Origin of the sequence: Mesorhizobium sp. WSM1293, from assembly GCF_000513875.1 — a bacterium.
GTDB lineage: Bacteria > Pseudomonadota > Alphaproteobacteria > Rhizobiales > Rhizobiaceae > Mesorhizobium > Mesorhizobium ciceri.
In genome coordinates this window covers 1-57,671 of record NZ_AZUV01000026.1, presented here as the reverse complement: position 1 = coordinate 57,671, position 57,671 = coordinate 1, and the positions used below count along the sequence as shown (strand labels likewise).

General features: G+C 58.7%; 38 protein-coding genes and 7 pseudogenes (1 of these 45 running past the window's edge). 13 read left to right on the top strand and 32 right to left on the bottom strand.

The features are described 5' to 3' along the window. The 4 genes and pseudogenes from M729_RS0125495 to M729_RS1000000139395 all read right to left on the bottom strand — a co-directional run. On the bottom strand, positions 1-331 hold the 5' end (the start) of the coding sequence (locus tag M729_RS0125495) for an ATP-grasp domain-containing protein (RefSeq protein WP_027163273.1). Its footprint begins 680 nt before the window's first position; 331 of the gene's 1,011 nt are visible here — the first part of the coding sequence; it begins with the start codon at positions 329-331; its stop codon lies off the left edge, out of view. A 600-nt stretch (positions 332-931) separates the two neighbouring features. Further along, a complete protein-coding gene (locus tag M729_RS0125490; protein WP_027163272.1) occupies positions 932-1,984 on the bottom strand; it encodes a lysine 2,3-aminomutase in 1,053 nt (350 codons plus the stop codon). After that, on the bottom strand, positions 1,981-3,180 hold the full coding sequence (locus tag M729_RS0125485) for a condensation domain-containing protein (RefSeq protein ID WP_027163271.1): 1,200 nt from the start codon (positions 3,178-3,180) through the stop codon (positions 1,981-1,983). The genes M729_RS0125490 and M729_RS0125485 overlap by 4 nt, the downstream gene beginning before the upstream one ends. Positions 3,181-3,594: 414 nt before the next feature. Next, positions 3,595-3,711, bottom strand: a pseudogene (locus tag M729_RS1000000139395) (IS110 family transposase); the annotation flags it as partial. Positions 3,712-4,152: 441 nt separating this feature from the next. Here M729_RS1000000139395 and M729_RS0125475 point away from each other — a divergent pair. Then, a complete protein-coding gene (locus M729_RS0125475) occupies positions 4,153-5,040 on the top strand; it encodes a MurR/RpiR family transcriptional regulator (protein ID WP_027163270.1) in 888 nt (295 codons plus the stop codon). Positions 5,041-5,172: 132 nt separating this feature from the next. Here M729_RS0125475 and M729_RS01000000135800 read toward each other — a convergent pair. Further along, a pseudogene (locus M729_RS01000000135800) lies at positions 5,173-6,518 on the bottom strand (IS5 family transposase). 828 nt (positions 6,519-7,346) lie between these two features. Between M729_RS01000000135800 and M729_RS1000000139885 the strand changes: the two are divergent. The 3 genes and pseudogenes from M729_RS1000000139885 to M729_RS01000000135790 form a co-directional block, all read left to right on the top strand. Then, the gene (locus M729_RS1000000139885; RefSeq protein ID WP_348626680.1) at positions 7,347-7,397 is read left to right on the top strand and encodes a hypothetical protein; all 51 of its coding nucleotides are present in this window, start codon (positions 7,347-7,349) and stop codon (positions 7,395-7,397) included. 1,281 nt (positions 7,398-8,678) lie between these two features. Then, a complete protein-coding gene (locus M729_RS01000000135795; protein ID WP_050596346.1) occupies positions 8,679-10,442 on the top strand; it encodes a CocE/NonD family hydrolase in 1,764 nt (587 codons plus the stop codon). Positions 10,443-10,934: 492 nt separating this feature from the next. Next, a pseudogene (locus M729_RS01000000135790) lies at positions 10,935-11,143 on the top strand (transposase); the annotation flags it as partial. A 1-nt stretch (position 11,144) separates the two neighbouring features. On the opposite strand, the pseudogene M729_RS1000000139390 reads toward M729_RS01000000135790, so the two are convergent. The 4 genes and pseudogenes from M729_RS1000000139390 to M729_RS0125435 all read right to left on the bottom strand — a co-directional run. After that, a pseudogene (locus tag M729_RS1000000139390) lies at positions 11,145-11,372 on the bottom strand (AMP-binding protein); the annotation flags it as partial. Continuing rightward, positions 11,351-12,300, bottom strand: a pseudogene (locus tag M729_RS1000000137655) (IS630 family transposase). The pseudogenes M729_RS1000000137655 and M729_RS1000000139390, both read right to left, overlap by 22 nt. 230 nt (positions 12,301-12,530) lie before the next feature. Next, positions 12,531-13,955, bottom strand: coding sequence for an aspartate ammonia-lyase (locus M729_RS01000000135785; RefSeq protein ID WP_032809370.1), 1,425 nt, complete (start codon positions 13,953-13,955; stop codon positions 12,531-12,533). A gap of 147 nt (positions 13,956-14,102) precedes the next feature. Continuing rightward, entirely contained in the window at positions 14,103-16,577 is a 2,475-nt protein-coding gene (locus tag M729_RS0125435) for an FAD-dependent oxidoreductase (RefSeq protein ID WP_027163267.1), read from the bottom strand. Positions 16,578-16,732: 155 nt separating this feature from the next. On the opposite strand from M729_RS0125435, the gene M729_RS1000000139755 reads away from it, so the two are divergent. Then, entirely contained in the window at positions 16,733-16,861 is a 129-nt protein-coding gene (locus M729_RS1000000139755; RefSeq protein ID WP_280940192.1) for a hypothetical protein, read from the top strand. Between the two features lie 697 nt (positions 16,862-17,558). Here M729_RS1000000139755 and M729_RS0125420 read toward each other — a convergent pair. From M729_RS0125420 to M729_RS0125400, 4 genes are all read right to left on the bottom strand, one after another. Beyond that, positions 17,559-18,740: a Xaa-Pro peptidase family protein gene (locus M729_RS0125420; protein ID WP_027163266.1), complete on the bottom strand. Its 1,182-nt coding sequence runs from the start codon at positions 18,738-18,740 to the stop codon at positions 17,559-17,561. A gap of 620 nt (positions 18,741-19,360) precedes the next feature. Beyond that, entirely contained in the window at positions 19,361-20,260 is a 900-nt protein-coding gene (gene sucD / locus M729_RS0125410; protein ID WP_027163265.1) for a succinate--CoA ligase subunit alpha, read from the bottom strand. A gap of 12 nt (positions 20,261-20,272) precedes the next feature. Then, positions 20,273-21,454 (bottom strand): malate--CoA ligase subunit beta, encoded by a 1,182-nt coding sequence (locus M729_RS0125405; RefSeq protein WP_027163264.1) that lies wholly within the window; start codon positions 21,452-21,454, stop codon positions 20,273-20,275. Between the two features lie 18 nt (positions 21,455-21,472). Continuing rightward, positions 21,473-22,435: a CoA ester lyase gene (locus M729_RS0125400; protein ID WP_027163263.1), complete on the bottom strand. Its 963-nt coding sequence runs from the start codon at positions 22,433-22,435 to the stop codon at positions 21,473-21,475. A gap of 619 nt (positions 22,436-23,054) precedes the next feature. Here M729_RS0125400 and M729_RS0125390 point away from each other — a divergent pair. The 4 genes and pseudogenes from M729_RS0125390 (at position 23,055) to M729_RS01000000135780 (ending at position 28,769) form a co-directional block, all read left to right on the top strand. Beyond that, on the top strand, positions 23,055-24,530 hold the full coding sequence (locus M729_RS0125390) for an NAD-dependent succinate-semialdehyde dehydrogenase (RefSeq protein WP_027163262.1): 1,476 nt from the start codon (positions 23,055-23,057) through the stop codon (positions 24,528-24,530). 12 nt (positions 24,531-24,542) lie between these two features. Further along, complete coding sequence (locus M729_RS0125385) at positions 24,543-25,946, top strand: aspartate aminotransferase family protein (protein WP_027163261.1); 1,404 nt, start codon at positions 24,543-24,545, stop codon at positions 25,944-25,946. 363 nt (positions 25,947-26,309) lie between these two features. Next, positions 26,310-27,380, top strand: coding sequence for a GlxA family transcriptional regulator (locus tag M729_RS1000000139750; RefSeq protein ID WP_156949332.1), 1,071 nt, complete (start codon positions 26,310-26,312; stop codon positions 27,378-27,380). A 187-nt stretch (positions 27,381-27,567) separates the two neighbouring features. Continuing rightward, positions 27,568-28,769 (top strand): annotated as a pseudogene (locus M729_RS01000000135780) (M24 family metallopeptidase). A 435-nt stretch (positions 28,770-29,204) separates the two neighbouring features. Here M729_RS01000000135780 and M729_RS0125365 read toward each other — a convergent pair. Continuing rightward, positions 29,205-29,666, bottom strand: a complete 462-nt coding sequence (locus tag M729_RS0125365) for an Lrp/AsnC family transcriptional regulator (protein ID WP_027163259.1) — start codon at positions 29,664-29,666, stop codon at positions 29,205-29,207. Positions 29,667-30,050: 384 nt separating this feature from the next. Here M729_RS0125365 and M729_RS0125360 point away from each other — a divergent pair, with 384 nt between their 5' ends. The 4 genes from M729_RS0125360 (at position 30,051) to ehuB (ending at position 34,841) form a co-directional block, all read left to right on the top strand. Further along, positions 30,051-31,121: an aminotransferase class V-fold PLP-dependent enzyme gene (locus tag M729_RS0125360; protein ID WP_245267634.1), complete on the top strand. Its 1,071-nt coding sequence runs from the start codon at positions 30,051-30,053 to the stop codon at positions 31,119-31,121. A gap of 36 nt (positions 31,122-31,157) precedes the next feature. Continuing rightward, a complete protein-coding gene (locus M729_RS0125355) occupies positions 31,158-32,303 on the top strand; it encodes a M20 family metallopeptidase (protein WP_027163257.1) in 1,146 nt (381 codons plus the stop codon). 98 nt (positions 32,304-32,401) lie between these two features. Next, a complete protein-coding gene (locus M729_RS0125350) occupies positions 32,402-33,571 on the top strand; it encodes an amidohydrolase (protein ID WP_027163256.1) in 1,170 nt (389 codons plus the stop codon). Between the two features lie 391 nt (positions 33,572-33,962). After that, the gene (gene ehuB, locus M729_RS0125345; RefSeq protein WP_050596345.1) at positions 33,963-34,841 is read left to right on the top strand and encodes an ectoine/hydroxyectoine ABC transporter substrate-binding protein EhuB; all 879 of its coding nucleotides are present in this window, start codon (positions 33,963-33,965) and stop codon (positions 34,839-34,841) included. A gap of 379 nt (positions 34,842-35,220) precedes the next feature. Here ehuB and M729_RS01000000135775 read toward each other — a convergent pair. The 18 genes and pseudogenes from M729_RS01000000135775 to M729_RS0125260 all read right to left on the bottom strand — a co-directional run. Beyond that, positions 35,221-36,736 (bottom strand): annotated as a pseudogene (locus M729_RS01000000135775) (ISNCY family transposase). A gap of 109 nt (positions 36,737-36,845) precedes the next feature. Beyond that, entirely contained in the window at positions 36,846-37,358 is a 513-nt protein-coding gene (locus M729_RS1000000137645; protein WP_027163254.1) for an IS3 family transposase, read from the bottom strand. 243 nt (positions 37,359-37,601) lie between these two features. Beyond that, the gene (locus M729_RS1000000139375; protein WP_245267633.1) at positions 37,602-37,856 is read right to left on the bottom strand and encodes a hypothetical protein; all 255 of its coding nucleotides are present in this window, start codon (positions 37,854-37,856) and stop codon (positions 37,602-37,604) included. 487 nt (positions 37,857-38,343) lie between these two features. Beyond that, the gene (locus M729_RS0125325; RefSeq protein ID WP_027163253.1) at positions 38,344-39,828 is read right to left on the bottom strand and encodes a N,N-dimethylformamidase beta subunit family domain-containing protein; all 1,485 of its coding nucleotides are present in this window, start codon (positions 39,826-39,828) and stop codon (positions 38,344-38,346) included. Positions 39,829-40,841: 1,013 nt separating this feature from the next. Next, on the bottom strand, positions 40,842-43,313 hold the full coding sequence (locus tag M729_RS0125320; RefSeq protein ID WP_027163252.1) for an FAD-dependent oxidoreductase: 2,472 nt from the start codon (positions 43,311-43,313) through the stop codon (positions 40,842-40,844). A 387-nt stretch (positions 43,314-43,700) separates the two neighbouring features. Further along, entirely contained in the window at positions 43,701-44,042 is a 342-nt protein-coding gene (locus tag M729_RS1000000139880) for a hypothetical protein (protein WP_348626682.1), read from the bottom strand. After that, positions 43,979-44,296 carry a polysaccharide deacetylase family protein gene (locus M729_RS1000000139875; protein ID WP_348626679.1) on the bottom strand — a complete coding sequence of 106 codons (318 nt, stop codon included), beginning with the start codon at positions 44,294-44,296 and terminating at the stop codon, positions 43,979-43,981. The genes M729_RS1000000139880 and M729_RS1000000139875 overlap by 64 nt, the downstream gene beginning before the upstream one ends. A gap of 399 nt (positions 44,297-44,695) precedes the next feature. Next, positions 44,696-45,472 (bottom strand): ectoine/hydroxyectoine ABC transporter ATP-binding protein EhuA, encoded by a 777-nt coding sequence (gene ehuA, locus M729_RS0125310; RefSeq protein WP_027163251.1) that lies wholly within the window; start codon positions 45,470-45,472, stop codon positions 44,696-44,698. Positions 45,473-45,578: 106 nt separating this feature from the next. Further along, a complete protein-coding gene (gene ehuD / locus M729_RS0125305; RefSeq protein ID WP_027163250.1) occupies positions 45,579-46,247 on the bottom strand; it encodes an ectoine/hydroxyectoine ABC transporter permease subunit EhuD in 669 nt (222 codons plus the stop codon). Beyond that, positions 46,244-46,915 carry an ectoine/hydroxyectoine ABC transporter permease subunit EhuC gene (gene ehuC / locus M729_RS0125300; protein ID WP_027163249.1) on the bottom strand — a complete coding sequence of 224 codons (672 nt, stop codon included), beginning with the start codon at positions 46,913-46,915 and terminating at the stop codon, positions 46,244-46,246. Before ehuC ends, ehuD begins: the two co-directional genes overlap by 4 nt. A gap of 77 nt (positions 46,916-46,992) precedes the next feature. Continuing rightward, positions 46,993-47,877: a transporter substrate-binding domain-containing protein gene (locus M729_RS0125295; RefSeq protein ID WP_245267632.1), complete on the bottom strand. Its 885-nt coding sequence runs from the start codon at positions 47,875-47,877 to the stop codon at positions 46,993-46,995. A 960-nt stretch (positions 47,878-48,837) separates the two neighbouring features. Next, positions 48,838-49,629: an SDR family oxidoreductase gene (locus tag M729_RS0125290; protein WP_027163247.1), complete on the bottom strand. Its 792-nt coding sequence runs from the start codon at positions 49,627-49,629 to the stop codon at positions 48,838-48,840. Positions 49,630-49,758: 129 nt separating this feature from the next. Next, positions 49,759-51,444 (bottom strand): GMC family oxidoreductase N-terminal domain-containing protein, encoded by a 1,686-nt coding sequence (locus tag M729_RS1000000137640; RefSeq protein WP_198032136.1) that lies wholly within the window; start codon positions 51,442-51,444, stop codon positions 49,759-49,761. 332 nt (positions 51,445-51,776) lie between these two features. Next, entirely contained in the window at positions 51,777-53,318 is a 1,542-nt protein-coding gene (locus tag M729_RS01000000135755; RefSeq protein WP_084652714.1) for an aldehyde dehydrogenase family protein, read from the bottom strand. A gap of 183 nt (positions 53,319-53,501) precedes the next feature. Beyond that, the gene (gene ectB / locus M729_RS01000000135750) at positions 53,502-54,800 is read right to left on the bottom strand and encodes a diaminobutyrate--2-oxoglutarate transaminase (RefSeq protein WP_050596343.1); all 1,299 of its coding nucleotides are present in this window, start codon (positions 54,798-54,800) and stop codon (positions 53,502-53,504) included. A 631-nt stretch (positions 54,801-55,431) separates the two neighbouring features. After that, entirely contained in the window at positions 55,432-56,316 is an 885-nt protein-coding gene (purU, locus tag M729_RS0125270; protein ID WP_027163245.1) for a formyltetrahydrofolate deformylase, read from the bottom strand. A gap of 41 nt (positions 56,317-56,357) precedes the next feature. Further along, on the bottom strand, positions 56,358-57,287 hold the full coding sequence (locus M729_RS0125265) for an electron transfer flavoprotein subunit alpha/FixB family protein (RefSeq protein ID WP_027163244.1): 930 nt from the start codon (positions 57,285-57,287) through the stop codon (positions 56,358-56,360). 20 nt (positions 57,288-57,307) lie between these two features. Then, positions 57,308-57,671, bottom strand: a 364-nt coding sequence (locus M729_RS0125260; protein ID WP_027163243.1) for an electron transfer flavoprotein subunit beta/FixA family protein, incomplete at its 5' end; no start/stop codon positions are given.

The window sequence follows — 57,671 nt, the reverse complement described above, 5'->3', positions numbered from 1 at the left end:
CCCCATGCCCGAGAGGGCTAGATCCGGTGTACGGAACGCCGGCCATCTCGAGCATGGCCGGTACGTGGGTGTAACGGCACTCGCCCTGAATTCCGTACGCCAGGTTGAAGACCATTCCGGCGGGGCGGGCTTGCTGATCGGGCGGCATTAACCGCTCAAGCGTAAGGAGCAGACCTTTGTCGCCTTCGCACAGCAGCGTTTCGTGGCCACCCTCCCGCAGTGCCGCTACCACGGCTTCGGCCGACTCCCTAGCATAATGCTCGGGACAACCTTGACCGAACCGGTTGATCACCCCCGTATGATCATGGTTCCACACCACGGCTACTCGCATCGCCTACTCCCTGGATGTTGCCCGCTATCACGGTAATGCGCTCGAATTTTACTGGCGAGGCGAACAGCTTGGCTGGAGGGTGCGTACCCCGCCAGCACCAGAGAAGCGGTGAGCGGGCCCGCAACCTTCCAATAGGCGGAAATCGAGACACCTATTGACCAGCAATATGCGGCCAACCTGCACCGACCTTGCGTCATGGAGAAAGATCGAACACACCTAGCAAGCCTGCCAAAGTCACGACAACAAAGGTTGACCAATACGGTCGTGAACGCGCGCCGGCCTGATCGTCCCGAAGCGACCGCGGGCGCACGGGAAGCTCCATCAATGAACTGGGCTTGACCATCGGGGAAACGGATCAGCAACACGGTATTGCCCTCCAGTCCCGATGCCCCGAGATCACACACGCACACTGTCCAGGCCGCAGCCACCGCCGCATCATTTGCATTCCCACCCTCGGCGCAGGATCTTTTCGCCGCCCGGCTCCGGCGGGGAGGGGGAAAGCCATCACTGGCGCCTCATAGGAATGCAGTATGGAAGCGGCGGGGCTTCTGTTATCCATTGGCTCTGGGTCCAGTATCAGCATTGCGCGCCCTTTTGATCTCATCCCTCAAGCAAATCGTCCAACCAGCAGGCACCTTCCCGATACGGCCGGGAAAAAATCTTCCCGATCTTTTCAGTAGTCTTGCTTTGATGATACCGCATATACAGGCGGCCATCGGCCCCAAGGTCGAGGATCTCGATCTTTCCTGTACGGTGGGACATGATGTATTTGAATGTCTTTTGGATTCCGCTGAGACGTTGGTTAATGCCGTGCGCAATCTCCAATCCGCGGCGTAGTGAAACCTGAAAATGCGATGCGCCTTTCACCGGCCTAGCCTGAAAGAGATAGTAAGGACGGAGACCAATTTGGTGGCACTTGGCGAAGGTCTCCGCCAAGGTTTCGGGATCATCGTTGACATTCGCGAGAAGCACGGACTGGTTGAGGAGTTGCACGCCCTGTGCGCGTAAGGAGCGGAGGGCGCGCTCCGCATCGACCGAGATTTCGCCAATGTGATCGAAATGCGCAACGATCACTGCGGTTTTACATGCTTCATGGATTCGTTGGAACAAAGCCGACAGGGCGGGATCCAGGAACCGCCTGGGCTCGTAGGCGACAGCCTTTGTACCAAACCGAATGGAGTCCAAATGTGGGATCGGCAGCAGATGATCGAGAATCTTGTCGAGCTTGGCGGTGCTGAGAACGAACGGGTCGCCTCCCGATAGCAGCACATTAGTCATCTCAGGATGGCCGCCAATATATTGCGCAATCTGGGCGAAATCGAGTGCGATTTCGTCCGAGTCCTGGCCTACAAATCGTTTCCGAAAGCAAAAACGGCAGTATGAAACGCAACGGTCCGTTACCAGCAACAACCCGGTCTGCGCGTACTTATGCTGAAGTCCGGGCACGACCGTATTGTCGTGCTCGCCACTGGTATCCATAGTGCCAGGACTCTCAAATTCTTTGATTGAGGGTTCTACAACGTACTTAAGCTGGTCGTAGAATCCACTGTTTGTGATCTGCTCGCGATAGAATTTTGTGACATGATGACGAGTGATGCTGTGAGATTGTAGCTCACCCTCGGCGACCACGCGCGTTCCTTCGATGAAATTCATGACCAGGATCCCGGATCTGAGTTGGTGGGCGATGCTTGGGGTTGGCAAAACGGTGGTGGCCGAGATCGCCCGCAGTTCAACTCCCGATAGCTCAAGACCTGGTACTCGCAACCGGACGCGATCCCCTCCGGATCTCGCTCCTCTTGGGCCTCAAACGGCTCTTGAATACAACGGTCCTGCGGATGGGCGGCTTTCATCATGGGCGCTACCAGAACGCGGTGACGTTCCTCCGCCAACAGGAGCGGCCGGACTCTAGCTCCAGCAAGGTCGCCAGCGTTGGATTGCACGACAGATTGATCCGCAGCGCCAGGGGGTTGACGAAGGGAGCGATCAGCTGTGCAATCTCGGTGCGCCTGAGGTTGGCGCTCGGGGTTGCGATCACCAGCTCTTCGTGATCCGCCAAGCGCGCCAGCACGCGCGACCAGCCCGCCAGCAGACTCATGAACCAACGTCGTCCCATGATCTCGATTGAGCTGCGCGGTCGGCGGCTCCTGTGAGATGAACTCGACGTAACTGCCGCTATCCTGCTGCCCCGGACATGGCCGGTCCGTCGGCAGCTTCAGCACCGTTTGCATGCCCACCAGCATCCGCCAGAACTGACGCTTCAACACCTCGCCCACCAGCCAACCCTGTTGCCTAAGCGAGTAGGCCGCATAATGCACCGGCAACGAGGTCAGCCGATCCGCGCGGCCTTCCCGGGCCGCGGCGTAGAGTTCGCGGGTCACGATCTTCCGCGGCCGGTCGTCCGCCAGGAGCCCAAGCCGCGTGCGGATCAGCCGCCAAGCGTCCAAGCCGAACGCCGCTTGCTGTTCATAGAGCATTAGCGCTGCGATCCGCGCCTCCGCATCGGCTGCCCCCAGGTCGTCTCGCTTTAGCGGCAGGCCGGCGTCCGCGGGTCCGACCCGCTGAAACGGCTGGCCGTCCTCCACCCCGACAGTGGTGCGCAGCACCTCATCCCGCCCTGCCAACCCGTCCAGGGCCGATTGCAAGATCGCCTGGTCCAACTCGCCGCGAAGCTGAAGTCCAATTTGTCTGTGCCGGACTTCGCTGCCGCCCCCCAGACGCGACAGGAAGCAAAGCCGCTGCTGGCGAAATGACACAGACACCAGTGACGGACGCGGCAAAGCCTCAATTGGCGGGACCGCACCCAACAGTGCAGCGTACCCGTTGGTTTGGATCGTTTGAGCAAGATTCATGTGGGTCCTGGCTCGCGAGCTGCAAGACTGCTTTAGGCGTGGCGGATGCTTAGCTGTGTCCATGCAATCCGCGTGCCGCCGATGTCGCTGTGTTAGCAAGAGGGCAACCATGTATTTCCCGCCGCAACGGCGGCATATTTATGCCACAGTATGTCGGGTTCTGAACGCAGAGGTCTTCAACTGGACACTGCCGGCGGCCCCAGAACATCGAATAAAGACGCTCACATGCCGGAGATGCGAACCCAGTGGCCGGTCATTCCCGAGCAGACCGATTGTGCGCGTGAGCCGGAGAACGATGACGAAGATGAATTTCGTCCGCTCCCAGCTTAACGGTCAAGAACATCCGCCGAAGCCGTGCCGCCCCACATCAAGTTCGGAAAGCGACGAGTGACCGTCGCAACCTATCGACCTCGCGGCGAGTGTGACTGCCGCAACATTGGAAGACCGCCGCTTGCCGAGCCAGAGCTCCTGCGGCCGCGGAGCGCCATGGATCATTAGGGTGCGCAGATACCGGTCGCCGCGTTTGCTAACGGCGAACAATCCGGCACGTAACTTGCTGCGATGATTTTTCCACGAGGGAAATGTCAGCAGTCGCTCAGTTCAGTAGTGATGGACCAGCATTTCAGTTTAATGCGTGCACGTTGATGGTCGCGGCATGACCGGAGAGAGATATGGATGCCCTGCTGAAGTCGCGACCCAATCCCCTGCAGGCTGGTGTGCAGATCGGCTGCTTCGGCATCAGGATGTCAAAGCGAACGCGACCGTGACATGCTGGTATGCCTATGACCGGCTGTGCGGTCTCAACCTGTCGGCAGCGGCGCAGTGTCTGAGGGTCCAATCCACCCGGCGTGGCCGAACATCGCATACCGTCGCGCGTCTTGGACGAAGACGGGCGCTTGTAGCCATCGGTGAGAAAAGCCATCGTATTGCCGAGTTCAGCACTTACCGGCTCAACCTACGAGGTAATTGGCATTGGATCTGACCATAGCAAGCGCCATCAAGGACAGCTACGAGCTGTTGCCGCCGCAGATAAAGGTCGCGGCATGTTGGTTGGTCGATCATCCGACTGAGGTTGCGCTGCTTTCGATGAGGGAGCAGGCGCGCCGAGCAGGAGTGCCTCCGGTGACACTAACGCGGCTTGCAAGGTGCCTCGGGTTCGCTGGCTTCGCCGAATTGAAAAAGGTATTCGCGGACAATATCAGGGAACTGCCGAAAAGCTTGGTCGAGCGTTCAGAGGAATACCCAGGGCAACCGCAGGCCGAGGGCGATGGCGCGCTCATCTGTGATACAATCAAAGCCTTACTTGGTCATCTCAGCGAGCTGGCGCAGCCCTCCGCAATTGCGAAGCTGACAGCAGCCGCCGATCTCATGGTGGAGTCACGACACATTTTCTGTATCGGCCTCCGTTCGAGTTTCCCTCCAGCGCATCTGATGCACTACGTCGGATCATTGCTCGGCTCGCCCACCATATTGATCGACGGGATAGGGGGCACGGCCAACGATGCGCTCCGTTCAGTGGGTCCGCGAGACGCTGTACTGGCGGTGACAGTAAGCCCATACAGTCGCTACACAATGCAGGTGGCCAAGTTCGCGGTCTCGCGCGGCGCGAAGCTAATCGCTTTGACCGACAGCGAGATGTCTCCGATTGCTAAACTCTCCGAAATTGTGATCCGCGTCCAGACCGAAATGCCTTCTGTTTTTCACACCACGACTCCTGCATTCGTGGCGGTGGAGTGTCTTGTGGAACTAATTGCATCCAAGCGCGGAAGCCGCGCGCTTGAAGCGTTGGCGGCGAACGAAGCACATCTCGCAGCATTCGAAACTTATGTCCTGCAGATACGGCGCAGACGCGATCTCTGAATGCGTGACTAGGTGTCTAGGTGCCAGAGATCTCCGTTGCATTTGTCGACTAGACCGGCAAGACTTGCCGCGAGGTGAAAGTCGTCACCCATCCGATGAGCTTATGGCGTCCACCGTGAACAATCTTGACCGCTAAGCGGCAAGCTGCTTTGGCCAGTTCAGCAACGCGGCGATCAAGAGCCACAAAAATTGCTTCAGCCACCTGAGCAAGAGGGAGAAGTTGTAACCGGCTGCGGCCAGGATGGCGTTGATCGCATCGCCTTGGTGTGAGCGAGGTAATTGCGGCCCATTCTGTGTTCGTTCTTGATGTGGCCGATCACCGGCTCGACGGCCGATCGCCGCCGCATCTGGCGCTTGATGGCCGGTGTCACGCGGCGCTCCTGACCAGCGGTGAAGACCCTGAACTTGTGGCTCTCCGGTGCGTTGTGGCCGCGGTAGCCGGCATCGGCGAGGATGCGGCTGATCTCGTTGCCGATGGTCTTTTCCATGTCAGGGATGATCGCTGCGAGCGTGTGGCCGTCATAGGGATTGCCGGGCAGCGCTTTTGCATGCAGGGCGAACTGGCCACCCTTTGAGCGCTTCAGTGTGGTGGCCACCGACACCTTCACCCCGAACTCGTAGGGCGCGTGCGCCTTGCCCTTGCCGATGCACTCGACTTCATGGGCGTGCAGGCTGTAGATCTTGCGGCCGCGCTGGCGCTGCCGCTGCTCGAGAACGGTGGAGACCTGGTAGAGCGACCATTTGAAGAGCGCGTCCAGTTCCGCATCGCCGGCGATCTGACGGGAGATGTCGCGGACGGTGCGCCCCAGATACGTCCTGAGCCTGCGCAGCGCCTTGTTGGCCCGCTTGAATTGCTTGGCGTGGGCGTAGCGCTGATGCTTGATCAGCGCCAGCTTGCCGACCCGCACATAGGTCTGGCGCAAATCCAGCTCCGCCCGTTTGGCCAGCCGCACCAGCCGTTCGCGGGGGCGATGTATGAGCTTGGCGTCGGTCGGGAACATCACGTTCTTCGGCTGCACGGTCGTGTCAACGATCACTTGGCGCGTGTCGGTCGGCTTCATCGCCCCGGTCTTGACTGCAATGCTGAGGCTTTCCTGCAAAAGCGCGACGATCCGCTCCTCGCCCATGCGGCTCCGCCAGCGCGTCATCGAGGAGCGGTCGAACGGCAGTGCGTGGCGGAAGAACTCCTCGCCGCACAGATACCGGAAATACGGGTTCTCGATCCAGCGTGCGCACAGCACCTCGTCCGACAGGTTGAAGGTGTGCTTGAGGATGGCGAGCCCCGCCATCAGCCGGGTCGGCAACGGCGGCATGCCCGGCCCGTCGCAATAGACCGCACCGAAGCGCGCCTCCAGCACCGGCCAGTCGATGGTGCGGGCCAGCCGCACCAGCTCGTGGTTCATGTTGAGGATCTGATCAAGGCGAGCGCGGAAAAGATCCTGTTCTCCAGTCTCGCGCCACTCGCGTGGTCTGCCCATCGCCTGGCTCCCGATTCACTGCGATGAAAGCAGTGAATCACGCTTCGCCAGGCGGCGAAATCGCAAACTGGAATTGCAAGAAAACTATCCACAAACTGGCCGTTACCTGCTCGGAAGCCTGAAAAGTAGACTATTCCTACGCGATATGAGCGGCTTCCGTATTCTTCACGGCCGACTATGGCGGATCTCAAGATACGACCTGGCCGATAGAGCGGGTCTGGTTTCAGGTCGGGCCCTTGTCGCAGTGGCTTTCGAAGGCTTGGCCAAGGCCGGCTTACCGGCGAGGTGCATCGAGACCCGCCCTACCAAAGCGTTGGTCAGGCACAGCCGAACAAGAGCGATCGCAATGATGCGCGCGGTACCGCCCAAATGATACCGCGTCAGTTTGTACCGCCCGGTGCACGTAAAGACAATGACCAGTCAGAAGCGCCGAGCGCTGCTGACGGCGACAAGCTGCTGCAGGAAAGGCTCTTGCATCGAGAACGGCCGGCGGCCTATGCGCAACTTCGGTCTCAAGGTCGGCGTGGACGGCACGGTGAAGTTCCAGGCACGCTTCGCGAGCTCGTGGAAGGAAATGTTGATCTGTGCGAAATTGTCAAGCCCCGCTTGAGGCCCGCGCCGCAAGCTGCGAGAGAACTGCGACGTACGTCAGCTTCTACGATCGTCCGAATGACGGGGCCTGTCGGCGCCTGATGTCAATTCCCGGCGTCGTGCTGTTGTAGCGCTGGCCTATACTGCGACGATCGACATTCCTCACCGTTCAGGAACTCCAAAGCGGTGGGGCCGATTTAAACGCCCGTTGTCAACCAATCGGGCAAGAGCCACCGCATCGGTCGCATCTCGCATGTTGGCGACGGCATGATGCGGACATTGCTTTAGGTTCTGCTGGCCGGAGAGAAGCAAAACCCGCGAAAGAACCAAGGCCGGCGAAGGGGCAGCTCGAACGCATTGACTTCAAGACGCCGAATAGAGAAGCGCGACAAACGGGGCGAGAGCGCGCAGAGGCATCGATCCGCACCACCGACCCGCTGCTGCCAATGCGCCGCGGGAGCGCCATCGACCCGATACGCACGCGGATGTTTTCAATAGGGAACTCGTGCCGCTGCTCACATGGCACCCTGCATCCGTGCCACGGCGATCTTTGAAGAGCTGGTGCGGCGGAGTCTAGGGCTGGGCAACGGTGACTCCACACACTGGAACGTCGCTACCGCGTACTGGGACCTCGACGGCGCGAGCAGGAGGTCATCTTCGCGGCAGGTTCACGAACCCGGCCGCCTCAGCCCCTTCGGATTTCGCCGCCAAGGCGGGCCGGTATCACTGTCGGGGGTCATCCGCTCGAGCCCGGGCTCTATCATTTACCGCTTCCCACTTGCCTATTCCGGCTTCGAGCGGCATATCGTGCTCGGCGGCGGGAGATTCGTGGCGTTGGCGGAAGACCCGCAGAACGTCCGGTGGTCGCTCGGCGGGAGCGGTAGCATCTCACACCAGCGTTCCGCAATTCCGGAGCTGTCCGGCAGTTTTGACGCGCCGCAATGACTAGCTCATCGCCCATACGGCTACTGAAATGAGCGGCCTCGGCCGCCGTTCCCGCTCACGGTTTCCGAACCCGACACCGTTGTCCTCGCAAACCCTCGCATCCGCCAGCACCGCCGGCAAACCGCCGTCAAAGCCGGTGACAGACGGCAGATCATTCCGCCAAGTTCGCCGCTCGGCCCGGCGCGGCTGATATGGCCAAGCCGCTCGTCCGCGACTCCCGAGGCTGGATCGCCGGTGATTATGGCGCGCCGGAGATTGTACTCAAGGTTCGGCGCTGGCCCGAATGGATGAGTAATACGAGTGGGTCGACTTAAAGTGATCCGGAACCGCGAACGCAGACAGTACCTAGAGCCAAGGTCCAACAGCTCGTAGGCCCGGAATGCCCCGCAGCTTTCCTGTCTCGATCAAAGTCGATCTCCCTCGAGAGTCTCCTACTGGGCAGGCCGGACGGTCAGGCTCCTAGGGCCGCAGAATGTCATCGGCGTCGTCGATGAGAAGCCGGCTTAATCCGTGCAACAAATCCTCATACGAGCCATTTGTTGCAAATTATGCGCTAATGAGCTATTTGAATCATCACACCGCGTGGCACACGCCGAGCGGCTTGCTGTTCAAGAGGAAACTTCCATGAGCCTTTCTCGTCATGAGACGCCCCCTTCGATCTTCGACTTTGATCTCGGAGGCGCGCCGCCCCCCCTGTGTAAGAGCGGTCCGGTAGTGTCGGCATATTTGACCATGCGCGACGGCGTGAGACTTGCCGTGGACGTCGTGCGTCCAATGAATGACGACGCTACGACCAAGCGTGACACCATCTTGGTCCTGACGCGCTACTGGCGTGGGATCAAAGGGAGCCCATCCAATCCCTATGCCGACGTGTTTGCGCCGCACGGGTTCGCTGTGGTCGTTGGAGATGTTCGCGGCACCGGTGCGTCGTTCGGTGTGTGGCCTCACCACCGCGCGCGGGCCGAAACGTTGGACTACTCCGAAGTGCTCGACTGGATCGTGATGCAGCCCTGGTCAACGGGCCGTGTGGTTGGCTATGGCATGTCTTACACCGCCAACACTGCGGATTGGATGGCGGAGCGGAACCATCCAGCGCTAAAGGGGATCGTGCCACGGTTCGCTGATTATGATCCTTATGAAGATGTGTATTTCCCCGGCGGAATTCCCAACGTGTGCATGGGGCGGAATTGGAGCAGAATGGTTAAGGAAATGGACCTCAATTTATTGAGGTTCGGTGAACAATCGCCGGGCGTGCGCCCTGCTACGTCAGATGAAGGGGAGCTTCACGCTGCTTTGCGCGATCACGAGCGAATGCCGCCTGTCTGGGAGGGGTTCCAGCAGGTGACGTTCAAAGACGATCGCCCTACCACCTGGGCCGGAGCCTCCATGCTCGACTGGAGTATTCAGGAGGTGGCGGACCGGGTCAATCGCTCAGGCACTCCCACCCAAAACTGGGCGGGCTGGTTCGATGGTGGCACGGCGCAGGGTGCCGTTCATCGCTTCTTGGGACAGTCCAATCCGCTGAACGTGATTATCGGTCCCTGGAACCACGGGGGCGATATACCTTATGATCCGCTCCGTGCCGCGGATGAAATCACTCTTCCAACGACTCCGACGCAGCAGGCAAATGACATTCGTTTCGCGAATGCCTGCTTCAATGGTCAGGCTGCCTGCGAGCAGGGGAAAATCCTTCACTATTACACTCTAGGAGAAGGGACGTGGAAGTCGACTCGCTCATGGCCGCCCGCGGCCACCCGACATCGGTGGTACATGGCACCTGGCTTGCGCCTGAGTTCATCGCCTGAGGAGGCAGGCTTCGACTCGCTTGAGGTCGACCCCGCGGCGGGGGACGTTACTTCAAACCGGTGGAGCACACAGCTTGACTGTGGGAAAGTGGATTATGGAGATCGGCGGGAGTTCAATGCCTCGCGACTCGCTTACATCAGCGAGCCATCAACGCATGGCTTCGAAATCACCGGGCATCCAGTCGTCCACCTCAGCATCACCTCGACTCGCGAGGACGGTAATTTTTTCGTGCACCTCGAAGCTGTAAGGCCGGACGGGGTGTCGTGTTATCTCACCGAAGGCCAGTTGCGCGCACTACACCGGAAAGTTTGGACAGACTCACCATACCGCGTCCTTGGACCGCAACACAGCTACTTAGGTCGTGACGCGGAGCCCCTCACTCCTGGCGAGTCGGCCATTCTGACGTTCACCCTGCACCCGATCTCCGCCCGTCTCCCAGCAGGCCATCGGCTAAGGGTGTGTCTCGGCGGCAGCGACACGACCACTTTCGCCAATATACCCGCCGAGGGCGCGCCGCCCTTGCTGAAATTTCACCTTGGCCTGGCCGGATGTTACATCGACCTGCCGATTGTCGAGCACTGAGCAGAAACCCACACGCCAATCGCTGCGGCCAGCTCCCTCTCCACTCCGAACTCCGCCATGCGACCGCGCGCGTCCGCAAATTGCGCGCCGGGAGATCGCCGGCGGACGTCTTGGATGTCCGCATCGCAGCCACGACCTGATGCTGCGCTGCACATTGCCGAACTGGATATGCAGGGCTGTTGTCGGGCCTCGGCAAGAGTGCGGCACGACATGGCAAAGCCGCCAGTTCGAGCAGCGATGCCGTCCTCATCTCGTCGAGCGGTGTGCCATCGACACTGTCAAGGACAGGAGACGGACGCGACACCGGACCAGACCGCGCCAAACCCGCAGCGAGGGTCGCGTCCCCACAGGTGGTGTAGCTCGGCGGCAGCGAAGCCGCTCGCGAGCGCGCCTTCGATAGCGCTGTAGCGAGCGAGCGGCTTTGCGGTGGTCATCGACAGTTCGCCGGTAAGGTCGGGTTGCTGACACCAACCTGATTCGAAGGAACCATCAATGACCGACGAGATGATGAACCTGCGCGCGCTCGTGGAGAAGACCCCAGATTCCGATCTCTTGCGCGAGATGATTGGCTTTGCCGCCGAGCGGCTGATGGAGCTGGAGGTTGGTGCCGCGACCGAGCCGCATATAGCGAGAAGAATCCGTGGCGCCCGGCCGAGCGCAACGGTTTTCGCGAGCGCGACTGGGAGACGCGCGGCGGCACCGAGCCACGGCGATTAAAGCCGTCGCCATTTCCGGGCCGTTCGGCAGCACGATGGCGACGCGGTCGCTGCGGCCGATGCCCAACACGTTCAGGCGCGCCGCGGTATCGCGGATCAGGCGGCGCAACCCGCCGCGAGAGGCCGTTCGTTCGGGCGCGGCGATGGCCGGCGCGTCGTCGGCGCCGGGTGCAGGCGATGGGCTAGAGCATTTCAGGTTTTTACGGAAGCGTATCCGGCGTTTGCGAAGTAGTTTCTGCATTCGTTTGGTTCGATAGTTGATACGAGGTGGCCGATGTGTCGCCACGTGTCATCGATTGTTCGCTTCTGGGCAGCTCGCATCCAGTGTTTGATCTTGGCGAAGGCTTGTTCGATCGGATTGAGGTCGGGTGAGTATGGCGGCAGATACCAGAGCCTGGCGCCTGCGGAGCGGATCATCTGCCGGACGGCGGCCGACTTGTGAGATCCGAGATTGTTCATGACGACGATGTCGCCGGGCTGGAGCACCGGCACGAGTTGCTGTTCGACATAGGCGCGGAAACTGTGGCCGTTGATCGGCCCATCGAAGACGCAAGGGGCAGCAAGACGGTCGAGCCGCAGGGCACCGAGGAAGGTCAACGTGCGCCAGTGGCCGTGCGGCGCAAAACTGCGCAGGCGTTTGCCACATAGTCCCCAGCCCCGCAGCGGTGCCATGTTGGTCTTGATCCAGGTTTCGTCGATGAATACCAGCCGTGTCGGATCGAGACCCGCCTGCCAGGAGCGCCAGCGTTGCCGTCGCCGCGCGACGTCAGCGCGGGCATGCTCAAGGGCGAACAGCGTTGTTTTTGAACCGTAACCCCTCGCGCCGCAGGAAGTGCCATACCCGTGTCGTGCGAGACCTTCACACCACGCGCCGCGAGTTCGTCCTTCAGGCCGTGTAGCGACAGATGCGGCGTCTGGTTGATCCGCTCCACGATGAAGGCCCGGTGCGGCTCCAGAACGCGCTTGCGATGGCCACCCATCTTGCCCGGCGCCACAGACCCGCTCGCACGGTAACGCTGCGACCACTTCACCGCCGACGACACCGCTACGCCAAAGCGGGCAGCAACCGAACGGCAGCTCTCGCCCGCCTCGATCGCTCCAACAACACGCTCACGAAGATCGTTCGAAATGGGAGCCATCATCTGATGCTGGCCTCCGATCCAGCCAGCATCTTGGATCACGAAATCACTCCCACGGGAATCCCGCAGATTCTGTCAAAATCTGAACCGCTCTAGATCGGTGGTGGCGTTGTCGCTTTTTGTCATGGAACTATGTTTCGAATGTCGGAAAGTCCACCAGCGGCCCCTCAAGAGCCGAGCGCCACGCCTTTCTGCGCAGGGCCACTGCGCAAACATCAATCCCGGCCCCGCTGCTACGATGCCAATCGTGATCGCATTGGCCTCGTCAAACGGTGCGGATCGGCGGTTTGCGCGATTAAGTCCTCTGAAAGGTCCGGCTGCTCGCCCAGGACTTCACGGATGGTTTTGCCTGTGGACAAGACCTCCTTCGCAAGCTCCGCCGCCCGCTCGTAGCCGATCGCTGGAGTCAGTGCTGTTGCAACGGCGGTACCGGCTTCGAGATGTCTGCGGCAAGTCTCTGCATTGGCAGTAATGCCCACGACACACTTCGTGCGCAGCACATCGACAGCATTGGTCAGAAGCTCGAGCGCGTGGAGTATGTTGTAGGCGATGACCGGCTCCATCACGTTCAACTGCAGCTGCCCCGCTTCGGAGGCAAGAGTGATCGTGAGATCGTAGCCGATGATCTGGAAGGCCACCTGATTGACCACCTCCGGCACTACAGGATTGACCTTTCCGGGCATTATCGACGAGCCGGGCTGAAGCGCTGGCAAATTGATTTCGTTGAAGCCGCCACGCGGGCCGCTGGAAAGCAGCCGCAGATCGTTGCAGATCTTCGAGAGTTTCGTGGCCGTCCGCTTCAGCATTCCCGAGAAGAGCACGAAGGCGCCGGTATCCCAGCAGGCTTCGATCAGATTACCGGCTGCGACGACGGGCAAGCCGGTTATCGCGCGCAACTCGGCGATGGCTGCCGTCTGATAGTCGGGATTCGTATTGATGCCGGTGCCAATCGCGGTGCCACCGAGGTTGACCTCATGGAACAAGCTGGCAATCTCACCGAGGCGGGCTACATCTTCCCGCAGCGTCGTCGCGAAAGCCTGAAACTCCTGCCCCAGCGTCATCGGAACTGCGTCCTGCAACTGCGTGCGGCCAAGTTTGATCACGTCCGAAAAGCTTTCCGCCTTGGCCTCCAGCTCCACCGCGAGCTGCTCCAAAGCGCTCTGCAGCGCCCCGCGTGAAAGAAGGATCGCCAGGCGGATCGCTGTCGGATAAACGTCATTTGTCGATTGAGCGAAGTTGACGTCGTTGTTTGGATGCAGCTGGTCGTATCGACCGCGTGGCAGTCCAATGATTTCGAGGCCGCGATTGGCGATGACCTCGTTGATGTTCATGTTGGTCGAGGTACCGGCACCACCCTGAAATACATCGAGCGGGAACTCGCCGAGATGCCTCCCCGCCGCGATTTCCTCGCAGACTTGGCAGATGATATCGGCTTTTTGTTTATCGAGATCGCCGAGCACGGCGTTGGCGCGTGCCGCTGCCATTTTCACGTAGGCATGCGCTTTGATGAGGTTCGGGAAATGGCTGATCCGGATGCCCGAAATCGGAAAGTTGGCGATGCCCCGCGCCGTCTGCGGGCCGTAATAGGCATCGACCGGGATGCTTACAGGACCAAGCGGATCCTTCTCAATGCGCTCGATTTGTGAACTTTTCGTCACGAAGATTACCTCGTCATTCACTGCCGCTCTGGTCGAAGGTTCGTAGGTAAACCTCACGCCAGAATGAGGATCAGCCCACCGGGCTTCGAAAGTGCGGAGCGGAACTTCCCGGGATTGGGCTCCTTCCGCTTCCACAGCCGCGCACACTTATTGCTTAGCCCGATCCCCATTTGGATCGAAAAACGCCCGCAGAGATGCGTCGGCTTCGTAGAGCTTGCCGGCGATTTCGATTTCCCACCGACTGTTCTCGATCAAGTCCTTTGTGACACCGGCGGAATGGTTTACATAGCCCAGTCCGACTGAAGTCCCGATTGTAAAGCTTTTCACACCAGAGGAAATATAGCCGACAATCCGCCCGTCGCAGCGGATAAGCTCCTCATGGAAGAGAACAGGTTTGGGATCGCGAAGCTTGAATGATACCAAGCGTTTTTTTAACGACCCGGCATTTTTCTGTGAAGCTAGAGCATCTTTTCCGATAAATCCGCCTTGTTTATTCCAATCCACCGTAAATCCCAAACCCGCTTCAAGCAGTGTATCCACTGGTGTGAGATCGAGCTGGTATTCTCTATAGGCGCGCTCGGAGCGGAGGTGTTCAAGCGCGTGGTATCCCGCAGCTTTGAGGCCATAAGCCTGGCCGGCCTCCCATACGACGTCAAACACATGCTGTGCCATCTCGGTTGGAACATGAAGCTCCCAACCAAGCTCTCCGACATAAGTCAATCTATTGGCTATTACACGGGCATACCCGATATCTATTTCCTGGCTGGTGGCGAATGGGAAGGCCGAGTTCGCCAGATCCGTATCCGTTACCTGGGATAGGATTTCGCGCGATCGCGGGCCTTGCAATGACAGGACCGCGTACCCGGACGTCATATCAGTTACCGTGACATTCCATTCATCGGAAATGTGCTTTGAAATCCATGCCTTATCCCTGGGATGGACGGTCGCTGAGGAGATAATAAGGAACTCCGTCTGCGACAAGCGGTTTACAGTAATATCTGTTTCTATCCCGGCCTTTTCATTGAGCATGTGGGTGTACACCAGCTTTCCCACAGGAACATCCACATTGCCGGCGCAAAGCCACTGAAGGAAGCGGCAGGCGTCGCGACCCTGAACCAGATGTTTGCCGAAAGAGCTTTGGTCCAACAAGATGGCATCGTTGCGGGCAGCCTTGCACTCCTGACTGACATACTTGAACCAGTTCGGCTCGTCGTAGGAGTAGATGTTTTTGGTCGGCTCCCCCTCGCCTGCGAACCACATGGGACGCTCCCATCCCATTCCTTCACCAAAGCTGGCTCCAAGCCTCGCCCACCGGTCGTGAAGCGCGCTTTTGCGGACCCCTCGGGATGTCTCAGGCTGGTAGGCTGGCCAGTGCATCTTGTAGTGAAGGCCCAGCACTTCGGCTGTGCGATCATGCAAATATCGCTTGTTGACCTGGAAAGGATGAAATCGAGCAACATCGACGAAGCTGATGTCCATTTGAGGCTCGCCCGCGATGATCCACTCTGCGAGAGCTCGCCCTGCTCCCGCGCCGAATTCGATCCCCTCTGAGTTATACCCAGTGGAAACGTAGAGGTTTTTCAATCCAGGAACTTCACCGATCATGAACAGAAGGTCGGGGGTGAAACTTTCGGGACCGTTGAAAAATTTGGCAATGCCGGCGTTCGCGAGATCAGGGACGATTTCTATCGCCTTGGTCATCGGCAGTTCAAAGTGCTCCCAGTCTTCCGGAAGCTCGATGAAGGCCGTGTCCTTAGGAAGCCTTCCCATCGGCAACGGTTTGCCCCAAGGCTCGAAGGCACCCACCAGGAGCTTCCCCGTGTCTTCTTTCAGGTATACATGTCCGTCGGTGTCGCGCAGCACTGGCAACGTCGGCGTCGCAAGATCGATCGCCTCGGTCACCACATAAAAGTGTTCTGCGGCATAGATCGGAATGCGGGCGCCTAACTTGGCGGCAAAGTCTCTGGTCCAAAGCCCACATGCGAGCACGAGAATTTCAGCTTCGACGACGCCTTCCTTGGTCCGCACCTGGTAGTTGCCGTCTGCAGTTTTCCAGACGTCCGTTACTTCGGCGTTTTCTGTTATTTTTACACCCTTTTGCTTAGCGCCAATCGCTAATGCCATGCACGTGTCGACAGGGTTGGTTTGGCCGTCACCCGGGATAAAGACTGCACCTTCGATGATCGAGGCGTTGAGGGCCGGGTAGAGCTTTTTCGCCTCGCTCGGCGAGATCATATTGGCCTCAAGGCCAAAACTCTTGGCGATCGATGCGTTGCGACCCGTTTCGTATAGGCGCTCTTTGGTTCTGGCGACCCCGAGCGTGCCGTTTCGCTTGAATCCAGTAGCTTGTCCGGTCTCCGCTTCCAGCGCGGAGTAGAGTTCCGCATTGTACTTTGCGATCTCCGTTAGCGCGTGAGTGCCACGCGTCTGCATGATCAAACCGGCCGCATGCCAAGTTGTGCCGGATGTAAGGGTATTGCGCTCTAAGAGAGCGATGTCCTTCTTACCGTTCTTTGCAAGGTGAAAGGCAACACTTGCGCCTGCTATGCCTCCACCAACGATCAGAATTTCGTGGTGCCGGATCGGTACTTCACGAGGACGGAAGGGCGGGTTCGTAATCATATGTATCCTTGTTCGTTCTCGGAGAAGGCAGCGGCAAAGTGTTGCGGCAGTTCAGCTTGAGCTTTGATGCAGCGCTTCAGCGCATTTCCAGCCCACGTCCAAAGTCAGTCCTTTTTCAACAGAGTAGGGGGAGACGCTCGTGGAGATGGTGCTAAATGGGCCTCAAAGCGGCGTCCTTCTGCGTATTTCTGAACCTCGGCGCTGAAATATTGCGCGCTGCGATGGCGCGGCGGCAGAGCAATGAAAATAAGAACCTGCACCGCGCGTCCGACGCCAGCTCGTAAACGGTGCCTCCTGGGTCCCCCTGGCCCCCGACGGATTCGATCCGAGTCTGTGAATCGCCAGATCATTCGGATGGTTGCCGGTTTGGTCTTGCAGCTGGCTCAGGATCCGTACGGCCGCATTGGCATCGACGCGATCTGGGTGGACAGCAGAGATGAGCTGTAGGCAAAAGGCCCTAGGTCGAACTGGTCGCCTTGGCGGCACCAGGGGAGGCAGCGCCGGGGAAAGGTGCGGTCGAGCAGCCGACGTGACTGATCCGCCGCCGATAGCAACGCGCTCGTCTTCAAGGGGAAGTTCGTCAAGAAGACACGAAGCCAAACATCGACCGTCCGCCGGTCTGGGCGAGAGGACAGAGGCACGCCTTTGTCCCTTTGAGCTAGAGGGCCACGTCTGCGCTGGGAAATAATCCCCGGAATTCGAACCGCTGTCCTGCACCCTTGCTGGTCAAGTCACCGTCGATGAATAGTGCCGGCACGCCGCGCCAGGCTGTCGCGCTTCGATGACTCTTGGCTGTACCCACCACGGACGAGCCAAGACACTGTGCCAGCCAGGGGACTTACGTTTCCCGGCCGTCAGGGTCCGCTCCCCCCAATTTCAGTTGCTCTGAGGCACTGTGGGAGCTGCTAGCTGGATTGGGAGCGAAGCACTTCAATGCACCTTCCCAATCCAGCTGAGTAGACAAATGCCAGACGCTTTTTGCTAGTCCACGACTATTAGCTCGCGGGCGACATCGGCCAGCCGATCGCCACCCTTGTCGGTCACAACAAACGACTCCGAGATGGCGGCTCCGAAGGCAGGGGGCCTCACCCCCGATTGGAAATGGAAGCACATTCCCGCCTGGAGCACCGTCGTTTCGCCTGACCGAATGCTCACCGTGCGCTCGCCCCAGTCCGGCGGGAAGTTCATGCCGATTGAATAGCCGGAACGGCCCTTTTTGACGTATCCGTGGCGGTTCAAGACGTCCAGCCACACGGTATTCAGCTCGTCGACGACGACGCCCGGCTTCGCCATTTCGAGGACAGCGTCGCCACCTTCGATGATGGCATTGGCGAGGTGTTGGGCCTCCTTAGGTGGCTTTCCCATGTAGACCGTACGGGTCAGAGGCGCGTGATAGTGGCGCCTGGCCGCTCCAATTTCCAGGAGAACCAGCCCCGATTTGGGCAGGGGCTTGTCCGACCATGTAAGGTGTGGAGCGTTCGTCTTTTCGTCAACCTGTATCAATGGACAGAGGCTTGTGTAATCACCGTATTTCCCATCAACGCCTCTTGTCTGATCTGCATAGATCTGAGCGACGATTTCGTATTCAGGAACTCCCGGCTTCAAATTATTGATTGCCTGGCGCATGGTGTGGCTGACAATCCGACCCGCTTCCCTCATGTAGACGAGTTCGGCGTCGGACTTCACGAGTCGGGCCCAATTAACCAGGCCGCGGCTGTCAGAGAACTTTGCATTTGGAAGGCCGTTGACAAGATGCTGATGCGCACGCGCTGTATAGAAATGCGCATCGAGCTCAACCGCTATGCGATCAGATCCCCAACCGCGGGAATTTATGATTTCACTGACTTCGTCGTAGGGATGCAGCTCCACATGATGCAGTCGGTCGTCGGAAAAATTGATAATGTTGTCAGCAGGCAAGTCCGTTGTGGCGCGAGCGCCGTTCACGTCGACCAGCCGCCCTATCCAAATCGGCGTGTCCGATTTTAGGTGCAATAGAACCACTTGGGGCGTGTAGAAGGACCAGGCGTCATAGCCGGTCAGCCAGCACATATTTGCGGGGTCTTGGCAGATTAGCAGGTCGAATCCTGCTTTCTCCATCCGTGCCTTCACGTCACGGACGCGGCGCTGATACTCCGCAGGCAGGAAGGGTTTTACATAGTCCATTTCGCAGTCGTCCTCTGCACCTAAGGTTGGCGGATTAGACCAAGCACTCTTGCCCGTCCCATCCGTACTGATCGAGAACCTAGCATGCTTCAGAGGTCGTCGCGCCCGGGCCTCGGCGGTCGTTCGCAGGAAAGCTGCGTTTTTGCCTTCTGTGCGCAGCTTTGCTTCTGGTTCTGCCTCGCAGTGCCGTCTCAATGTGCACGGCGGCTTCACATTGGCACCAAAAGGCCACAGCCGTCGATATATGGGAAACCGGCTGTCGATCCAAGGGCGGAGCCCTGCTCGATTGCCGCAGCGCGTTCGCATTGAAATACCAACTGGACCATACTCGGGCCGCCTACGGCGACCTGAGCATATACTGCGCGTTGAATAGCCTTATGAACTTCGTTGTGGCCGTAAAGGGGGCCGGTCCGCAACCAGCGGCTGTTCGAGTCTCTTTAGACCCCAGGATTGTTCCATCCGACAACCCAGTAGCCAGGCTCGTCATAAGCAGGGCGCCTCGACGTCCGATTCGGCTGAAGTCACGCCGATACTGGCGTGACCGGCAAGCATCACCGTGTAGAGGCACATGACGACCAGGCGATCCATTACCTGGTCCTCAAATTGACCTCTGTCCTGCGCTATGCGGCCTTCGTGCAATCGGCTATCACGCCGGCAACGACCTCGCCGAAGGACGCTGGCGTTGGTACGATAATGACGCCGGCTTCCTTCAAGATCTCGACCTTCTCCTGGGCCGACTCGCCGAAGGCGGAGATGATGGCGCCGGCATGGCCCATACGGCGGCCTTTCGGCGCGGAAAGCCCGGCGATGTAGGCGATCAGCGGCTTGCGCATGTTGTCGCGCGCCCAGAGCGCGGCTTCGGCTTCCTGCGGTCCGCCGATCTCGCCGATCATCACCACCGCGTCGGTGTCGTCGTCCTGCTCGAACAGTTCCAGGATGTCCTTGAAGGACGAGCCGTTGATCGGATCGCCGCCAATGCCGACGCTGGTCGAGACACCGATGCCGAGCGACTTCATCTGCGAAGCTGCCTCGTAGCCCAGCGTGCCGGAGCGCCCGACGATGCCGACGCGGCCGGGCAGATAGATGCTGCCGGGCATGATGCCCATCAGCGCCTGGCCCGGCGTGATGATGCCGGCGCAGTTCGGCCCGATCAGCCGCATGCGGTCCTCAAAGCGGTAACGGCGCATGTAACGCTTCACCCGCATCATGTCCTGCGATGGGATGCCGTCGGTGATGCAGACGCAGAACTTGATGCCGGCATCCGCCGCCTCCATGATCGAGTCGGCGGCAAAGGGCGGCGGCACGAAGACGATGCTCGCATCGGCTCCGGTTTCGCGCACCGCGCCTTTCATGGTGTTGAACACCGGGACGCCCAGATGGGTCTGTCCGCCCTTGCCCGGGGTGACGCCTCCGACCACCTTGGTCCCGTAGCGTTTCATGTCCTCGGCATGGAAACTGCCGATTTTGCCGGTAAAACCCTGCACGATTGCGCGGGTGTCCCGGTTGAGCAGAATTGCCATTCTATCGTCCCCTCAGCCTGTTTTCATCGTGGCGGACCGCCAGGCGGCGACGGCCTTGTCGGCCGCTTCGGCCAGCGTGTCGGCGACGATCACCGCCTCGCCGGAATCGGCCAGAATGCGACGCCCTTCCTCGACCTTGGTGCCGGCCAACCGCACCACCAACGGCACGTTGACGCCGACCTCGCGAATCGCCTTGATGACGCCTTCGGCGACCCAGTCGCAGCGGTTGATGCCGGCAAAGATGTTGACCAGGATGGCCTTGACTTGTCTGTCACCAAGGACGGCGCGGAACGATTTCGCGACCCGCTCGGGCGAGGCTCCGCCGCCGATGTCGAGGAAGTTGGCCGGCTCGCCGCCGGCGATCTTGATCATGTCCATTGTCGCCATGGCGAGGCCGGCGCCGTTGATGATGCAGCCGATATCACCGTCGAGGCCGACATAGGACAGGCCACGGTCGCTGGCGAAGGTTTCGCGCGGATCCTCTTGTGACTTGTCGCGCAATTCGGAAATTTGGGGACGACGAAACAGCGCGTTCTCATCGAACGACATTTTGGCATCCAGTGCCATCAGATTGCCGTCACGCGTGACGGCCAGCGGATTGATCTCCAGCATCGAGGCGTCGTAGTCGCGAAACACGCGGTAGCAACCAAGCAGGGTTTCGGTCGCCTTGCCGATGAGGTTGTTTTCGAGCCCAAGCCCGAAGGCGATCTCGCGCGCCTGATAGTGCTGCATTCCCGCACCAGGGTCGACAGTCGCGCGAATGATTGAATCTGGCTGCTTTTCGGCGATCTCTTCAATCTCCATGCCGCCGGCCGCAGACGCCACGATCATCACCCGCTCGGCTTTCCGGTCGAGAACAAAGGCGAGATAGATTTCCTGGCCAATGTCGACGGTCTCTTCGACATAGAGCCGCGACACCAGCTTGCCGCGCGGCCCGGTCTGATGCGTCACCAGCTTCCTGCCCAGCATCGCCTCGGCCGCATCGGACACTTGCTGGTCGGACGAGCAGATGCGGATGCCGCCGGCCTTGCCGCGCGCACCGGAATGGATCTGCGCCTTGACCACCCATTTGCCGCCGCCGATCTCGCTGGCACGGTATGTGGCCTGCTCCGGACTGTAGGCCAGACCGCCGCGCGGCACATGCACGCCGTGACGGGCGAGCAGTTCCTTGGCCTGGTATTCGTGGATGTCCATCATGTCCTCCCGGTACGTCTACTGCGCCGCCATATGCGCCTGGCCAGTGCGCTCGATCGCTTCGTTAACCGCCAGCACGTTGCGTGCCATGCGTTCCGACGCCGCGTCGATCATCTTGCCATCGAGCGCCGCGGCTCCCTTGCCGTGCGCTTCAGCCTCCTTCAGCACCTCGAGGATGCGCCTGGCGCGCGTGACCTCCTTTTCCGGCGGCGAGAACACGTCGTTGGCGAGCGCGATCTGCGCGGGGTGGATCGCCCATTTGCCTTCGATGCCGATTGCGGCGGCGCGCCTTGCGCCGGCGATGTAGCCTTCCGGATCGGAGAAATCGCCGAACGGTCCGTCAATGGCGCGCAAGCCGTAGGCGCGGCAGGCGACAGTCATGCGCGACAAAGCGAAATGCCATTGGTCGCCCGGATAGTCGGGGTTGAGGCCGCCGATGTTGACGGTGCGCGCCTTGTTTGAGGCGGCATAGTCGGCGACGCCGAAATGCATCGCCTCCAGCCGACCAGGGGTAGCGGCGATCGCCTCGACATTGGCCATGCCGAGCGCCGTCTCGATGAGCGCTTCGAGGCCGACGCGGGTCTTGAAACCCTTGGCCATTTCGATCTGGTTGACCATGGCCTCGACCATGTAGAGATCGGCCGGCACGCCGACCTTTGGTACCAGGATCGTGTCCAGCCGGTCGCCGGCCTGTTCCATGACGTCGACCACGTCGCGGTACATGTAATGGGTGTCCAGCCCGTTGATGCGCACCGAGACGGTCTTGCCCTTGGCGCGCCAGTCGATGTCGTTGAGCGCCTGGATGATGTTCTTGCGGGCGCGTTCCTTGTCGGGCGGGGCGACCGCGTCCTCAATGTCTAGAAAGACGAAGTCAGCGGCGCTGTTCGCCGCCTTGTCGATCATCTCCGGGCTCGAACCGGGAACGGCCAATTCGCTGCGCTGGAGCCTCAGCTTTTTGAGATGGTTGATGGTGTGGCTCATATTGCGTTTTCCTCTGCACCCAGGCCGTTTGACGAGGTCAGACACTTTCCAGTCCGCTTGTCTTCCTTCACACGGTAGCACGCCTCAGACGCCGGGCTTGGGCTGCCAGCGGGCAAACGCCGCACAACATATGCATTTTTTGTATGCTGGCGCAGCTATTCCTCTTGCCTGGGTTGTTGGCGTGTATCGGGCGGGCGACGCTTCGCTGGGAAGGCCCCGCGATAATGCAGCTTTGGCAGCAGGAACTGGTGGGGGGGTGGAGCTTGGACCGATTGGATCTCCACGGCGGCGATGGCTAAAGCAAAGAGATCTCTTCGCATCCACCAACTATGCGCCCCTGTACTGTGAAAACTATGCGCCCGTGCCTGCGAAACAAGTGGCCATCTCCTCAACGCAGCCACGTAGCATGGCCGCCACCTCACCGCCGCGCCGTAGGCCACGCGTAGCCTGGTAGATGTCCTTTTCCTCAAGGCGGCTCCTCAAAAGCGACATCAGACGGAAAAACTCAGCAGACCGTCATTATTCGCTGGAGAACGCCTTGGTTGGCATACATCAAGCTGCCAATCGCCGCAGCTGTAGGGCTAGTTTGACGAGAATGGACAATCGATTTGGGGTCAACATGAAAGGTTCAGCAACCGCATTAGGGGGCCTAAAACGCCAGGATCTTTTGCAAAAGTGTGCCTATGTGAATGGCGCCTGGCTATCCAAGGCTGAAACACTCTCTGTCGTTGACCCGGCCACTGGCGAAGAGCTGGCTAAAGTGGCAGCCTGCGAGACGTCCGACGTAGACACCGCAATCAAAGTCGCGAAAAGCTCATTTCAACATTGGCGCAATGTTCTTCCTTCGGCACGGGGCGCATACCTGCGGAAATGGGCCAAGGGTATGCGCGAGAATGCCGAAGACCTTGCCGTTATCATTACCGCCGAGCAAGGCAAACCGTTAGCCGAGGCGCGCGGTGAGATTTCATATGCCGCCAGCTTTCTTGACTGGTTTGCGGCGGAGGGCGAGCGGGCCTACGGCGAAACCATCCCCAGCCATCTCGCGGGCAGCCGACTCTCCGTGCAGATGCAGCCGGTCGGTGTAACCGTTGCCATAACCCCGTGGAACTTTCCCTCGGCTATGATCACCAGGAAAGCAGGAGCCGCGTTGGCTGCGGGTTGCACCATGATTGTCAAGCCGGCCCCGGAAACCCCCTTGTCAGCTCTGGCGCTTGCCCGGCTTGCCGAGGACGCAGGAGTTCCCGCCGGCGTGTTTCAAGTGATCACGGGAGAGGCTGCCCCACTCGCCAAACAGCTGCTGAACCATACCGATGTGCGGGCATTCTCCTTCACGGGCTCGACCGAGGTCGGTCGGATCCTGCTCGAGCAGTCCGCAAAAACGCTGAAGAAGGCTTCACTTGAGCTCGGCGGCAACGCTCCTTTTATCGTGTTCGATGACGCATGGTTGGAGGCTGCCGTGGCTGGATGCATGGCAGCCAAATTCGCCACATCGGGGCAGGACTGCCTGGCAGCGAATAGGATCTACGTCCAGCGGGGAAGCTATGAGCGCTTTGTAGAGGAATTCGCGAAGGCCACCAGCAAACTGAAAGTCGGGCACGGATTCGAGTCCGGTGTCGACATAGGTCCAATGACCAAACCCTCCGTCGCGGAAAAGTGCAAACGACAGGTTTCCGAAGCTATTTGTGCCGGTGCCCGCATCGTTGTTGGCGGACGCGACAATCCGTTCAGCGGCAATTTTGTGACCCCGACTGTTCTAGCCGACGTCACTGATGACATGCTGATCGCCAAGGAAGAGACCTTTGGACCGGTGGCTGCAATCCTTCCGTTCGATGAAGAGGCGGAAGTGCTTACGCGCGCCAACAACTCGGAAATGGGGCTTGCGGCTTACGTTTACACAAGAGATCTGAACCGCGCCATGCGGCTGACCGACCAGTTGGAGTACGGCATGGTCGCCGTCAACACAGCGAAATTTACCGGCGCGCCCATACCTTTCGGCGGATGGAAGCAATCCGGGCTCGGCCGGGAGGGCTCAAAGCACGGTCTCACAGAATATCTCGAACCCAAATACGTGTGCATCGGCAACATCTCAGACTGAAAGGAAAGCCCTATGACTATCAACATCAAGGATATCAGCGAAAAAGATAGAAACGCTGTGCTGCATCCATTCACGCAGCTCAAGGATTTTGCCACCGGCAAGCTCGGTGAGCCGACCATCGTTGAGACAGGCAAAGGCATTAGGATTCAGGATGCGCATGGCAACCAGCTGATCGACGGCTTCGCCGGCCTCTACTGCGTCAACGTCGGGTATGGCAGCACGGAGGTCGCCGAAGCGATTTCCCGGCAGGCTTTCCGGCTGGCCTACTACCATTCCTACGCTGCCCACACGACGGACGAGCTTGCCATCCTTTCCGATCGCCTCGTCAAGATGGCGCCGGGCAAGATGAGCAAGGTCTTCTACGGCATGTCCGGGTCGGATGCGAACGAGACCCAAGCCAAGCTCGTCTGGTACTACAACAATCTGCGTGGCAAGCCGAACAAGAAGAAGATCATCTCGCGTGAACGCGGCTATCACGGTTGCAGCGTCGTGTCCGGCTCGATGACCGGCATGAGCTTCTATCACGACCACATGGACCTGCCGCTGCCGCAGATCGTTCATACTGGTGTTCCACATCACTACTGGGGCGCCACCGCAGGCGAGTCCGAGCGCGAATTTTCGGCGCGACGCGCCAAGGAACTCGATGAGCTGATCGAGCGGCTGGGGCCAGATAATGTGGGCGGCTTCATCGGCGAGCCGGTGCTGGGCACCGGTGGTATCACGCCTCCGCCGGAGGGTTACTGGCAGGCAATCCAGCCCGTGCTCAAAAAGCACGATGTGCTCCTCATTGCAGATGAAGTCATAACCGGCTTTGGTCGAACCGGCTCCATGTTCGGCTCGCATCACTACGGCATCGAGCCAGACCTCATCACGATCGCAAAGGGTCTGACTTCGGCCTATTTCCCGCTTTCCGCGGCCATTGTCGGTGAAAAAGTATACAAGGTCCTGGAGGACGGGGCGGACAGGGTCGGCGCCTTCTCGCACGGATATACATATTCAGGCCACCCGATCGGGGCTGCCGCGGCCAACGCGGTCCTCGATATCGTCGAGAGAGAAGACCTTCCAGGGAATGCCCGCGAGGTCGGTGCATTCTTCCAAGCGCAGCTGAAGGAAAAATTCGCGCAGTTGCCGATCGTCGGCGAAGTACGTGGCGTTGGCCTCATGGGCGCAATCGAGTTTGTGGCCGATCGAGACAATCGGAAGCGTTTTGATCCCTCGCTCAAAGTTGGTGCACGAATTTCCAAGGCAGCGCGTGAACGCGGCCTTATCGCTCGCGCGATGCCGCATGGTGACATCCTCGGCTTCGCTCCTCCGTTGGTGACAACCAAGGCTGAAGTCGAAGAAATCGTTGGCATTGCCGAGAGTGCAGTTCGCTTCGTTATGGATGAGCTCACGCGAGACGGGCAAAACATCTGAAGCGCGGGCAGCCGAATTTACGATTCAGGAGGCCCTGAAAGCCTCCAAAGGTTCGACGGCACAGCCTGGCCCGGCCTGTATCGAGCGGTTCCCGGTGTCAGCGGAAGCTCAAATGTTGCTTTGCGCAGAAAACCGGCCCCCGACTGGGGGGCCGGAGCCAACCAGCGGCCCAGACCGGAGCCTGGCCTGGTCTGTATGCCAGGGGCGATCGGGCGTTCCGAAGGAGCTGGCGGAATACTGTTCGATGGGCGCAGAGCGCTTGTTGCAGAGTTGCTTTGGTCTCCAAGTAAGGAACTCAGTCGCGCAATTTTGGGATGACCGCTGGAACCACACGAGAGACCAGGGCAGGAGAAGGAACCCGGGATGCTAGACTCACAGTCCACGTGCCGAAATTTCTGCTTTTATCTCCTGCCGGCCTTTTCGCTCCAGGCCTTCTCGTCGGCAGTTGAAGCGCTGAGGCTCGCCAACGAGGTTTTGGGGCGGGACGTGTATAGCTGGCAGGTCATTTCGGACGACGGGCGACCTGTGGCCTCGAGTTGCGAGCTGTCGGTTTGCGCCGATTCCTCGTTGCCGTTAGAGCGTGAAAAGAACCGGCGATCGATCTCAACCCCTGCCATCGTAGTCGTGGGCGGCCGCAATGCTCCTGGTCCGGACAAACAGCTTGATGCATGGCTTCGAGAGTGTCGCAACCGCCGCGGTAGCCTCGTAGGGATAAGCAGCGGTACGATTGCGCTTGCTCGGGCGGGGCTTGCAGAAGGACGGCGTTGCGCAGTTCACTGGGAGCAGTTTCCGATATTCTCTGAGCGGTTCCCAGGCGTAATAGCCAGTCAAACAGCCTTCGAGCGGGACGGGAACCTATACACTTGCGCCGGAGGAGACGCCCCCTTCGACATGTTTCTTGACCTGGTCGACCACCACCATGGCGCGATAGTCGTCAACCGAATTTGCGAAAAAGCCATCGCGTGTAGCACCCGTTCCGCTGGTGACCGCCAACGTCTACCGCTTCATTCTCGAGTGCAACTAAATCACAAAGCGGTCATCAAGGTGATCGAGGCGATGGAGACACACCTCACCGAGCCATTGCTGTTGGATGAACTTGTGGGAGTAGCCGGATTATCCCGTCGTCAAATCGAGCGGCTGTTTAGGCGGGAACTCGGATGTTCTCCGAGCCGCTATTATTTGGATCTTCGTCTGGAACGAGCGCACCTGCTACTCATCAGCTCGCGCTTGCCAATCGTTGAAGTCGCGATGGCTTGCGGCTTTGTCTCTGCATCGCATTTCTCAAAGGCGTATCGCGACGCTTATGGATGCGCACCGCATCAATCACGACTACCAGTTTACCAAGGAGAGGGGATGCGGTCGAAAGAGCCGGAAAACAGAACCCGCCAAATCGATCGGAGGGTAAGCAGCGAAAGCCTGCCCAACTGCCACTAGAGCGCCGCGATGTTTCTGTAGAATTACAAGGCGCTGCAGGCGGCCTCAGCATGATCAGTGCGAGACGAGAGGTCGAACGGGCAGGCTTCGGTCAGCTCTTGCCGATTGCCCCGTTGCAACCCGGGTCGGCACAACCCGATCAAGCCTTAACTGAACACACGCACACTTTAGAATAGGATGATTCGATATGATCCAACTGCCCTTCGCGCTCAGCGAATACCGCAGCAGGCTGTCTGCTATCCGTGCCGAAATGGCGACACGCAACCTTGACCTGCTGATGGTCAACGACGTCGCCAACCAGCACTACATCACTGGCTATGACGGTTGGGCGTTCTACACGCCGCAAATGGTCTTGGTGCCTCTAGCCGACGAGGAGCCGATCTGGATCGGGCGCGCCATGGATGCTGCGGGCGGGCTGTTGACGGCATGGATGAAGCCCGAGAATGTCGTTGGGTTTCCGGAAGATCATGTCCAGCGACCTGACCGTCATCCAATGGACTGGATTGCGGCCTGGATCGAAAGGAAGGGCTGGGGCGCGGCAATATCGGCATCGAGCTCGAGGCCTATTACTATTCTCCTAAGGCGCACGCACGGCTGACGGGGGGCCTGCCGAACGCAGCATTCCACGACGCCGACCTTCTGGTGAACTGGATCCGCAGCGTCAAATCGGACGCCGAGATCGGCTATCTCCGCAAAGCCTCGCGCCTTGCCGAGGCAGCGGTCACCGCCGCGTATGAGGTGATTGCGCCAGGCGTTCGCGAGTGCGACGCCATCGCCACGATCCAGGCCGCCCAGATCGCAGGCTCGCCGGATTTCGCGGGCGACATCGCCGCCCTGCCGCCGACCATACTGGGCGGCCAAAACGCCTCGGCCCCGCATATCATGTGGAGTGATCGCCGCTTCGGCGACAACGAAACCGTCGCCCTCGAACTCGCCGGCGTCGTGCGCCGCTACGCCGCCGGGCTGGCCCGGACGCTTCAGTTAGGTGCCATGCCAGCCAAGGTCGGCGACACCGGCAAGGCCGTTCTCGAAGGCATGGAGGCGGTCCTTGCTGCGATCAAGCCTGGGGTTATGGCGGAAGACGTCGAGGCAAGCTGGCGTAAGGTCGTCGAGCGCTACGGCCTGAAGAAGGAGTCCCGCATAGGCTATTCGATCGGGGCCGCCTATCCGCCAGACTGGGGCGAACACACGATCAGCCTGCGACAGGGTGACAAGACGATTTTGAAGCCGGGCAACGTCCTTCATTCCATCCTCGTTATGTGGATGGACGGCTGGGGGATCGAAGTGAGCGAAACGATCCTCGTCACCGCTGACGGGTGCGAAACGCTGACCAGTTTCCCGCGAGAAATCCATGTCAAACGTTTGAAACCCCAAAGGATTGATGGATGACGCGCTGGAGCGCAGGATAATCGGGATCCGCCGCCACCCTCCACCGCAATCCGGAGCTCTCGAACGAAGAGACCCAGACGCCGTTATCTGAGAGAGGTGCTGGAGGGCGCTGGACTGAGTGGACGCCACTTCACCATCCACGATTTCCAGTGGAGGAACAGGCGCTGTCGATAGGCGCTGTTGTCCTCTGCAACGCTGCCCGAAATTTCTTGTTGGCACAGACCTAGGCCAGTCACCAATTGAAATCGGCAGCTCTCGCAGGCGCCCACTGGCTTGCCCGCGCGTTGATGGCGCAGCGGCGTGCGGCCGAGTTGGAATGTTTCAGTGAGGTGCCTCGTTATTGCAGTACTCAGCCGTTGCGTGATCACCGGATGAAGGCAGCTTTTCCGGACGACTGAAAAGTCCGCACGATCAGTACGAACCGCAGTGCCGGCACTACTCCTCAATAGGCAAGGCTAATGATGCCTTGATCCGGTCCATCACGACCATCGTCTTGACGGCCTTAATATCAGACTCGTGAAAAAATCGACGGGTAAATGCCTCATACTCGGCCATGTCCCGCACAGAGATCAGAAGAACGAAATCTGCTTCACCCGTGACATAGTACGCACTCATGATCTCCGGCGTGCGCCTGACCGCTTGCTTGAAGCGATCAATGATGTCTACCCGCTCGCGCTCCAGACTGATAGATGCCAGCATGAGCATGGGACGACCCACGGCTTGTGGGGAAACTATGGCAACGTCAGCCTCAATCACACCATCATCGCGCAGTCGCTTCAATCGCCGCTGACAAGCAGTCGCAGAAAGGCCGGCAAGTTCGCCCAACTCGGCGGTTGTAAGGCGATTGTCGCGCTGCACGGCGTTGAGAAGCTTACGATCGACTCGATCCAGGTCCATTTTCATCATCACTGCAAAAAAGGGGGTTTCCGCGCAGAAAAACGGCTCGGCTTTGGTGATATTAGCCTGACTTCCACAATGATCAAGCCCTAAAATGATCTGATCAGCGAAGCCCTTTCGCGTAGCCTCTTGTTAATGAATCGGCCCGGCCACGGGCGCGCGCAAGGTAGCTCGACGGCTCCTTAAAATGGCATCTTCGGCTCATAATTGTGGGCTTAATGAGTAGGTTTTGCTTCCCAACCCATGAACACGGATCTGATAACGAGCATGACAAGCCATTTTCTGCCCTTAGATCTCCTTCGACAGGAGTTTCCGGCTACTGAAAGCGCCATTTACATGGATGTTGCAAATCAGGGGCTTATATCCAGGACGAGTCGAACGTCCATGGATCAGCACTTCGACAACAGACTGAATGGCCTGAATGACGAAGAAAGAATGATGCAACTTGTCGAGCGGACTCGTTCCAGGTTCGCCACATTCATCGCGGCCGACAAAGATGAAATCGCCATCACGAAAAACGCCTCGGAAGGCATCAATATAATCGGAAACGCGATTGATTGGAGGCCCGGAGACAATGTTGTGCTGTGCCGGCAATTGGAGCACGCAAACAACATCTTGCCTTGGCTGCAAATCAGGGACAAGCATCGGATTGAACTTCGGATCGTAGAATCTGATAGCGGTGCGATTCCGTGCGATGCTCTTGTCAAGGCCATCGACTCTCGCAGTCGTATTGTCACAGTATCGACGGTCACAATGGTGCCAGGATTCAAGACGGTGATGGAGCCCATTGCTGAAGCTTGCAAGCGGGTTGGCGCTTTTCTTTTGGCCGACGCGTCTCAGTCCGTCGGTATATTGGATACTGATGTCACTCGGCTTGGTGTCGACGGGTTGGTGGCGTCGTCTTACAAGGGATTAATGGGGCTCTATGGGTTGGGGTTTCTGTATTGCCGCCGAGAATGGGCCGATCGCCTGAGTCCCGCCTACCTCGCGCGCTTTAGTGTCGATCTCGGGGACGCACCAGAATCGGCTCCCATATTCGATACGGTTAAATTGCGCGCCGGGGCGCCTCGTTTTGAAATTGGGCATTACAATTTCCCCGGCGTGATAGCGGTCTACGCATCGATCGGACAACTGATGGAAATCGGCACGTTGGCGATCGAACAAAGCGTCACATCGGTTGCAAGACGGCTGGCATCGGGCTTGTTGGATCTCGGGCTACCTGTTTGCGGCGGCGCACCAGGGAATCACACCGGAAGTATCGTTGCGCTCGGAGATCCGGCGCTTTCTGGTTCGCGCGAGCCCGACAGCCGCATTCATTCGCTGCACGAGCATTTGTCGGAGAACCAGGTGATTGTCTCGGTCCGCCGCGGGATGCTGCGTTTTTCACTTCATCTATACAACACCGCAGACGAGGTTGACCAAGTCATAGCTCTGGCAAAGAACTGGCTGGCCTAGCCGAAGCTGCATTCTCAAGGAGGGATAGGAGCATTTATGTCGTCCATAAGCACACAAACGGTCGAGCTTCTCAAGCAACTCATCAAAATTGAGAGCATCAACCCGTCAGCGTCAGCAAAGGGGAGCGGAGAGCAAAAAATCGCCGAGTTCCTCGAGGCTTTTTGCCGCGAGCGAAACCTGCCGTATGAGTATCAGGAAGTTGAGGACGGCCGTTCGAACTTCTTTACCTGGGTGCCTGGGCAGGATCCTTCCAAGCGCGTTTTGTTCATATCGCATATGGACACGGTCCCTGTCGACAATTGGGTGGCAGATCCTTTTTCTCCTGAAGAAAAAGAAGGTCGGATATATGGGCGAGGAAGCTGTGACGATAAGGGGCCCTTGGCCGCGATGTTGATGGCTCTCACTACGCTCGGGGAACGTAAGCCCCGGGCCACGATCGTCCTGGCTGCAAGCGTTGACGAGGAGTATCGGAAGAAGGGTGCGCGAGCAATTGCTCAGTCAGGTGTTTCATACGACGCTGCGGTTGTCGGTGAGCCTACTGACTTGGAGCTCGTCGTTGCCCACAAGGGTTCAGTCCGCTGGCAGGTGGAAGTTGAGGGCGTACCTGCTCATAGCTCCAAACCGCACCTTGGAGTGAACGCTATTACGGGCATGGCCAAGGTCATCTTGGCCCTCGATAAAATCAATGAAACTTTATCGCAACGAGTACATCCGCTGGTCAGCCCCCCCACTCTCACGATCACACTTATTGAGGGAGGGGCAGAACTGGCGACGGTGCCGCCCTCGTGCCGCGTCTGGATCGACAGGCGACTCATACCAGGAGAACGGCCGGCAGACGCTGTCCAGGAGGTAGAAACCATCTTGGAGGAGCTGCGCCAAGGCCCCGATAAGATTAAGGCCCGCTCTTTGCTGCCGGCATTGGAAGATCCAGCTCCCCCGAGTGCCGAAGCCACCAAGATCGCCGCAGTAGCCGCAAAGGCCTGTGCTGAGATTGCCGGAACGGGCCAGCACCGTGGAGTTCCGTATGGCACCGACGCAAGCCAGCTCTCGTTGGGAGGCATTCCATGCGTTATCCTGGGTCCGGGAAGCATCGATCAGGCGCATACCGCAAACGAGTATGTGGAGATTGATCAGGTCGCCAAAGCCGTTGAAATATACCAGAAGATCATGCTCGAGTATTGATTCTGTCTTCAAGGACTATGATCTCAATCAGGCAGGCCCAGTGATAAGCTGGGTCTCCTCGGCAACAATTTAACCTACCGAGCAGCCATAGGGATTTCATGCCGATCTTGAATCGCGTCACAGACCTGGTCCCGGAAATCATTGCCTGGCGGCGCGACATGCACGCAAATCCTGAGTTGGGATTTGACGTACATCGCACCGCATCCTTTGTGGCGGATCGCCTTCGCGAATTTGGCTGCGATCGTGTCGTCACCGGGATAGGACGTACTGGGGTGGTTGGCGTGGTGAAGGGTGGACGGGTTGATGGAGATCGAAAACAAAGAATTATCGGGTTGCGTGCCGATATGGATGCACTTCCGATCGAAGAAGCAACGAATGTGGTCTACAAATCATCAAGGGCGGGTGTGATGCATGCATGCGGCCACGACGGCCATACTGCAATGCTCCTTGGTGCGGCGCGCTACCTTGCCGAAACGAGAAATTTCGATGGCACAGTGGTTTTTATCTTCGAGCCTGCTGAAGAGCTCGGCGCGGGTGCGGCGGCTATGCTTGAAGACGGGTTGATGGATAGTTTCGGTGTCCAAGAGGTCTATGGCTTGCACAATTGTCCGGGCATGCCGGTCGGTGTTTTTGGCATCGGTGAAGGGCCGTCGTGGGCAGGCACCGACATCGTTAGGTTTCGGATCGAAGGCCGTGGGGGCCACCACGGTCTGCCGCATAAAAGCATCGACCCAATCCTGGTCGGCGCCCAGCTGATTACCGCGCTTCAGCAAGTTCTGGCGCAAAACGTGGACCCTATCGAAGCCGCTGGCCTCGCTTTTGACAGCTTTCACTCCGGCGACGGATTGGCGACGATCGCACAGACAGCGGAACTTTCGGGGACAATACGCGCGCTGAAACCGGAGGTTCGAAAGGTAATCCAAAACCGGATAGGTGAGGTGGTGGCCGGAATCGCCCAAGTGACGGGCGCGAAGATAGAAATGACTAGCGAGGTCGGGGAGATTATCCTCGTCAATCAACCCGACCAAACCAGGATCGCGCTTACAGCAGCAAAGGGCGTGGCCGGTGAAGACAAAGTTCTAATCACGCCTCCGGTACTCGCGGGCGACGATTTTGCCAGATTGGCGAAGGCTCGGCCAGGAGCCTACATCTGGTGCGGCAATGGCGATAGCGCGGGCCTCCATCACGCGGCATATAATTTCAACGACGACGCGATTCCCTTCGGCACGTCCTTCTGGATTAAGCTAGTCGAGAACACGCTGCGCTAGTTTTCGCACGCGCGCGCGCTGGACTTTAGGTTCTCTTGCGTGTCCTGTTTGTCAATCGGCGCCGAACTTGCCCCCTCTCCGGATATTGCACACGGAAAACACAGCGTCCGTTCAATAGCGTCCTCAGGAGGCCAAAATTGCCGATTTCCTGCGCGCGTTGGCAAAATTCCGCATAATCGTGGATCGCAAGACTGCTAGTTTTACCAGGCGGGAAAAGCTGTCCGACATTATGCTCCACAAAGAAGTTCTCCAAATGTCGCGACGTGACTTTCAGCCTGCCAGAGACGGGAAACCGCCGCGTTCTGGTCCATGTAAAAGCACTGGCTCGACGTCCTCTCCACAACGTCATCCGGCGGGACCAGCGGCCAAGCGCAATGGAAGGAACTTTCAAATGAACATGTGGCAATGCCTGGGGACCAGGAGCAATCTTTTCAAACGTGTGTTTCTGAAGGTGGCTGCGTTGGGTATGGCGGCCCTCGCAACTGTAGCGTTCGCGGGGTCAGCGTCGGCTCAATCACTGCTCGATAAGATCAAAAACGGAGAAGCGGTCCGGCTTGGCTTCTCGAACGAGCCTCCCTTTTCCATTCCGGGACCAAACAACGAGCCGCTCGGATGGGTGAACGCAATGGCCGTGGACCTACTAAAAAAGCTGGGCACGACCAAGGTCGAGCCGGTTGTGACTGAATGGGGCTCTCTCATCCCCGGCATGCATGCCGGTCGCCTCGACATCATTACCGGGGGCATGTACATCCTACCCGACCGCTGTCGCAACGTGCTGTTCACAGAGCCGCTCGCTGTTCTAAGCGCAGCTCTGATCGTGCCGAAGGGCAATCCGCAGAATCTGCGCTCTTATAAGGATCTGCGCGAGAAGGGCCTGACCGTCGCCACCGGTGCGGGCTGGGACGACGTTCAGAATGCTCGCAAGGCCGGCATTGCCGACGAGAAGATTTTGCAGGTCGCCGGATCCGCAGAGGTTCTGCAGGCCGTGAAGGCCGGCCGCGCGGCCGCGGGTGTAGGCGACTACTTCACCATGAAGGAGTTCGCCGCCAAGGACGCCAGCATGGATGTGACCGATCTGCTTCCCGATAGTCCCAAAGGGTATCCGGCCCTCGCCTTCCTTCCCAACCAGCAGGCGACCGTCGACGCCTTCAACGCGGTATTGAAAGACTATGTGGGCTCCAAAGAGATGATGGAGTCAGTCGGCAAATACGGCTACACAAAAACAAACCTGCCGGACGGCACCACGGCTGCCCAGCTCTGCAAGGGCTGAAGCCAAGCGGGATTTGACACCTTGTGCTGAGCGCCTCCTCGATTTGGTCGGGGAGGCATCCAGCGACGGGCAAGGGCGTGAAATTGTCTCTTTATAGGCTCGCCCTTGCCACGGACATTGCCGAGGTGAAGACGGCTGCTCTGTGGGCGGGACAGTCATAGCGACCCGCAACGCGTGCTTTGGTCGGCTCACGATTTCGCTCACCCGTCCTTGCGGCGCGACAATCAACGTGAGAGCGCGTATTGCCTCACGTAACGATGTTCCTCGAGATTCGAGCGTTGCCTCATCCATTTTGCTCCCGGCTTGGGCTAAGGAGGCCGGGCGCGGAGATGGCCGGGGTTTCGCAGCGCCCGGCCTCCTTAGCGAGCGCCACGGCGCCTCAGTGTGGCCCTGCGATCTCCAGGATCGGCGGCTCCTTGTTCAAGGGGCCAAACAGCAACGCGTCCGCCTGTTCGCTGCGCCAGACCTTCAGCCGGCGCTGAAGCGTTCGAAGCAGTTTGTCCGGGTAATCGCCGGGATACTCGGCCTGCAGTCGTGACAGAAGTTCGCTGCCGGTTCGCCATGGTTCGGCTTCGAACCAATTTCGTAAGTCCGCAGTCGCCTTGACGAGAGGGTCAGGACGCCGCCGCCCCCTTTTTGGCTTTCACAATCGGGCGATCCGTCGGCCGGATAGCTCCGTTCTTCCAAGCAGTCCGCAAACTCGCCAGGAAAAGGTCGATTGGCTGAGCTGTTCCGTCAGGGCGCATGGCCGGCGGAGTATCGGCAAGCGTAGCGAGTCGCTCCTGCACGGCACGGATATCGCGCAATAGCAGGACAGGATCGAGCCCGGCGTAGATTTCCTGCAGATGGGAGCGGACTGCATCTGAGGTGCGAGGGTCGGCAACCAGACGCTGATGCGGCGTAGCTGGCGGACTATACGTCTTGCGCACACGTGCGCCGTCGCGCTGCTTCGCGATCAACTTGAACGATGGCTGAAAGAAGTTCACGAACAGCCGCGCTGACCGGTAGAGCTTCGCTAGCAGCGTGGCGGCCTCCAGCCCCTCGAACCGACGATATCCGACCATCCTACGCACCACGGCGCCATGCTTCTGCTCGACAAAGGCCTGGTCATTCTTGCGGTAGGGGCGGCAGCGCGTGAAAACGATGTTGGCGGCGGCGCAATAGGCCTTCAATGTCTCGTTCATGAAAACGGTGTCGTTGTCCGTATCCAGGCCGAGAAGCGCGAAGGGCAGTTGCTTGCGCAATTCTGTGAGCACCGTGCTCAACAGCGTCTGTTCGCGAACCAGCAGCGGCGCACATTCCGTCCAGCCGGTCGCGATGTCGGTGAGCACGAGGGTTTGGATGAAGCTGCCGCGAGCCGAAGGGCCGCTATGGGCCACCAGGTCCGCCTCAACGAAGCCTGGCGCTGGATCGTCCCAATCCGCCGACGTTCTAATGGGAATGCTCCGTCGCAGGGCATGCGCTGCAGGCCGTCGTCGGGGACGTCCCAAGCCTTCTCGGATCGGTCCCAGCGTCCTGTCGATCGTGGCCGCGCTCATCGCCAGCAATTTGCCCCGGATTTCGGGCGCTAGGTCAAAATGACCGTGCCGTTCCATCGCCTCGAGAAGCATGGGCAGCAACGCCTTCAGCCGCTTGCCGCAGACGCGGTCGGACGCCTCCCAGAGCAATATGAGCGCATTGCGTTCCGCTTCATCATAAATCCGCGGCCGCGCTCGCCGGCCTGCACACGGCCCCTCACCGCGTGGTAGCAGCCGCATCGCGTGCTTGCGGTGAAAGCCCGTGACGACGACGAACTCATCCAAAATTCTCGCCTTCTCCGCTCGCGTCGAAGCACGATAGCGCTCTGAAACCGCCGTCGTCAGTTCTTTCCTTGTCGCCATGCTCAGCCGTCCCATAGTCGCCCCTGCTCTTACCCCTCGGTAGGGAGCACTTATGTGAGGCAACGGTTGAACATTCAGGAACATTTTCGACGAGGCAATGCGGCTTCTCTCCCAGATTGTCGCGCTACACGTCCTGAGCGCCAAGGCCGGGACCACTGAGCAATGCGCTCGGGCCCGCGGCTGTACTGACGCGGTTCCTAGTGTCATATTTCTCCCGAGGGCTCGCTTTAAAAGGCGAGAGAGCGCATTGGGAGGACCAACACGCCCGGCACATGCTCAAAACTGCGGCTTGATCCTGTCCGGCCCGAGGGGCGCACACCAATCGGGGCGAGTTATGGAAGCCGTTTGACAGCAGATTGGTCGCTTCCTCGGCAGACGCTTTCAGTTTGAAAATGACCGCGACGTAGACGAAGCCCGCCGCAATCGTCACGTATGTTATGTCGCTCACCCAGAGCTGGTTCGGGCCGTCGGGTGTCACGTTCTTCGCCAGGTTCGGGAAGATCGGCAACTCGTGATCGCTGTTCGTAGTGGCGATGAAGCGCCGCCTAATCCTGGGCTGCAGATCATGCTCGCGCATCAACCGTCTGACCTTCTTGTGGTTGACGATGATGCCGCGCTGCCGCAGCGCCGCCTGCATGCGGGGCGATAGCCGTAAGCTTCGAAGCCGTCGGAGATCTCACCCATCCTCTCGACGAGCGCTGTGTCATCCACGGCGATTTCGGGCTGATCGTAGTAGGTTGATCGCGCGATCCCCATCACCCGGCATCCTTCAGCGATGGAGACACCGCCGGGCCGGTGATCACGGATGGAGTCCCGCTTCTCGGACGTGGTGCGCTTTTCAGAGCCCCCTTTAGAAACTCGATTTCCAAGGCTTGCCGGCCTACCAACCGCTCCAGCGCTGCGATCGCGCCTCATAGATCTGCATCGTGTCGGCCGCCGCCACGTCCCCGTCGAAGGAGCCGGCCCCGTATTTCTGGATCCAGATGCGGATCAGGTTACGCGGCAGTCCGTGCCGCTTGGCGAGATCATGCGGCGTCTCGCCGGAAGGGACTCCTGCACTACCTGACGTTTGAACTCGATGCTGTGCGTGCGATAAGTCACCATGGCTTCCATCCTTCGAAAGCCCGGCTTCCAAGTCAATTCTGCTTGTTCAACCTGTCCGGCTCGAGGGCGCACTCCAGATCGGCAAGTTTGACCCCCATTATGTAAAGCGCGGCGGTCAGCGTTCGCCCGGACGGAGCTGGTCAGGGTTGCGCAGCCCGGGCGAATGCGGGTCGCGCTTGGCAGGTGTTGGGTGATCAGGCGCGGTCTTGAAGGACTCCCTTCCTGTCTCGATAACGTCGCAAGGCGGGCGAGGAGGGATGTCGTCTGTCGTCTTCTTGGCGGCCCCGGCTCATGGGTCAATTTTGTACGCCCATTCACAATCTGCCCAATGCCTGCAATAACCAAGGGCATCATGCCTCCGGTCGTGGACACACTGCGGTGCTGTTGGCGCAATTCGCTATCTTGCTGAACCATTTTTGGGGGCAGCGCAGTTGAGCACAGGCTCGCTCGCGATGCTCGTGTACGTTTTCGGCCAACTGCCTCCTGCCGGTCATTGATGCTATTGCCGAGAGCGGTGATCAGCCATGTTGTCGAGTGCTGCAGCGGAGCAAGACATTGCGGGTAATCTGCTCGACTGCGGGGTCTGCCGGCAATACCGGAGGCTCAAGGCTGCGCGTTGCGGTCCAGTCAATCGACTTTACGAGTCCAAACACCCAATCCGCTGTCGGAGCATTGAACAGTATCCCTTTGCCGGGCTCTTCGTGGACGATCATTGTGACGAATCCACCCAGGCTTCCAAGCGTTTCGCGCGGGCCCGAAGTTTGCCTGTAAGCCGCTGGCCAGCCGCCAAAGTCCCATTCACCCCAACGCCGACAATCGGCGAAAGCGAGCAACCGGGTTCCTGGTAGTGCTCCGTCGGCGAATGTGAGTTTTGGACGCTGGCCATGAGACTCGACTTCGAGACCATCCGCCTCATGCCCGAGGAGCTTTATCTCTGCACCGAAGGTGTCTCCGTCCCCAACCTCTGCACCAGTGAAAACCCAATGCTCGGGATCGCACACGGTAAAGCCGCACTTAGGGCGCGATGGCCCACCGAACAGCTCCCAGTACCAAAACATTCCCCCGGTCAGTACCTCCCGCGGCGCTCCAGGTCGACGCGTGTAATTGTATACGCCGGTCGTGGTTGTCGTTGACTCTGGCCGCAGATGCCAAGTGAACCCTGTAATCAAAGGGTTGGGTGTTGCGGCGTGCAGCGGATCAAGCGATTCCCCGCCGTCGCCATGCTCGCTGTCAGCGTGATCGCCCGAGGCCTTATAGCACTCGATTGCAGTACGGTCGGAAGTCTCTCGGACAAGATAGCAGGCAAGATTGCCACCGAGAAAGATCGTGGCGCCGCCGGTATCCCGGAAGGCGCGGACGGCGTCAAGCTGTTTTCCAGTCCAGTACTCGTCATGGCCAATCGTGACGAGAGCAGAGTAGTCAGAAAGGTTTGCATCTCCGTTGGATATGTCCAGGCCGGAGCAAAAGTCGACGGAAATTCCTTCGCGTTCCAACCAGTCGATGAAGGCAAACGTGTGCCCCGACTTCGGCGGGTATGGCCCTAGAATGTTTCCGTTCGGGTAACATAACCCGAGGCCTGGCCGATGGATCGATGCCTTTGAATTCCTCAGCTCTTCCCAGTACTGGCCATCATCTGACCGTCCATGGTACAGGCTGCGGTTGTGCCAGATGTGATAGGCGAGCCAGGTTGCGACGTTGACTTGACAGAGGATTTGCGACCCTGGGCGGCCGCTGCCGCGCCGGACGATGAACAGCGCATCCTCGCCTGCACGATCAGTGGCACGCTCCCGTGGCTTTTCGTCCGCGCAGAACTGGGCCACGTACACGCCGCTCGGCCATTCATCAGGAACGCTGTCGAGGAGGTTCACCTTCGGCCAGCGGCATCCCTCGGAGTCGGCGTCACCAGGGCCCAGAAGGCGCCCCCCCCGCCGACTGCGGCAGACGGTGTGGTTCGACGGGCCCAAAGCGCTGAACGAAGGAGAACTTCGGATGAAGATGAGCATCTTCGCACCCGGTCACCCGGTAGACGTCGACGTAACAGCGTTCTGATGACCGCGTTGCCACGTGGACCGCGAGTTCGTCTCCAGCGGCAACGCTGACGGCTGCCATATAGCCCGCGAAGTACGGTACAGCTTCTCGGCCGGTCGCCGGGAAAGCGACATAACGATATCCTGACGTTAGTGAAGGATGAACGCCGGGCAGGAACTCCTCAGTTTGAGGCGGGACCCTCCGACGCAGAATAACCGGCGGTTCTGGCAAACGAGTCATCGGTCGAGTCAAACTCATTGCGAGCTCCTCAGGAATTCGAACCGTGCAGGACCAGCTGTCGCTCCTGTCGTTGTACAATGTAGCAGCGCAAGAACGACTATTTCGACGAATTGATGCCTTCTACGCAGTAAACAGGCTTATAGCGGCTCGTGTCTGCATAACGGCAGCGACGGTGAGCAACCCCGCGTTCTGCCAAACCGCTAATTCGGACTGGCCCACTGACAGATGCCAAGTGAGTCCTGGCCGGCGCAAAGCATTGGGCGACTGTTGCCCGTCACATCACTGCTCGGCTGATAAACCACCGATGGGGCCTTTCCCGATCAAAAAAATTCGCCGCCAAGATAGACTGCGCGCAACGCCGAGCACCGCTTTGACGAGGCTGGCCGACGACAGATTACGAGCGACCACGTTCGACCACTCAGCAGGAGGCGAACACGTAGCGGTCAAGCTCTGCTGCATGATGCGCTTGAGCGGAAACGCAGTGGTTTGGTTCCAACGTGAAGGCGTCATGCCACGAGCAGATCGAGTGCAGCGCTCGCCATGCTCGGGTCCGACTGTTTCGGCCGCACCGTAGAGGCGGCCGCGGGAAATCCGCGCCAAGTCACGCAACCGTGCGAGCGCAAGGTCACCCGCACTTCGCGCGCAGCTATGGCCCCGAGCCTACCTGGACTCACGTCACCCGCGCGTGAGACCAATATCCTTTTCCGCCAGACACAGTCTTTCTCGCCCGCTCAGCAGAATCAACCACCTATCGGCCGAGCCGTTCTCCATTTGGATCGAAAAACGCTCGGAGCGACGCGTCGGCCTCGTAGAGTTTGCCAGAGACTTCGATCTCCCATCGACTGCTTTCAATGAGCTCTTTCGTGACCCCTGAGGGGTGGTTCACATACCCAAGTCCCACTGACGGGCCTAGAGTGAAGCTCTTTGCTCCAGAAGAAATATACCCAACAATCTCGCCGTTGCGGCGGATGGGTTCTTCGTGGAAAAGAACAGGATTTGGATCGCGAAGCTTAAACGATACCATCCGCTTTTCTAGCGGACCCGAATTTTTCTGGGAAAGTGTCGCGTCTTTTCCAATAAAATTGCCCTTGTTCCAATCAATCGTAAATCCTAGGCCCGCCTCGAGCAACGTGTCGAGGGGCGTAAGATCGAGCTGGTATTCTCGGTAAGCGCGCTCGCATCGCAGATATTCAAGCGCATGGTATCCAGCAGGTTTCAGTCCGTATGCTTGCCCCGCCTCCCAAATGACATCGAAGACGTGCTGGGCCATCTCGGTTGGAATATGCAGTTCCCAGCCAAGCTCTCCGATGAACGTCAATCTGTTGGCTATGACTCGAGCATATCCGATATCGATTTCCTGGCTGGTAGCGAATGGGAATGCAATATTTCCGAGATCTGCGTCGGTCACGTGCGACAGGACCTCGCGAGATTTCGGGCCCTGCAATGACAAAACCGCGTACGCCGAGGTGACGTCTGTCAGCGTGACATTCCATTCGTCTGTGATGTGCCGGGCAATCCAGGCTTTGTCCCGCGGGTGGACAGTAGACGACGAAATGATGAGGAACTCTGTTTTCGACAAGCGGTTTACTGTGATGTCTGTTTCGATCCCACCTTTTTCATTGAGCATATGGGTATAGACCAGCTTCCCGACCGGGACATCCACATTGCCGGCGCATAGCCACTGCAGGAAGCGGCATGCATCGCGACCCTGCACCAAATGCTTGCCGAATGAACTTTGGTCTACAAGGATGGCCGCGTTACGGGCGGCCTTGCATTCCTGACTGGTATATTTGAACCAGTTCGGCTCGTCGTAGGAATAGACGTTTTTCGTCGATTCTCCCTCTCCCGCGAACCAAATGGGACGTTCCCAGCCCATGCCTTCGCCAAAGCTGGCACCGAGCCTCGCCCAGCGGTCGTGAAGTGGGCTTTTGCGAACACCCCGGGACGTCTCAGCTTGGTAAGCCGGCCAGTGTATCTTGTAATGGAGGCCCATCACTTCGGCTGTGCGATCGTGCAAATATCGCTTGTTGATCTGGAAGGGATGAAACCGCGCGACATCCACGGAAGTGACGTCCATCTGGGGCTGGCCAGCGATGATCCATTCTGCCAGAGTTCGCCCTGCTCCGGCGGCGGCCTCAATGCCCCCAGAATTGTAACCGGCTGAGATGAACAGGTTTTTCATCCCTGGGACTTCCCCAATCATAAACAGAAGGTCGGGCGTGAAACTCTCAGGACCATTGAAGAACTTGGCAATACCGGCATTTGCCAGCTGCGGAACAATCTCTATGGCCTTGGTCATTGGCAACTCGAACTGGTTCCAATCTTCCGGAAGCTCTATGAAAGGGGTGTCTTTCGGCAGCTTCTCCATCGGAAGCGGTTTCCCCCAAGGCTCGAGCGCGCCAACAAGCAACTTGCCCGCATCTTCCTTCAAGTAAACATAGCCATCGGTATCACGCAGCACAGGCAAGGTCGGGGTCACAAAATCCATGGGTTCGGTGAAAACATAGAAATGCTCTGCCGCATATAAGGGAACGCGCGCACTCAACTTGAACGCAAGATCGCGAGTCCACAGCCCGCAGGCGAGCACAAGAACTTCAGCTTCTATGACACCTTCTCCGGTTCGAACCTGATAATGGCCATCTGGAGTGCGCCAGAGGTCGTGGACTTCGGAATTCTCGAAAATCTTCACGCCCTTTTGCTTGGCCCCCATCGCCAACGCGATGCATGTGTCGACCGGGTTGGTTTGGCCATCGCCAGGGAGAAACACTGCACCTTCAATGATGGACTCGTTGAGCGCTGGATAGAGTCTCTTCGCCTCGCTTGGCGAAATCATATGGGCCTCAAGTCCGCAGCTCTTGGCAATCGACGCAGTGCGCACAGTCTCACAAAGCCGCTCTTTGGTTCTGGCCACACCAAGCGTGCCGTTCCGCTTGAAGCCCGTCGCCTGCCCCGTCTCCTCTTCAAGCGAGGAGTAAAGCTCCGCAGTGTATTTCGCCATCTCAGTCATCGTGTGCGTGCTGCGCGTCTGCGTGATCAAACCGGCCGCATGCCAGGTTGTACCGGACGTAAGAGTGTGGCGCTCCAACACCGCAACGTCTGTCTTGCCGTTTTTTGCAAGGTGAAAAGCGAGACTGGACCCGGCAATTCCTCCCCCGATGATGAGGACCTCATGGTGGCGAATGGACAGTTCACGAGGGCGAATGGGCGAGCTGGTGATCATATGCGTCCTTGTTCCATTGAGGCATGTCGCGCCAAAATACGTCGATCGTTCAGCAGATTGCGCTGTGCGACAGCTTAGGGGACGATCCCCGTCTAGATCGCGCTACTTGGGACGGCAGGCGATGTTATTCTGCATAATTGACCGCATCGTCGCCGAACCTGTGCACCGCGTTCCTTAAAGGTGGCCGGTTGCCTGTTGGGCGACGATCAAGAAGGCGACAGGCGGACAATTGACTGTTGGCGTTGCCTCTGGCGGCATGTCCTGGACCGCCAAAAGCGCATGGCACGCACCTAGGATGCCACACATCCTTAGGATGAGGAGCTCAGCTCGGTCTTTTCGGGTGCCATTTTTACTTGTTGCAACCGTGTATTCGGTGGTGGCGTGTGTTCACAGGCATGAAGCCGCACGCTCCGCGACCTGGTGATGTGTGGCGAACCAAACGTCGCCCTTTGCTTTCGCGCATCGAATGAGCTCTTCCACGATCCAAATCCTTGAGCGATATCCCACCACGTGCGGATGCAGAGTTAGCTGGAATAACTCGGCGTCTTGGTACGCCCCTTCAAACTCCCGGACGAATACAGACAGCACGTCATCGAGCGATAGATCTGGCCGCAACGACCCGTCCGGACTCATCCACAGATACGTCGCGTCGTCGCGGATCCATTCTACAGGTATCTCAATGACTCCCGTTGGGTCCTCATCTTCGAGCAGCTCATAGCAGCTATCCATGATGGTGTTCGGATGCCGGTCGGGCGTTTGGAGGTGATTTTTTCAAGAACGTCGGCACTCCTCATCATCAAGGAACGCTCGCTCTCGACGCTGAGTTCGGAGTTTAGCTCATGTATCCAGCCGTGCATCCCGACTTCATGACCGTCGCTGACAATGGCGCGTTGCTCGTCTGGATAAAGTTGAGCGATTACCGCGGGAACGAAGAAGCTGGCGGGAACGTCGAAACGCCTGAGCAGCTCCAAAATCCGGGGCATCCCCCGTCGGCTCCCGTACTGGCCCCAGGATAATCTCCCCAAGGACCGCCCTCCCCTGCGCAATTCGTTGGACTCGTGATCGACGTCGAACGATATTGCGAAAGCGCAACGATTGCCGTCGGGCCACTTTGGCCTCAGTGCCTTGCCTGCTCTGACTTTGTTGACGCGCCCGCGCCAATGGCTTTCAGGCCACTCCCAGGGACTTAAGTCAGTCGAATCGGGCACTTTAGCTGCTCCTGAGCAGTGTCTACACCGACTTCCGCTAAAGAGTTCGAGATGTGTGGAACAACGGAGCGTGGAGGAAAGATGAGCTGGCAGGCGTCTCACACTGATAGCACAAATTACTTTCGCCGATGTTGGTTTTTCTGACAACCCCAGCACTAAGGGTGGGCGGCGCTGCTATCTCGCCTCCAGCACGGCGCTGAGGAACTGACGCGTCCGCTCGTTCTGCGGGTTACCCAACAACTGATCGGGCGGGCCCTGCTCGACGATTTTGCCTCCGTAGAAGAAACAGACGCGGTCTGAAAACTCCTTGGCAAAGCCCATCTGGTGCGTGACCATCAGCATCGTGAGGTCATGCTCGGTGCCGAGCTTGCGGATGACATTGAGCACCTCCCCGATCAGCTCTGGGTCGAGCGCCGAAGTCACCTCGTCGAACAGCATCACCTTGGGCCGCATGGCAAGCGCACGAGCGATCGCCACGCGCTGCTTTTGCCCACCGGAAAGTTGGATCGGAAAGTGATTTCGTTTGTCGCCGAGACCCACCATGTCGAGCAGCTCGGCGGCCCGCGCCTCCGCTTCCTTCTTCGGCAACCCGAGCACAGAAACCGGAGCCTCCATGCAGTTTTGCAGCGCGGTCATGTGGGGAAAGAGATTGAAGTGCTGAAAGACCATGCCGATCTTGCTGCGGACCCGCCTGAGATGCCGGTCATTCGCAGGGACCAAACGGCCATTCTTCTGCATATGGGTGAGCGGCTCTCCATCAACCCAAATCACTCCTCCCTGGATTTTCTCCAGCGTCATGAGCATACGCAGTACTGTGGTCTTGCCAGAGCCCGAAGGCCCGATAATGCAAACCTTTTCGTTGCGCGCGATGTCGAGATTGAGCTCGTCCAGCACGGTTAGCGAGCCATAGCGTTTCGTAACGTTTTCGAAGCGGACCATCGGTTCGTTCATGGCTTTCTCGTTGCACGCGATGTCTGGTTTGTCCAGCACGGTCAGTCCCCCATGATTTCTTGCGGCGTTCTCAAGGCGGACCCTGGGTTCGTTCATGACGTACCTCCTATTGCAGCCGATAGCGGCGGTTGAGCCAGATGCTCACCGACTGCACGATTGCGGAAGCGACTAGGCTGAACACGAGAAAAAAGAAGCCGACCATGACGATGGCCTCGGTGTAGCGGTAGTTATTGGCGCCGAAAATCTTTGCCTGCTGCAACATCTCCAGGATCGCGATGGCCGCCAGGATAGGCGTTTCCTTGAACATGCCGACAAAGTAGTTGCCCAAGGCAGGCACGATGGGAGGAATCGCCTGCGGCAGAATGATGGTGCGCCAGGTTCGCGTTCGCGACAGATTGAGCGCCGTGCAGGCCTCCCACTGGCCTTCTTCAACCGCCAGGATGCCGGCCCGAAACACCTCTGAGCAATAGGCGGCGTAGTGGATGCCGAGCATGCCGATGCCGGCCGTCCAGGCAGGGATGAGGATCCCGAATTGCGGTCCGACGAAATAGACGAAGAACACCTGCAGCAGCAGAGGCGTGGAGCGGATGAACTCCACGAGCTCCGTCATAGCGGTGGAAACATAGCGGTTCGGCGACTGACGGATCAGCGCGACGATTAGGCCCAGCACCACCGCGATCGCGAAGCTGAGCACCGTGGCCTGAATCGTAACGATCGCGCCGCGATAAAGGTACGGCCACGCTTCCCAGACGTAAGACCAATCCCAAATGCTCATGCCAGCGCCTCCCGCACGAAGCCACTTGAGAGCCGGCGCTCCAACCCTCGCACCAGAGGAGTGATCAAGGCACGCGCGAGGAAGTAGTAGCCAAACAGCGCCACCGCGAAGAACAGCAGATAGTTGCCGGTGGCGTCTGCTGCCAGCTTCGACGCGGTGGTGAACTCGGTGATGGTGATGAAAAATACAAGCGAGGTCGACTTAAGCAGCTCGATCAGCAGGTTGCCCGACGGCGGCAGCATGCTTCGGATCGCCTGCGGTACCACGATGCGGCGCATCATGGTGAGCCGCGGGAAGTTGAGGGCGATACTCGCTTCATACTGGCCGCGGTCGACAGCCTGGATTGCGGCGCGCACCACCTCGGCGAGATAGGCGGAATAGTTCATCCCAATGCCGAAGATGGCAACTGCCCACGGGGACAGGGCGACGCCAAAGAATGGCAGCACAAAGAACAACAAGTAGACCTGCACAAGCAGCGAAGTTCCGCGAAAGAATTCGATATAGGCGACGGCTAACCATCGCAGCGGCCAAAGGGACGAGACCCGAATTAAACCTGCGATAAGCCCGAGCGCTACTGCCACCAGAGAAGCCCCAATGGTAACAATAATGGTAATCAGGAGACCGTGGGCGAGCGCCAACACGCTGAAGGTGAGAGGGAATTCGTTCATGTTTCTATCCTATTTGACATTCCCCGGCCGAGGCCGGGGAAACGCATCAGGAGCGGGGAAGAACGGTCATCAAAGCCTCACGATTTGCAGAGATCGTCGGTCTTGCTCCCGTCCGGCAAAAGGGACTTGTCGTATCCATACTTGCTGACTAACGACATCATCTCAGCAGAGCCGACATAGTCCTTCAACAGCGCGTTGACTGCGTCGACCGTGTCCTCCTCGCCCTTTGGAAATGCGAAAGCGGGATAGCCGGGCTTGTAGTTTGGTTTGAACGGGTTAGCGAGCTCGAGGGAATCGTCGTTGCGGATTGCGCCCTTGATGCCCAGGTATTCACCACCCCCGGCATCGGCTCGACCAGACTTGACTGCTTGGGCTATTTCGACATAGCCGGCAACCTGCATGATCTTATCGTCTGAGATGCCGGTCTGTTGCGCCCGTTTCACGTCCGCATATCCGGCACCTGTAACGAATGTCAGGCCCTTGTCACGAATGTCTGGCAAGGAATGCACTCCTTTGGGGTTGCCTTTGGGCACCACAAGACCGCCGTATACCGTCCCGAACGGATTCGTGAATGCTACGTTGCGGCAGCGCTGAGGCAGCACGAACATTGCACTGGTGATTACATCGATGCGGCCTCCTTGCATGGCAGGGATAAGTGACCCCCACTCCATGTCCACAGGTTCGAACTTTGTCGCTCCCAGCTTCTTCAACAGCTCCATCACCAAGACGTTGCCGATGCCAAGCATCTCGTTGTTATCTCCCTTGAACGACCAAGCCGTGTCAGTGGAGAAGCCGATACGGACCGGTCCGCCATTCTTAATCCTGTCGAGCAGCGAGCCCGCCGAGGCGGAACCAACCAGCGACGTCATTGCTACCGCCGTAATGCCGAGTGCGGCCATTCCCCTCAGAACCTTGCGTCTCAGGGGATCGGTTCGGCTTTTAAGGTGTTGGCGCTTGTCCATGAGTTCCTCCTTGTGTTTCGGGCTGTTCGGCCAAAAACAGGTGACACACCCTTCAAACATTCTTCTACGTCAATTACGGTGTGTAGTTTCCTGTTTCATGGCGATTACAATACCAGTTAATGTGCAGCATTTCGGGCGAATTTGCTCCTGAGGCGCAGGAATCCGGCGATTCGGAAGCTAACCACGCCCACCATGCCATTCCGTTGTAAAATGAAGCCCCAACCGTACTCTCCCCTTAATTCGGTCAATAGGCCCGTATCCAAGGTCCACTGGTCGTATTGCAGTCGTTCCAGCAGCGCTCGCCTTCTGCCAGCAAGCCTGGCGCCGGGAGTGGGGCGGACTCAGGGAGACTGCGTCGTTGGACCGAGAGAACGCAACGGAGACACCGTTCGGGCTTTCGGGCCGTCATTGCCCAGCTCGAGAGCGACCTCGCCGCCGGTTGTTGGCGATTGAGTGAAGGTAGAGGGCTCGGCCAGATCGGCACGCTGATCACCACGTTTGCCGACGTCGTCAGGTGGTCGCGCCGGGTCAAGGCATCAATTGGCCTGCGAGTGGCGCTGCAGGAAAGCGTGGCAAGCGGCCGTCGCCAGACAGCATCATGTCACGCTGCATCAATGCCACGCAGCGCGTCAGGATCGCACCCGGCTTCCTAAAGGGGGCTACTTTGCGAAAGGGCTTCTCGAATGGTGGGGCGGCACGCAGGTTGTGATCTCCAAGCGGGCCGGTGCGACGCCAGAAGGCAAATGATCGGAATACCGACCGGCTTCGTAAAACGCCGGCGTGAAGCCGAGCAGGACGCATCGTTGATGTGCACGAACTGCCAGAATTATGCTTCCCCCGGAGCCCTCTGGGCGCCCGCCGCCCTAGCATAAAGCCGCTTTGCGAACTCGACCTCTTTGGATCCCGCGACAGCCGCAATCAAAAGGCTGTCAAAATGCAAGCTTCCGCGACACGGAGCAATCACGAGACAAGCCGGCTACTCCCCCCGTCCATTGTTATTGTGGTTCCGTTCAGGTATCTCGCGCGATTGCCCACAATGAATGCGACAAGTTCCGCAAGCTCATTGGCCGTTCCAATTCGTCCCAGCGGATTAGGCGTAGCAATCCGTCCAGTTGCGGACTGTCGATCAAGTCCCTCCTCGACCATCAGGTCCTCAATTCTCTTGCGCACCCTGCCGGTGTCGAAATAGCCTGGCGCTACAACATTCACGCGAACGCCACTATCCGCAAGAGTATCAGCAAGGTGCTTGGCCACGACTGCTATCCCCGCGCGCATGACGTTTGACGCAACCCGGTGGTCGGTGGCTTCGTGAATACCCGCCGACGTGACATAAATGATATCCCCACCACGATCCGACTCTTTCATCACTTTGGCCGCAGCTCGCGACAACCGCACTGCACTCAGTAGCAACATCTCGTATGAGTCGTCCCAATCTTCGTCACTTAAAGTGTCGACAGTTCCGTACGGCGCGTGGCCAGAATTCACGACGAGGCAATCAACGCTTCCCAAGAGGTCGAGTGTACGATTAAACAAAATGTCAACGTCGGATCGTTGTGCTAGATCGGCCACGACACCATGAGCAACTTCGCATGTTGATGTTTCCCGCAGGGCATCAACAGCTTTATCCAATTCACCTCGATTGCGGCCACAAATAACCACGTGTGCTCCGTCTTCTGCTAATCTTCTCGCAATGGCGAAACCCAAACCTTTGCTGGCAGCAGTAACAAGAACCTTCCGGATAATTTTAGGCATTTCATGCCCTCTCCCGTTGGCGGTTATTATTCGCGGAATGCGACTGTAAACGAGCGGACAGTTGATCACCGCCGGTCCATCGTCATATTTTGCGCGAGCTAATCCGGTGATCTTTGCCCGACAACCGACCTATGGCTGTCCCCGGTCATGGAGTATGGCATCAGACATCTTCTCGGCCACCATAATGGTGGGGATGTTCGTATTTGCTCGCGGGCAGAATGGCATTACAGACGCATCGGCTACTCTTAAACCCGATATTCCATGAACGCGGCCTGACGGATCCGTCACGCTGGTGGGATCTTGAGCAGATCCCATTCTGCAGGTTGACGTTGGATGGAAGTTCCCGAAAACGTTGTGTCTTACAAAGCGATCAAGGAGCTCTTCATTGTTCAGAAGGTCTGAGATACTGCGGCCATCGGTAATTGCGAATCTGATAAGGCCTCGACGGAGTGATGCGGAACTGTCCATGAGCGCAGCCAGAAAGGATGTGACACCGTAATTCAAACGGTTGTACTTACCTATGCGCTTTGCTCGTCCCGTCCACGTAGACGGAAAAGGGTCGAGCGCGGTGTTCACGAGAGCCCTGTGATTGATCAGTTTCGCAATGAATCGAAACGCGCTTTTCAACCTTTCAGCGTCCCGTTCGTCGCTCAACATGTCAAAATTCACTTCTGGCTCAGCGAGATGTGAAGGACTTACTAGCGAGACAGTTCCTGTCGAGTAGACGCGATTAACCCAGAAATTGAGCGTCCCTAGACGTTTGCCGACGGGATGCCAAGCAGACTTTGCCAGGACCGAGACGGCCATATCGGTGGGAGGACAACCGTCGTGACCGGAAGAATATCGAGCATGCATCTGGATATATCCTGTCGCGGTCGGCAGCATCCTATCCTTCGGTTTCAGGTAGGCCGATATTGCGACCCCGGCGTGCTCCTGCAGATTTTTTCCGACCCCCTCAAGGTCTGCGACAACTTGAATTCCGAGTTCCGATAAAGCTTTACCCGATCCAATCCCAGATCGCAGCAATATCGCTGGCGAATGTATAGCCCCAGCACATAGGATCACCGTTTTCGCGCTGTAGGACTTTTGTCGAGTTTTGCTATCCGTATCAACGCCCGTCACCTGGCAACCCGAGCAGATTAACTTCAGGACCGTCGTCTCAGACAATATTTTTAAGTTGGGGCGAGCACGCACGCTTTCTGGTAGATAGGCCATCGCAGCGGATACGCGACGACGGTTGAGGTTTGTGAGTGGAACAACTGAGTGACCGTCGCGGAACTCACCGTTGAAGTCTGGCCGGAAGGGTATGTTTTCATCTTCGAAAGCCGACGACACCGCGTTGACGAATCCTGACCACTCTCCCTTGTCGGCACGGCTAATCGGCAGCGGCCCGCTATTGCCGTGGAAGCGATCGCAAAAATCCATATCGCATTCAAGCCGGCGGAAATATGGGAGTACACCTTCCCAACCCCAACCCGTTGCCCCGGTGGACGCCCACTCATCATAATCGGCAGGGCCGCCCCGGTTGGCGACCTGAGCGTTGATGCTGGAGCCTCCTCCGATGACACGTGCTTGCTCATAGTGAACACGTCGGTCGCTATCCCGCGCAACGGCTGCGGCAAGCGACGGCCACTGGTACCGTTGATTATAGTAGGCACGTGTGGGGTTCCCATCGAGGATATCATCAGGGATAGCGTGCGGAGGAAAGTCAGGGCCAGCCTCAATGAGCAGGACGTGACGGCCGGTGGCCGATAACCTGTTCGCCATGACGCAGCCCGATGAGCCGCCACCTACAATTATATAGTCGAAAAGCAACGGCCCCTCCTCTTGCGAGAACAAATTAGCAAAATACAGTGAATATCTGCAAAGAGCGCGTTCCCTGGCAGGGTTGCAATTTTCTGTGGTGCCCGCGGAATGTGCTCTTCGACGTCGTAGAGCTATAACCATGGAACCAGCCACAAAGGGGCATAGGGCTGGTTTTTACCCGCACAACACGACCTCGCTTTTCTCGGGGAGCAGTTGCACGAACTCGCACAGAGGCAGACACGAGCATCGCGCATCGCCACTCGATCAGCACGGTGAAGCATTCCGTGATTAGCTCGAAGTCTTGTAGTCCCCAACTCGGCAGGACAACGCCTATATCACCGCTACGGCTGAACAAGATTGCTTAACGTGAATGGCTTAGAAAGCACCTGATCGCGCGCGGCAGTGCGGCTCTGGGCCCTGCTCCCTTCACCGGATGATGGCTGCGAGATCCGGATGCCGATATTTCTTGTCTGGACATAGCCATCAAGTGCTTCCTGTCCCTTTTCCCGGCCGTAGCCAGACTGCTTCACTCCACCGAAAGGTGTTTCTACGCCGCCGACGTACCAGCCGTTCACGTACACCTGGCCAGCCCAAAGGCGATCGGCGCACCAAAGAGCACGGTCGATATCCCGCGTGAACACGCCAGCTGCCAACCCTTGATCGGTATCGTTGGCTAGTTCAATCCCCTCAGCTGTGTCATCGAAAACAGTTACCGCCAGGACGGGACCGAATACTTCCTTCTGGAAGAGATTACTGTCGCGCGTGACATTTGCAAAAACCGTCGCGGCCATGAAATAGCCGCTTCGCTCCGAGAGTGCGGCTCCGCCGGTCACCACCCGTGCTCCCTCCAGAACGGCAACCTCACAGGCTTCCGTGACTCCCTTGCGCTGCTTCTGCGAGATCATGGGAGTGATGTCACAATTTTCTCGCCCAGGACCAACGGTGAGTCCTTCGACGCAGACTTTCACTTTCTCCAATAGTTCGTCCGCGATCGATCGCTCGACGAGCAGTCTTGTCAAGTTGTTGCAATTCTGACCCGCGTTCAGATAGGTCCCGATGGGCACGGCTTCTACGACAGCATCGAGATCTGCGTCCGAATACACCACCGCCGCTGACTTGCCGCCTAGTTCCATGATACAGGGGACGATCCGTTCCGACGCGGCCTTGAGGACCGATCGCCCGGTTGCCGTGGATCCCGTGAACACGATGTGACGAACATCGGGATGCTCGATCAGCGCTTGGCCGGCGGTCTGCCCGTAACCGGTAATTACGTTGACGGCTCCGGCAGGCAACCCTGCGGTTTCGCAGGCGCGCGCAAACTCCACCCCAGACAGGGGAGCCAATTCCGGAGACTTGACCACGACTGAGTTGCCGGTGGCAATGGCGCAAGCAAGCGAACGAGCCGTTAGTTCAAGAGGACCATTCCAGGGCACGATCTGGGCCGAAACACCGAAAGGGCTCCTGACGGTGTAATCGACGAACTCGGCCCCGCGAGGGATCGATCGGCCTTCAAGCTTATCCGCTAGACCAGCATAGTAGCGCAGGTAGCGCACAGCGGTGCGGACCTCACCCCGGGCAAGGTCTAACGCCTTGCCCGTCTCGATGCAGTTAATAGTCGCGATCTCCTCGCTGCGCGCCTCGATGGCGTCTGCGACACGAAAGAGCATTCGTCCCCGCTCGTAGGGATGCATGTCTATCAGAACGCGGTCACGAAAAACTCGATTGGCGGCGGCAACGGCGAGATTAACGTCTTCAGGCCCCGCCTCCGCAACGACCGCAATGGTCTCCCCAGTTGCGGGGTCGTCAACCTCGATCCGTCCGCCGGACGAAGAATCTTTCCATTCTCCGTCTATATAATTTTTGATTACTTCTGCGCCAGCCATCGAAATCCTCCAAACTTACCTATCATCCACGCAAAAGTACCAACGTCCGGCACGATCCATATGGCTTCGCGATGCCGACACGGAAACGCATTTGGACTGCCTAAGCAGCGCACTTGCCTGCGAAGGCAAATCCAGACCGATCGGTGCTGCTTTTGTCGGACGGCTATTTGTCAGCGACGTGTATCAGCGACTTGCCGCCGAGCCGTCCTGCACCGTTCGTACGCAGTCGCGGATGATTGCCAAGCCCCGACGCAGATCTGCCTCGGCTATGGTGAGGGCCGGCATGAACTTGAGTACTTCACCGTATGAGCCAGCGGTTTCTAGGACCAGGCGACGAGCGAAGGCCTCCTTCGAAACGCGCGCAGGCAACGAGTGATCCTTCGGTGAAACGAGCCCATACATCAGGCCGCGACCCCTCACGCTCAGCCCGAGAGCTGGGTGATCGGCGGCAATAGATGCGAGCTCGGTCGCCAGGATCTCAGATTTCCGCGCAATGTCATCCTCAAACTTTGAATCGGACCAGTAAGTCTCAAGTGCCGCGCGAGCAGTGATGAAAGCCAAATTGTTGCCCCGGAAAGTCCCGGTATGCGCTGCGGGCTTCCAAACATCCAGGTCGGGCTTGATGAGAACAAGAGCCATCGGCGTCCCGTATGCCGACAATGACTTGGACAAGGTAACGATGTCTGGCACGATGCCAGATGGTTCGAAACTGAAGAATTTTCCCGTGCGTCCGACACCAGCCTGGATGTCATCCAGAATCAACACTATCCCGTGCCGCGAAGTTAGCTCACGCAACCGCTGCAACCATTCAACACTGGCAGGATTGATACCGCCTTCACCTTGAACTGCCTCGAGGATCACTGCGGCAGGGGTTTCAAAACCGCTTGACGGATCCGCGAGAAGCTTCTCGAGGTAGGCAATTGTGTCAAACGAGTCCCCTAGGTAACCTTCGTATGGCAACGATGTCACGTGAGCGAGCGGAAAGCCTGCGGCTGCCCTCATGTCTTTATTCCCGGTCGCCGCCAACGATCCCGCGCTGACCCCGTGATAGGACCCCGTAAACGAGACGATATTTGACCGACCCGTTACCTGGCGAGCCAGCTTCAGCGCCGCTTCCACGGCATTTGCACCTGTAGGACCGGTGAACTGCAGTTTGTACGTCAGACCACGGGGCTTCAGGATATAGCGCTCGAAAGCTTCGATAAATCCCTTCTTGGCTGTTGTAGCCAGGTCAAGGCTGTGCACGATGCCATCGCGCTCGATATAGTCTAAAAGCGCCTGCTTGAACGCCGGGTTATTATGGCCGTAATTGAGCGCACCCGCCCCACCGAAGAAGTCTAGATATTCCTGACCGTCTGCCGCTGTGAGTGTCGTATTAACTCCCCTGTCGAATAGGACCGGAAACGAGCGCACGTAGCTACGCACCTCAGACTCCAAGCGGTCGAAGAGTGCGAGGCTCACATCTTTGGCGATCTGGTTCATAAAGGCGAACTCCTTCGAGTTGGGCAGCCTGTGAGGCTTATTGGCCGGTTCAAACGTGAGAGGACGGCCAGTGCCGTTTCTTGTAACTTAGCTCGTCCCGCAGCCCGGGTTGAGCGAAATTTCGGCCAGGAACCGCAGGAAATCAGCGTTATGTAGCCGGTTGCGCAGATTTCGAACATTGCGCGTTATGCCAGGTTGGCCGGCTTGCAAGCGGGCGGCTGCAAGGGCCGCGTTTTTCGTGCTGATTCAATATCCACCTCAATGGGTGGACGATTGGGAAAGCATGGAGGACGGCTTCGGACCAAAGCGTCCCAGAGCGGCACCCGGCGCGCCGTTCGGCGTCGCCTTCGAGCGATCTGTTGGATCGCGGGGCGAAGATCGTCCACTCGCGTAAACGCCCGTCGGAGCGCCTGGCGTCACGCAGCACGCCGAGGATCGTTGAACGGCTCGAAACGAACTGACGAAGCTATCCGCATGCGATTTGGGCGTATCCAACGAGGTTAGAAGGCGCATCCCTGGTCATTGTGGGCTTTGGACATTCCCGACGATTATCACGGACGAGCAGGGGTGACGCCGGTCTCAGGTGTGGCCCTCGATGGCAAACTGGATCTGCGTCGACCTGGACGCCATCTCAGCCCATCCTTTCGGAACGATGAGAACCGGGGCTTGCCGGGAAGACGACAGTCCGGTTCCCGTTGATGAAGGTGCGATAGTGGATATGCGCGTGGATTGCGCGGGCCAATACTTGACTTTCAACATCACGGCCGATGGAGACGTAGTCCTCGGTGCTCTGCGCATGTGTGATACGGGCCACATCTTGCTCGATAATCGGACCCTCGTCGAGATCAGCTGTAACGTAATGCGCCGTCGCGCCGATCAGCTTCACCCCGCGCTCGAAAGCCTGTTTGTAGGGATTCGCGCCCTTGAAAGACGGCAGGAATGAATGATGAATGTTGATGATCCGGCCGGACATCTTCTTGCAGAATGCATCGGAGAGTACCTGCATGTATCGGGCAAGCACGACAAGTTCTGTGCCCGTCTCCTCAACGACGTGCATCAGCTGGGCCTCGGCCTGTGGCTTGTTTTCCTTCGTGACTTTGATGTGGTGGAAAGGAATATCGTGGTTGACGACCACTTTCTGATAGGTCAGGTGGTTGGAGACCACGCCGACGATATCGATCGGCAGGGCACCGATCTGCCACCTGTACAGGAGATCGTTCAGGCAATGCCCGAAGTTGGAAACCATCAACAAGACCTTCATGCGATGCGTACCGTCATGCATATTCCACGACATGCAGAACTGGTCCGCAATCGGTCGCAAACCCTCTTCAATTGCCTTCCGTTCGGCTCCCTCCTCGCTGATAAAAGAGACCCGCATAAAGAACTTACCCGTATCGAGGTCATCGAACTGCGAGCTGTCGACAATGTTGCAGCCTTGAGCTGAGAGGAGGCTCGAGATCGCAGCAACGATTCCCCGTGCCGCCGGGCACGAGACTGTCAGAACATATTGCTTCATGGATTGTTTTCCGTTGGTGCCGGCGATTTAGATTTGGGGCATCAAAGCGCCTTTTGCAGTTCCGGCAGGATGACGAACAGGTCGCCGACGAGGCCGTAGTCGGCAACCTGGAAAATCGGCGCCTCCTCGTCCTTGTTGATGGCGACGATAACTTTCGAATCCTTCATGCCGGCAAGGTGCTGGATGGCGCCGGAAATGCCGACCGCAATGTAGAGGTCGGGGGCGACGACCTTGCCGGTCTGGCCGACCTGCCAGTCGTTCGGGGCGTAGCCGGCATCGACAGCAGCGCGCGAGGCGCCGACGGCGGCACCGAGCTTGTCGGCGACCGGCAGGATGACCTCCTGGAACTTTTCCGAGGAGCCGAGCGCGCGGCCGCCCGAAATGATGATCTTGGCCGAGGTCAGTTCCGGACGGTCGGTCTCCGACAGCTTGTTCTCGACGAAGGTGGACAGGCCTGGGTTGGCCGCTGCCGTGACGGTCTCGACGACGGCCGACCCGCCTTCGGGCGCCGCCTGGAAAGATGCGGTGCGCACGGTGATCACCTTCTTGGCGTCGCTCGACTGTACCGTCTGGATGGCGTTGCCGGCATAGATCGGCCGCTTGAAGGTGTCGGGCGATACGACTTCGATGATCTCGGACACCTGCGCGACATCGAGGAGCGCAGCCACGCGCGGCGCGACATTCTTGCCCGACGAGGTCGCCGGCGCGACGATGGTGTCGTAGGCGCCCGCCAGCGACACAATGAGCGCTGCCGTCGGTTCGGCGAGACGCTCGGCCAGTTCGTCGGCCTCGGCGAGCAGCACCTTGCTGACGCCCTTCAACTTGGCGGCGGCGTCGGCAGCGCCCTTGGCGCCCTTGCCGGCAACAAGCACATGCACGTCCGAACCGATCTGCATCGCCGCCGAGAGCGCCTTGGCGGTCTGGTCGGAAAGGCTGGCATTGTCGTGTTCTGCGATGAGGAGAATGGTCATGTTTTTATCCCTTCCCAGCCTTACAAAACGCCGGCTTCGTTCTTGAGCTTGTCGACCAGTTCGGCGACGCTCTTGACCTTGACGCCTGCCTTGCGGCCGCTCGGCTCTTCGGTCTTGAGCACCTTCAGCCGCGGCTTGACGTCGGCGCCGTAGTCGGCCGGGCTCTTCTCGTCGAGCNGCTTCTTCTTNGCCTTCATGATGTTGGGCAGCGAGGCATAGCGCGGCTGGTTGAGGCGAAGGTCGGCGGTGACGATCACCGGCATCTTCAGTTCCACCGTCTGCAGGCCGCCATCGACTTCGCGCGTCACCTTGGCCTTGTCGCCGTCGAGCACGATCTTGGAGGCGAAGGTGCCCTGCGCCCAGCCTAACAGTGCCGCCAGCATC

Coding starts and splice junctions, on each gene's coding strand:
- M729_RS0125490 (WP_027163272.1), bottom strand. CDS start 1,984: ATGAATTTCATCGAAGGAACGCGCGTGGTCGCCGAGGGTGAGCTACAA.
- M729_RS0125485 (WP_027163271.1), bottom strand. CDS start 3,180: ATGAATCTTGCTCAAACGATCCAAACCAACGGGTACGCTGCACTGTTG.
- M729_RS01000000135795 (WP_050596346.1), top strand. CDS start 8,679: ATGAGCCTTTCTCGTCATGAGACGCCCCCTTCGATCTTCGACTTTGAT.
- M729_RS0125435 (WP_027163267.1), bottom strand. CDS start 16,577: ATGATTACGAACCCGCCCTTCCGTCCTCGTGAAGTACCGATCCGGCAC.
- M729_RS1000000139755 (WP_280940192.1), top strand. CDS start 16,733: ATGGGCCTCAAAGCGGCGTCCTTCTGCGTATTTCTGAACCTCGGCGCT.
- M729_RS0125420 (WP_027163266.1), bottom strand. CDS start 18,740: ATGGACTATGTAAAACCCTTCCTGCCTGCGGAGTATCAGCGCCGCGTC.
- sucD (WP_027163265.1), bottom strand. CDS start 20,260: ATGGCAATTCTGCTCAACCGGGACACCCGCGCAATCGTGCAGGGTTTT.
- M729_RS0125405 (WP_027163264.1), bottom strand. CDS start 21,454: ATGGACATCCACGAATACCAGGCCAAGGAACTGCTCGCCCGTCACGGC.
- M729_RS0125400 (WP_027163263.1), bottom strand. CDS start 22,435: ATGAGCCACACCATCAACCATCTCAAAAAGCTGAGGCTCCAGCGCAGC.
- M729_RS0125390 (WP_027163262.1), top strand. CDS start 23,055: ATGAAAGGTTCAGCAACCGCATTAGGGGGCCTAAAACGCCAGGATCTT.
- M729_RS0125385 (WP_027163261.1), top strand. CDS start 24,543: ATGACTATCAACATCAAGGATATCAGCGAAAAAGATAGAAACGCTGTG.
- M729_RS1000000139750 (WP_156949332.1), top strand. CDS start 26,310: ATGCTAGACTCACAGTCCACGTGCCGAAATTTCTGCTTTTATCTCCTG.
- M729_RS0125365 (WP_027163259.1), bottom strand. CDS start 29,666: ATGGACCTGGATCGAGTCGATCGTAAGCTTCTCAACGCCGTGCAGCGC.
- M729_RS0125360 (WP_245267634.1), top strand. CDS start 30,051: ATGGATCAGCACTTCGACAACAGACTGAATGGCCTGAATGACGAAGAA.
- M729_RS0125355 (WP_027163257.1), top strand. CDS start 31,158: ATGTCGTCCATAAGCACACAAACGGTCGAGCTTCTCAAGCAACTCATC.
- M729_RS0125350 (WP_027163256.1), top strand. CDS start 32,402: ATGCCGATCTTGAATCGCGTCACAGACCTGGTCCCGGAAATCATTGCC.
- ehuB (WP_050596345.1), top strand. CDS start 33,963: ATGAACATGTGGCAATGCCTGGGGACCAGGAGCAATCTTTTCAAACGT.
- M729_RS1000000137645 (WP_027163254.1), bottom strand. CDS start 37,358: ATGCAGGCGGCGCTGCGGCAGCGCGGCATCATCGTCAACCACAAGAAG.
- M729_RS0125325 (WP_027163253.1), bottom strand. CDS start 39,828: ATGCTCATCTTCATCCGAAGTTCTCCTTCGTTCAGCGCTTTGGGCCCG.
- M729_RS0125320 (WP_027163252.1), bottom strand. CDS start 43,313: ATGATCACCAGCTCGCCCATTCGCCCTCGTGAACTGTCCATTCGCCAC.
- M729_RS1000000139880 (WP_348626682.1), bottom strand. CDS start 44,042: ATGGATAGCTGCTATGAGCTGCTCGAAGATGAGGACCCAACGGGAGTC.
- M729_RS1000000139875 (WP_348626679.1), bottom strand. CDS start 44,296: ATGCCCCGGATTTTGGAGCTGCTCAGGCGTTTCGACGTTCCCGCCAGC.
- ehuA (WP_027163251.1), bottom strand. CDS start 45,472: ATGAACGAACCGATGGTCCGCTTCGAAAACGTTACGAAACGCTATGGC.
- ehuD (WP_027163250.1), bottom strand. CDS start 46,247: ATGAGCATTTGGGATTGGTCTTACGTCTGGGAAGCGTGGCCGTACCTT.
- ehuC (WP_027163249.1), bottom strand. CDS start 46,915: ATGAACGAATTCCCTCTCACCTTCAGCGTGTTGGCGCTCGCCCACGGT.
- M729_RS0125295 (WP_245267632.1), bottom strand. CDS start 47,877: ATGGACAAGCGCCAACACCTTAAAAGCCGAACCGATCCCCTGAGACGC.
- M729_RS0125290 (WP_027163247.1), bottom strand. CDS start 49,629: ATGCCTAAAATTATCCGGAAGGTTCTTGTTACTGCTGCCAGCAAAGGT.
- M729_RS01000000135755 (WP_084652714.1), bottom strand. CDS start 53,318: ATGGCTGGCGCAGAAGTAATCAAAAATTATATAGACGGAGAATGGAAA.
- ectB (WP_050596343.1), bottom strand. CDS start 54,800: ATGAACCAGATCGCCAAAGATGTGAGCCTCGCACTCTTCGACCGCTTG.
- purU (WP_027163245.1), bottom strand. CDS start 56,316: ATGAAGCAATATGTTCTGACAGTCTCGTGCCCGGCGGCACGGGGAATC.
- M729_RS0125265 (WP_027163244.1), bottom strand. CDS start 57,287: ATGACCATTCTCCTCATCGCAGAACACGACAATGCCAGCCTTTCCGAC.